The sequence below is a fragment of the Hyunsoonleella sp. 2307UL5-6 genome (genome assembly GCF_047345485.1).
GTDB lineage: Bacteria > Bacteroidota > Bacteroidia > Flavobacteriales > Flavobacteriaceae > Jejuia.
The window spans coordinates 241,945-299,615 of sequence record NZ_JBLFEN010000001.1; the positions used below are offsets into that span (position 1 = coordinate 241,945).

At 31.9% G+C, this 57,671-nt stretch carries 57 protein-coding genes and 1 tRNA gene (2 of these 58 only partly in view); 28 read left to right on the top strand and 30 right to left on the bottom strand.

Annotation, left to right across the window (positions count from 1 at the left end; translation table 11 throughout):
• From ACKGJY_RS01040 to ACKGJY_RS01055, 4 genes are all read right to left on the bottom strand, one after another.
• Positions 1–707 carry the start of a hypothetical protein gene (locus tag ACKGJY_RS01040; RefSeq protein WP_413971988.1) on the bottom strand. The gene continues 805 nt to the left of window position 1, outside the view, so 707 of the gene's 1,512 nt are visible here — the first part of the coding sequence; the start codon lies at positions 705–707; the stop codon falls past the left edge of the window.
• Complete coding sequence (locus ACKGJY_RS01045; protein WP_073087194.1) at positions 707–970, bottom strand: helix-turn-helix domain-containing protein; 264 nt, start codon at positions 968–970, stop codon at positions 707–709. The genes ACKGJY_RS01040 and ACKGJY_RS01045 overlap by 1 nt, the downstream gene beginning before the upstream one ends.
• A 183-nt stretch (positions 971–1,153) precedes the next feature.
• Positions 1,154–2,404, bottom strand: coding sequence for a site-specific integrase (locus tag ACKGJY_RS01050; protein ID WP_413971989.1), 1,251 nt, complete (start codon positions 2,402–2,404; stop codon positions 1,154–1,156).
• 398 nt (positions 2,405–2,802) lie between these two features.
• A tRNA-Ser gene (locus tag ACKGJY_RS01055) sits at positions 2,803–2,887 on the bottom strand.
• 184 nt (positions 2,888–3,071) lie between these two features.
• Between ACKGJY_RS01055 and ACKGJY_RS01060 the strand changes: the two genes are divergently transcribed.
• Both ACKGJY_RS01060 and ACKGJY_RS01065 read left to right on the top strand, forming a co-directional pair.
• On the top strand, positions 3,072–3,704 hold the full coding sequence (locus ACKGJY_RS01060) for an NAD(P)H-dependent oxidoreductase (protein WP_413971990.1): 633 nt from the start codon (positions 3,072–3,074) through the stop codon (positions 3,702–3,704).
• Between the two features lie 145 nt (positions 3,705–3,849).
• Positions 3,850–5,043, top strand: coding sequence for a DegT/DnrJ/EryC1/StrS family aminotransferase (locus ACKGJY_RS01065; RefSeq protein ID WP_413971991.1), 1,194 nt, complete (start codon positions 3,850–3,852; stop codon positions 5,041–5,043).
• Between the two features lie 214 nt (positions 5,044–5,257).
• On the opposite strand, the gene ACKGJY_RS01070 is transcribed toward ACKGJY_RS01065, so the two are convergent.
• Both ACKGJY_RS01070 and ACKGJY_RS01075 read right to left on the bottom strand, forming a co-directional pair.
• Positions 5,258–5,614 carry a helix-turn-helix domain-containing protein gene (locus ACKGJY_RS01070; RefSeq protein ID WP_413971992.1) on the bottom strand — a complete coding sequence of 119 codons (357 nt, stop codon included), beginning with the start codon at positions 5,612–5,614 and terminating at the stop codon, positions 5,258–5,260.
• 2 nt (positions 5,615–5,616) lie between these two features.
• Complete coding sequence (locus tag ACKGJY_RS01075) at positions 5,617–5,910, bottom strand: type II toxin-antitoxin system HigB family toxin (RefSeq protein WP_413971993.1); 294 nt, start codon at positions 5,908–5,910, stop codon at positions 5,617–5,619.
• 54 nt (positions 5,911–5,964) lie between these two features.
• Here ACKGJY_RS01075 and ACKGJY_RS01080 point away from each other — a divergent pair, with 54 nt between their 5' ends.
• On the top strand, positions 5,965–6,159 hold the full coding sequence (locus ACKGJY_RS01080) for a T9SS type A sorting domain-containing protein (protein ID WP_413972456.1): 195 nt from the start codon (positions 5,965–5,967) through the stop codon (positions 6,157–6,159).
• 143 nt (positions 6,160–6,302) lie between these two features.
• Here the strand turns inward: ACKGJY_RS01080 and ribB are convergent, their stop codons facing one another.
• From ribB to tpx, 6 genes are all read right to left on the bottom strand, one after another.
• Positions 6,303–7,466 carry a 3,4-dihydroxy-2-butanone-4-phosphate synthase gene (ribB, locus tag ACKGJY_RS01085; RefSeq protein WP_413971994.1) on the bottom strand — a complete coding sequence of 388 codons (1,164 nt, stop codon included), beginning with the start codon at positions 7,464–7,466 and terminating at the stop codon, positions 6,303–6,305.
• Positions 7,467–7,482: 16 nt separating this feature from the next.
• Entirely contained in the window at positions 7,483–9,531 is a 2,049-nt protein-coding gene (locus ACKGJY_RS01090) for an LptF/LptG family permease (protein WP_413971995.1), read from the bottom strand.
• Positions 9,532–9,544: 13 nt separating this feature from the next.
• The gene (locus ACKGJY_RS01095) at positions 9,545–10,180 is read right to left on the bottom strand and encodes a LolA family protein (RefSeq protein ID WP_413971996.1); all 636 of its coding nucleotides are present in this window, start codon (positions 10,178–10,180) and stop codon (positions 9,545–9,547) included.
• 21 nt (positions 10,181–10,201) lie between these two features.
• Entirely contained in the window at positions 10,202–12,583 is a 2,382-nt protein-coding gene (locus ACKGJY_RS01100; RefSeq protein ID WP_413971997.1) for a DNA translocase FtsK, read from the bottom strand.
• A 63-nt stretch (positions 12,584–12,646) separates the two neighbouring features.
• Positions 12,647–13,015 carry a diacylglycerol kinase family protein gene (locus ACKGJY_RS01105; RefSeq protein ID WP_413971998.1) on the bottom strand — a complete coding sequence of 123 codons (369 nt, stop codon included), beginning with the start codon at positions 13,013–13,015 and terminating at the stop codon, positions 12,647–12,649.
• Positions 13,008–13,514: a thiol peroxidase gene (tpx, locus tag ACKGJY_RS01110; RefSeq protein ID WP_413971999.1), complete on the bottom strand. Its 507-nt coding sequence runs from the start codon at positions 13,512–13,514 to the stop codon at positions 13,008–13,010. The genes ACKGJY_RS01105 and tpx overlap by 8 nt, the downstream gene beginning before the upstream one ends.
• A gap of 258 nt (positions 13,515–13,772) precedes the next feature.
• Between tpx and katG the strand changes: the two genes are divergently transcribed.
• Together katG and ACKGJY_RS01120 are read left to right on the top strand one after the other, a co-directional pair.
• Positions 13,773–15,992, top strand: a complete 2,220-nt coding sequence (katG, locus tag ACKGJY_RS01115; protein WP_413972000.1) for a catalase/peroxidase HPI — start codon at positions 13,773–13,775, stop codon at positions 15,990–15,992.
• Positions 15,993–16,057: 65 nt separating this feature from the next.
• On the top strand, positions 16,058–16,528 hold the full coding sequence (locus ACKGJY_RS01120) for an ankyrin repeat domain-containing protein (RefSeq protein WP_413972001.1): 471 nt from the start codon (positions 16,058–16,060) through the stop codon (positions 16,526–16,528).
• A gap of 109 nt (positions 16,529–16,637) precedes the next feature.
• On the opposite strand, the gene ACKGJY_RS01125 is transcribed toward ACKGJY_RS01120, so the two are convergent.
• The 4 genes from ACKGJY_RS01125 to nhaC form a co-directional block, all read right to left on the bottom strand.
• Positions 16,638–16,895: a DUF6952 family protein gene (locus tag ACKGJY_RS01125; protein ID WP_413972002.1), complete on the bottom strand. Its 258-nt coding sequence runs from the start codon at positions 16,893–16,895 to the stop codon at positions 16,638–16,640.
• A gap of 52 nt (positions 16,896–16,947) precedes the next feature.
• Positions 16,948–17,256 carry a thioredoxin family protein gene (locus tag ACKGJY_RS01130; RefSeq protein WP_413972003.1) on the bottom strand — a complete coding sequence of 103 codons (309 nt, stop codon included), beginning with the start codon at positions 17,254–17,256 and terminating at the stop codon, positions 16,948–16,950.
• A gap of 91 nt (positions 17,257–17,347) precedes the next feature.
• Positions 17,348–17,992 carry a peroxiredoxin gene (locus ACKGJY_RS01135; protein WP_413972004.1) on the bottom strand — a complete coding sequence of 215 codons (645 nt, stop codon included), beginning with the start codon at positions 17,990–17,992 and terminating at the stop codon, positions 17,348–17,350.
• 212 nt (positions 17,993–18,204) lie between these two features.
• On the bottom strand, positions 18,205–19,674 hold the full coding sequence (nhaC, locus tag ACKGJY_RS01140; RefSeq protein WP_413972005.1) for a Na+/H+ antiporter NhaC: 1,470 nt from the start codon (positions 19,672–19,674) through the stop codon (positions 18,205–18,207).
• A 191-nt stretch (positions 19,675–19,865) separates the two neighbouring features.
• Between nhaC and ACKGJY_RS01145 the strand changes: the two genes are divergently transcribed.
• The 5 genes from ACKGJY_RS01145 to ACKGJY_RS01165 all read left to right on the top strand — a co-directional run bounded on the left by ACKGJY_RS01145 (position 19,866) and on the right by ACKGJY_RS01165 (position 24,008).
• A complete protein-coding gene (locus tag ACKGJY_RS01145) occupies positions 19,866–20,888 on the top strand; it encodes a metal-dependent hydrolase (RefSeq protein ID WP_413972006.1) in 1,023 nt (340 codons plus the stop codon).
• A 375-nt stretch (positions 20,889–21,263) separates the two neighbouring features.
• Positions 21,264–21,890: a CPBP family intramembrane glutamic endopeptidase gene (locus ACKGJY_RS01150; RefSeq protein WP_413972007.1), complete on the top strand. Its 627-nt coding sequence runs from the start codon at positions 21,264–21,266 to the stop codon at positions 21,888–21,890.
• Positions 21,891–21,969: 79 nt separating this feature from the next.
• Positions 21,970–22,500, top strand: a complete 531-nt coding sequence (locus ACKGJY_RS01155) for a hypothetical protein (protein WP_413972008.1) — start codon at positions 21,970–21,972, stop codon at positions 22,498–22,500.
• Between the two features lie 9 nt (positions 22,501–22,509).
• Complete coding sequence (locus ACKGJY_RS01160) at positions 22,510–23,235, top strand: hypothetical protein (RefSeq protein ID WP_413972009.1); 726 nt, start codon at positions 22,510–22,512, stop codon at positions 23,233–23,235.
• Positions 23,208–24,008, top strand: a complete 801-nt coding sequence (locus ACKGJY_RS01165; RefSeq protein ID WP_413972010.1) for a sensor histidine kinase — start codon at positions 23,208–23,210, stop codon at positions 24,006–24,008. Before ACKGJY_RS01160 ends, ACKGJY_RS01165 begins: the two co-directional genes overlap by 28 nt.
• A gap of 311 nt (positions 24,009–24,319) precedes the next feature.
• On the opposite strand, the gene ACKGJY_RS01170 is transcribed toward ACKGJY_RS01165, so the two are convergent.
• The 3 genes from ACKGJY_RS01170 to panB all read right to left on the bottom strand — a co-directional run bounded on the left by ACKGJY_RS01170 (position 24,320) and on the right by panB (position 27,323).
• Entirely contained in the window at positions 24,320–25,699 is a 1,380-nt protein-coding gene (locus ACKGJY_RS01170; RefSeq protein ID WP_413972011.1) for an aldehyde dehydrogenase, read from the bottom strand.
• Between the two features lie 26 nt (positions 25,700–25,725).
• The gene (locus ACKGJY_RS01175; protein WP_413972012.1) at positions 25,726–26,424 is read right to left on the bottom strand and encodes an RluA family pseudouridine synthase; all 699 of its coding nucleotides are present in this window, start codon (positions 26,422–26,424) and stop codon (positions 25,726–25,728) included.
• Positions 26,425–26,504: 80 nt separating this feature from the next.
• Entirely contained in the window at positions 26,505–27,323 is an 819-nt protein-coding gene (panB, locus tag ACKGJY_RS01180) for a 3-methyl-2-oxobutanoate hydroxymethyltransferase (RefSeq protein ID WP_413972013.1), read from the bottom strand.
• Positions 27,324–27,865: 542 nt separating this feature from the next.
• On the opposite strand from panB, the gene ACKGJY_RS01185 reads away from it, so the two are divergent.
• Positions 27,866–29,182, top strand: coding sequence for a hypothetical protein (locus tag ACKGJY_RS01185; protein ID WP_413972014.1), 1,317 nt, complete (start codon positions 27,866–27,868; stop codon positions 29,180–29,182).
• A 137-nt stretch (positions 29,183–29,319) separates the two neighbouring features.
• On the opposite strand, the gene ACKGJY_RS01190 is transcribed toward ACKGJY_RS01185, so the two are convergent.
• From ACKGJY_RS01190 to ACKGJY_RS01205, 4 genes are all read right to left on the bottom strand, one after another.
• A complete protein-coding gene (locus tag ACKGJY_RS01190; protein WP_413972015.1) occupies positions 29,320–30,075 on the bottom strand; it encodes a discoidin domain-containing protein in 756 nt (251 codons plus the stop codon).
• Positions 30,072–31,487, bottom strand: a complete 1,416-nt coding sequence (locus ACKGJY_RS01195) for a DUF1501 domain-containing protein (RefSeq protein WP_413972016.1) — start codon at positions 31,485–31,487, stop codon at positions 30,072–30,074. Before ACKGJY_RS01195 ends, ACKGJY_RS01190 begins: the two co-directional genes overlap by 4 nt.
• 5 nt (positions 31,488–31,492) lie before the next feature.
• The gene (locus ACKGJY_RS01200) at positions 31,493–33,298 is read right to left on the bottom strand and encodes a DUF1800 domain-containing protein (RefSeq protein ID WP_413972017.1); all 1,806 of its coding nucleotides are present in this window, start codon (positions 33,296–33,298) and stop codon (positions 31,493–31,495) included.
• 410 nt (positions 33,299–33,708) lie between these two features.
• Positions 33,709–34,221 carry a hypothetical protein gene (locus tag ACKGJY_RS01205; RefSeq protein WP_413972018.1) on the bottom strand — a complete coding sequence of 171 codons (513 nt, stop codon included), beginning with the start codon at positions 34,219–34,221 and terminating at the stop codon, positions 33,709–33,711.
• Positions 34,222–34,414: 193 nt separating this feature from the next.
• On the opposite strand from ACKGJY_RS01205, the gene dnaK reads away from it, so the two are divergent.
• The 4 genes from dnaK to ACKGJY_RS01225 all read left to right on the top strand — a co-directional run bounded on the left by dnaK (position 34,415) and on the right by ACKGJY_RS01225 (position 40,492).
• A complete protein-coding gene (gene dnaK / locus ACKGJY_RS01210) occupies positions 34,415–36,322 on the top strand; it encodes a molecular chaperone DnaK (RefSeq protein WP_413972019.1) in 1,908 nt (635 codons plus the stop codon).
• A gap of 280 nt (positions 36,323–36,602) precedes the next feature.
• Positions 36,603–37,802, top strand: coding sequence for a T9SS type A sorting domain-containing protein (locus tag ACKGJY_RS01215; RefSeq protein WP_413972020.1), 1,200 nt, complete (start codon positions 36,603–36,605; stop codon positions 37,800–37,802).
• A 502-nt stretch (positions 37,803–38,304) separates the two neighbouring features.
• Entirely contained in the window at positions 38,305–39,120 is an 816-nt protein-coding gene (locus tag ACKGJY_RS01220) for a T9SS type A sorting domain-containing protein (RefSeq protein WP_413972021.1), read from the top strand.
• 142 nt (positions 39,121–39,262) lie between these two features.
• Positions 39,263–40,492, top strand: a complete 1,230-nt coding sequence (locus ACKGJY_RS01225) for a class I SAM-dependent rRNA methyltransferase (protein WP_413972022.1) — start codon at positions 39,263–39,265, stop codon at positions 40,490–40,492.
• A gap of 6 nt (positions 40,493–40,498) precedes the next feature.
• Here ACKGJY_RS01225 and ACKGJY_RS01230 read toward each other — a convergent pair whose 3' ends face one another.
• Entirely contained in the window at positions 40,499–40,837 is a 339-nt protein-coding gene (locus ACKGJY_RS01230) for a hypothetical protein (RefSeq protein WP_413972023.1), read from the bottom strand.
• A gap of 338 nt (positions 40,838–41,175) precedes the next feature.
• On the opposite strand from ACKGJY_RS01230, the gene ACKGJY_RS01235 reads away from it, so the two are divergent.
• Both ACKGJY_RS01235 and ACKGJY_RS01240 read left to right on the top strand, forming a co-directional pair.
• Complete coding sequence (locus ACKGJY_RS01235; RefSeq protein ID WP_413972024.1) at positions 41,176–42,123, top strand: NAD(P)H-dependent flavin oxidoreductase; 948 nt, start codon at positions 41,176–41,178, stop codon at positions 42,121–42,123.
• A 5-nt stretch (positions 42,124–42,128) separates the two neighbouring features.
• The gene (locus tag ACKGJY_RS01240; protein WP_413972025.1) at positions 42,129–42,593 is read left to right on the top strand and encodes a hypothetical protein; all 465 of its coding nucleotides are present in this window, start codon (positions 42,129–42,131) and stop codon (positions 42,591–42,593) included.
• Positions 42,594–42,640: 47 nt separating this feature from the next.
• On the opposite strand, the gene ACKGJY_RS01245 is transcribed toward ACKGJY_RS01240, so the two are convergent.
• The 4 genes from ACKGJY_RS01245 to ACKGJY_RS01260 all read right to left on the bottom strand — a co-directional run bounded on the left by ACKGJY_RS01245 (position 42,641) and on the right by ACKGJY_RS01260 (position 45,933).
• The gene (locus tag ACKGJY_RS01245) at positions 42,641–43,048 is read right to left on the bottom strand and encodes a hypothetical protein (RefSeq protein ID WP_413972026.1); all 408 of its coding nucleotides are present in this window, start codon (positions 43,046–43,048) and stop codon (positions 42,641–42,643) included.
• A 246-nt stretch (positions 43,049–43,294) separates the two neighbouring features.
• The gene (crcB, locus tag ACKGJY_RS01250; protein ID WP_413972027.1) at positions 43,295–43,666 is read right to left on the bottom strand and encodes a fluoride efflux transporter CrcB; all 372 of its coding nucleotides are present in this window, start codon (positions 43,664–43,666) and stop codon (positions 43,295–43,297) included.
• A 94-nt stretch (positions 43,667–43,760) separates the two neighbouring features.
• Positions 43,761–44,780 carry an SRPBCC family protein gene (locus ACKGJY_RS01255; RefSeq protein ID WP_413972028.1) on the bottom strand — a complete coding sequence of 340 codons (1,020 nt, stop codon included), beginning with the start codon at positions 44,778–44,780 and terminating at the stop codon, positions 43,761–43,763.
• Positions 44,781–45,750: 970 nt separating this feature from the next.
• Positions 45,751–45,933: a hypothetical protein gene (locus ACKGJY_RS01260; protein ID WP_413972029.1), complete on the bottom strand. Its 183-nt coding sequence runs from the start codon at positions 45,931–45,933 to the stop codon at positions 45,751–45,753.
• A 75-nt stretch (positions 45,934–46,008) separates the two neighbouring features.
• On the opposite strand from ACKGJY_RS01260, the gene ACKGJY_RS01265 reads away from it, so the two are divergent.
• A complete protein-coding gene (locus ACKGJY_RS01265) occupies positions 46,009–46,398 on the top strand; it encodes a hypothetical protein (RefSeq protein ID WP_413972030.1) in 390 nt (129 codons plus the stop codon).
• A gap of 184 nt (positions 46,399–46,582) precedes the next feature.
• Here the strand turns inward: ACKGJY_RS01265 and ACKGJY_RS01270 are convergent, their stop codons facing one another.
• The gene (locus tag ACKGJY_RS01270; RefSeq protein ID WP_413972031.1) at positions 46,583–47,647 is read right to left on the bottom strand and encodes a branched-chain amino acid aminotransferase; all 1,065 of its coding nucleotides are present in this window, start codon (positions 47,645–47,647) and stop codon (positions 46,583–46,585) included.
• Between the two features lie 91 nt (positions 47,648–47,738).
• Here ACKGJY_RS01270 and ACKGJY_RS01275 point away from each other — a divergent pair, with 91 nt between their 5' ends.
• From ACKGJY_RS01275 to ACKGJY_RS01285, 3 genes are all read left to right on the top strand, one after another.
• Entirely contained in the window at positions 47,739–48,197 is a 459-nt protein-coding gene (locus ACKGJY_RS01275) for a DUF4920 domain-containing protein (RefSeq protein WP_413972032.1), read from the top strand.
• A gap of 225 nt (positions 48,198–48,422) precedes the next feature.
• On the top strand, positions 48,423–49,106 hold the full coding sequence (mnmD, locus tag ACKGJY_RS01280; protein ID WP_413972033.1) for a tRNA (5-methylaminomethyl-2-thiouridine)(34)-methyltransferase MnmD: 684 nt from the start codon (positions 48,423–48,425) through the stop codon (positions 49,104–49,106).
• A 168-nt stretch (positions 49,107–49,274) separates the two neighbouring features.
• Positions 49,275–50,183: a TIGR01777 family oxidoreductase gene (locus ACKGJY_RS01285; protein ID WP_413972034.1), complete on the top strand. Its 909-nt coding sequence runs from the start codon at positions 49,275–49,277 to the stop codon at positions 50,181–50,183.
• A 142-nt stretch (positions 50,184–50,325) separates the two neighbouring features.
• Here ACKGJY_RS01285 and ACKGJY_RS01290 read toward each other — a convergent pair whose 3' ends face one another.
• Positions 50,326–50,985, bottom strand: coding sequence for a YceI family protein (locus ACKGJY_RS01290; RefSeq protein ID WP_413972035.1), 660 nt, complete (start codon positions 50,983–50,985; stop codon positions 50,326–50,328).
• A gap of 165 nt (positions 50,986–51,150) precedes the next feature.
• Here ACKGJY_RS01290 and ACKGJY_RS01295 point away from each other — a divergent pair, with 165 nt between their 5' ends.
• The 7 genes from ACKGJY_RS01295 to ACKGJY_RS01325 all read left to right on the top strand — a co-directional run.
• Positions 51,151–51,714: a nucleotide exchange factor GrpE gene (locus tag ACKGJY_RS01295; protein WP_413972036.1), complete on the top strand. Its 564-nt coding sequence runs from the start codon at positions 51,151–51,153 to the stop codon at positions 51,712–51,714.
• Positions 51,715–51,723: 9 nt separating this feature from the next.
• Positions 51,724–52,842 carry a molecular chaperone DnaJ gene (gene dnaJ, locus ACKGJY_RS01300; protein WP_413972037.1) on the top strand — a complete coding sequence of 373 codons (1,119 nt, stop codon included), beginning with the start codon at positions 51,724–51,726 and terminating at the stop codon, positions 52,840–52,842.
• 477 nt (positions 52,843–53,319) lie between these two features.
• Positions 53,320–54,252: an ABC transporter ATP-binding protein gene (locus tag ACKGJY_RS01305; protein WP_413972038.1), complete on the top strand. Its 933-nt coding sequence runs from the start codon at positions 53,320–53,322 to the stop codon at positions 54,250–54,252.
• A gap of 4 nt (positions 54,253–54,256) precedes the next feature.
• A complete protein-coding gene (locus ACKGJY_RS01310) occupies positions 54,257–55,570 on the top strand; it encodes an ABC transporter permease (RefSeq protein ID WP_413972039.1) in 1,314 nt (437 codons plus the stop codon).
• A gap of 3 nt (positions 55,571–55,573) precedes the next feature.
• Positions 55,574–56,512, top strand: coding sequence for a mechanosensitive ion channel family protein (locus ACKGJY_RS01315; protein ID WP_413972040.1), 939 nt, complete (start codon positions 55,574–55,576; stop codon positions 56,510–56,512).
• Between the two features lie 8 nt (positions 56,513–56,520).
• Positions 56,521–57,399, top strand: coding sequence for a DUF6268 family outer membrane beta-barrel protein (locus tag ACKGJY_RS01320; RefSeq protein WP_413972041.1), 879 nt, complete (start codon positions 56,521–56,523; stop codon positions 57,397–57,399).
• Positions 57,400–57,402: 3 nt separating this feature from the next.
• Positions 57,403–57,671, top strand: the 5' portion of a protein-coding gene (locus ACKGJY_RS01325) for a sigma-54-dependent transcriptional regulator (RefSeq protein WP_413972042.1). The gene runs 895 nt beyond the window's last position; 269 of the gene's 1,164 nt are visible here — the first part of the coding sequence; it begins with the start codon at positions 57,403–57,405; its stop codon lies beyond the right edge, outside the window.

Sequence of the window (57,671 nt, forward strand, 5' to 3'; positions counted from 1 at the left end):
AATTTTTGGCCATCATACGTTACTGCATTTCTGATAACGCTTCGCATATTGGTAAGGTTAGAATGAAAACGATATACATTATCATCGTGCAACAAATAGTATTCTTCACGACTAATTTTTTCTACGCTAATTTTTGCGTGGTTTAATTGTGATATAGGTTCTTTGAATTTTTTACGACTTCGGTCATAATCCTTTAACTGTTCGTTATTGTTTTTTAACTCAAATTCTTGTGCTAAAAATTCATTGACGTAATCAATATCAATTTCTAACTTGTCATTAAACCACTTTGTTAAATAGTCAAGATGCTTAACAGATGCTTCTCTATTGTTTCGTTCTACTTTTAGTTTTCTGTAAAACGTAAAATCTGTTACTGCTGTGGAAGTAATTGCTGTATTGTATTCATCTACTAATCGATACCCTTTGGATTTAAAACCTGGTATATATTGCCCATCAGTCTCAATTATTTTTAAGTCATACAATAGATAATCTATGTACTCCTTATAATTGGATATTTTATCTTGTAAGATTTTAGAGTTTAATGGAACAAAGCCATCAAACATTAAGTCTTTGTTATAAAGAGGTAGCGCATTTATTAAGTGAATAATATAAAGTAGCTTATCTCTTTTGCATCCGTATTTTTTAAAATTCGGTGGATTATCATACATCAATTGGTCGACATCCAAATTCTCTGGTATGTATAATCTCATTATGCACTTTTGTTTTGGATTAAAATTCCGATTACATCATCATACTCATAGTACATCGTTTTACCCATTTTGGTGTAAGGTAATGTTCCGTTGATTCGTAAGTTCTGCAACGTGCCTGCTGAAATATTTAATAGCTCACGTACGTCTGCTGATTTTAACCACTTTTTTTGCTCGTTTTGGCTTCCTAAAATTGTCTTTAGTTCTGTAATGATTTCTTGTTTTAGAGTCTTTAAATCATCCTTTGTAATTACTTCAAATGTCATTCTATATAAAAAATATTAATAGGTATTAACTACCTGATTTCTAACATACAATATACGCCAAAATCACCTTTTTTAAATGAAAAGTTATTGACAGTTATTAACGAAATAGGTGAACTTTTTAACAAGAAACTACCTGTATTACAGGTAGTTTCACGTATAAATCTCTATTTTTAGATTAAATTGTTATTGGGCTATCTTATTGGTGTTTGGTCGAGTATTTTTATCAGCAAACTTTTGTTTCAAAATTGCCATATCATCACTAACTTTTCTATCCAATATTTTGGCATAATGTTGTGTCGTTTTTAGTGATTTATGACCTAACATTTTGCTTACAGATTCCATTGGCACACCATTAGACAATGTTACAGTAGTTGCAAACGTATGACGAGCTAAATGGATGGTTAAGTTTTTATTGATACCACACAAGTCTACTATCTCTTTTAAATAGGCATTAGACTTTTGATTGCTTAATACAGGAAGCAAAACGCCCTTTGTTACTGCTTCTGGATGGTTCTCGTATTTTTTTATAATCTCTAATGCGGTTGGAAGTAGTGGAATGTTACTGCGTGTATCGGTTTTAGTACGCTTTGTCTTTATCCACTTATCGCCATCAATACCAAATACCAAATTGTCTTTTGAGAGCTTCTTAACGTCGCTATATGCTAAACCTGTAAAGCAACAGAATATAAAAATGTCTCTTACTTGCTCTAATCTATTGGTGTGTAATTCTTTTTCGAGCATTGTTTGTATTTCTTCTTCTGAAAGATATTGGCGTTCAACTTCTTTTAAACGCACTTTATAATTTAAAAATGGGTCTTTTTTAATCCAATCGTTTGCTATTGCAATACGTACTATCTTTTTAAAATTCTTGATATACTTAATTGTACTATTATGTCCGCAATTTCTAACGGTTTTTAAATAGAACTCAAAATCTGTAATATACTTGTGGTCTATTCTGTTTACAGGTATATCACTTACATTGTATTGATGTTGCATAAACTCTTGTAGATGTTTACATACGGTTTTATAACGCTCTAAAGTTCCTGCCGAAAACTCTCTACCAACTAATTTTTCAACTTGCTTGTTGTGATTTTTAAAGATGGTTATAAGTGTTCTTTGTTTTTCCTCAACGCCTAAAAACTTATTTTTAAGGGTTTCAGTTGTAACCTCTTTGTTATCTTGAATTAAGTCTCTTTGGCTTTGATATACTTTTGTAGTAAGTGAATCTAAATAGGCATTTAGTTCTCGTATATCTTCTGTTCTTCCAATAGCTTTATTGGCTTCAACGCTCCATTTCTCAATCTCAATGGTACGTTTTGTACTAATCTCTGTACGCTTACCATCAATGGTAATACGTAGGTAAATAGGGCATTTGCCCTGTGCATCTACTTTACTCTTTTTTAAGTAGAATAATAATCCAAATGTTTTGTTCATTCTGGTGACCTTTAATTATACATTAATTTACAAAATATCGAGGTCTTTTAATTGATTTATATTACTGATTTATAAACAGTTATAAACAATTAGGTGACCTAATTAAGGTTTAAAAAAGGTCACCTAATAGGTCACCAACAGAATGGTTTTTAATACATATTTTGATGTTTTGGGTAAAATAAAAAGTCCCATAAACATTGAGTTTACAGGACTTTCGTCGATTTTGAATAAATCTTGGCGGAGAAAGAGGGATTACATATCCCAATAAGGGAATCCTTGACAAGCATAGAAGCCAAATTTCTTTCAGAAATATTTAATTTTTATTTCCACAAACATGAAGTGAACTACAGTTTGTTCCAATAAAAAAACCAAGTGCTATTGCACTTGGCTTCTTTTTGCGGAGAAAGAGGGATTCGAACCCCCGGAGGTGTGACCCTCAACAGTTTTCAAGACTGCCGCATTCGACCACTCTGCCATTTCTCCTTGAGTGCCACATCAAGCTATTTGCTTGAATGCGGGTGCAAATATAGAACCCTTTTTTATTTCTTTCAAATAAAACGTCATTTTTTTCATTTAAATAATGTCTTGGTCTCCATCTCAGTATTTTATCTCTCATAATACCAAAAAAACCACTACAAACCGTATTTTTGCATAAAACAAATGGTAAATGTCAAATACAATTAAGCAGTTACAATGGCGGTATGCTACCAAAAAGTTTGATGGTAGTAAAACGCTTCCAGATCACAAACTTACTATACTTAAACACGCATTTAATTTAACAGCAACCTCTTATGGCCTGCAAACCATTAAGTTGCTCGTTATTAAAGATATAGCGTTAAGAACCAAGCTGGTAGACCATTCATACAAACAAAAACAAGTATTAGACGCCTCGCATTTACTGGTAATTTGCATACAAGATAATATACTAAATGCAGATGTAAACGAGTATTATGATTCTATTAAAACTATACGAGAAACCCCAGATACAGTATTAAAACCGTATCGTGATGGGTTGCTAAGTATGATGGCTAAAATGTCGGTTGCCGAACGTCAACAATGGTCTACAAACCAAGCATACATCGCATTAGGTAATTTAATGACGGTATGTGCCGTAGAAGGTATAGACGCCTGCCCTATGGAAGGTTTTGTCCCTTCAAAATACGACGAAGTATTAGAGCTAGCACCAAAAGGTTTAAAATCAGTACTTTTATTACCAGTAGGTTATAGAGCAGAAGACGATATGTTTTCAGAATTAAAAAAAGTGCGTCAACCTTTAGAAGAAATAGTAATAGAACTGTAAATCATTTGGGCGCCTGCCTACCTGTGGAATCGCAGGCAGGTTACCCACAAGGGGTCGCGCTTTCGGCAGTCGCTCTCTCCTGCGTCGAGGAGCTTCAACAAATGCCTCAATCCCTAACGCGGTTAGGATAAATTAAACTAAAGTTATGCCAGGATTTGAATTATTCGGAGATTTAGAAAGAGAAGAAGTAAATGACGTGTTAGACAATGGCGTGCTTATGCGCTACGGTTTTGATGGTATGCGCAAAGGCCATTGGAAAGCTAAAGCACTTGAAACTGAACTTAAAAACACCTTTCAATCTAAACATGTACAACTCGTATCAAGCGGTACTGCCGCAGTATCTGTAGCCTTAGCTGCAGCAGGCGTAGGAGCGGGAGACGAGGTTATTATGCCAACATTTACTTTTGTAGCCAGTTTTGAGGCTATTATGATGCTTGGTGCTATACCCGTTTTGGTAGATATAGATGATACATTATGTTTAGACCCGCAAGCTGTAGAAAAAGCTATTACACCAAAAACAAAAGCCATAATGGTAGTGCAAATGTGTGGCAGTATGGGCGATATGGATGCTTTACGTAAAGTAGCAAATGCACATAAGGTATTATTGGTAGAAGATGCATGTCAAGCTATTGGAGGCACCTACAAAGGAAAACCCTTAGGCAGTATTGGCGATTTAGGTTGTTTTTCTTTCGATTTTGTAAAAACGATAACTTGTGGAGAGGGTGGTGCTGTTGTTACAAACAACCACACTTATTATACAAACGCCGACCATTTCAGCGATCATGGTCACGATCATGTTGGTAATGATAGGGGTGCAGAAACACATCCGTTTTTAGGCTATAATTTTCGTATTTCAGAGTTGCATGCCGCAGTTGGTTTAGCACAAGTAAAGCGTTTACCTGAATTTTTACAAATTCAAAATAAAAATTTCAATATTATTAGAGATGCTTTATCTCAAATTCCAGAAGTCACCTTTAGAAGAGTTCCAAAGGGCGGTGAGGAAAGTTGTGCCTTTTTAAATTTCTCATTACCAAATTTAGAAATAGCCACTAGAGTATCAAAAGCATTTAAAGAAAACGGTGTAGATGTCTGTTGGAATTATTATAATAATAATTGGCATTATATTAGAAAATGGCATCATCTTAAAGATGTAAAATCCTTGTATCCTATTTCTGAAGAGGTTAAAAAAGAATTGTCTACACTTCATGAGAGAGACTTTTCAAAATCCGATTATCATATTGGTAGAAATATTTCCTGTTTAATAAAACTGTCTTGGACAGAAGATGATGTAAAGGAGCGAGCATTTAAAATGGTAAAAATTATTAAGGAAAATCTATAGTTTTATTACTTTGTCATTTTTGTACATAATGTTTAAAATTATGTAGCCTTTATTCAGGACGGGGTCACATTATTTATTAGCGGTTTTGTGTATCTTAAGTTAGTTTTAGCAACTAATTTAGAAAACAAAAGCGAACGCGATAAAATCCCAAGGAATTTTCCAAATAAGCAACGACCAAAGCAATTAATTATACACGTCTTAAGTTAGCATTTTATTAATAATCTTGAACTAAAACTTCAGTCGGAATATGAAGTGTTGAATTCAATTTCCTTATCATTCCTAAAGTTAGTTTACGTTTTTTGCTTAAGATTTCACTGACTCTACTTTTGAATCCGACGACTTCTGCCAAATCCTTTTGTTTCATTCCCATTTGTTCCATTCGGAATTTGATTGCCTCAATTGGGTCAGGCATTCCGATTGGGAATTTTTCGTTTTCATGTCTGTCAATCAAGATTGATAGGATTTCCAATTCATCTCCCTCGTCCGTTCCTTTTTTTGCATCAAAAATTTCCTCAAGTCTGTCGAGAGCTTTTTGATAGTCTTTTTCGTTTCTTATCGGTGATATTTTCATAATCAGATGTTATTTGCGTCTATTTTATCGTATTCTGCGTGAGTTCCAATGAATCTTATCCAGCATATTTGGTATTCAAAGTTGAATTTTACAATCAACCGATAATTGTTTCCCTTAATGTTATATACAATTCTATTATCATTTAAAATACTTGCGCTTGGATAATCATTTTTTAATTCATTGATATTGTTCCATTCGGATTTTTCTGTTTCTCTGTACCACGACTTTAATTGTTCCTCACAATCAGCGTGTTTTTGCCAAAAATCACGTAAAGTTCTTTTTGCTATTACTCGCACATTATACTTGTTTGTCGCAAATATAATAAAAAGTTACCAAAATGGTAATATTTTATTTTTTTTCAGCTTGTTGCTAACTATGATAAAAACATAACTAATGTTGAATTTTTTAATGGTTTAGGCAAACGTATTTTAAAAGTAGAATCGCCAAAAAAGAGTATAAACGTATCAAAATTAAATAGAGGTATATATTTTGTGAAATTCACTAATAACTTTGGCTATATCATTAAAAAAGTTGTTATTGAATAAATAAGTTGTATCTTAGATAGGATACTAATATATTAAAAAAGAATATCGTATTGGTGGCATTTAATTAGTTGTAACACTACGTTAAAGACAACTACTAATCAACCTAAAAAGGGAATTCTAAATTTATTTTTATGTTCCCTTTTTTAGTAACTTACATATTCCACAATCTCTAACCCATAACCAATCATCCCCACACGTTTTGTTTTTTCACTATTAGAAATTAATTTTAATTTGTGAATATCCAAATCATGAAGAATTTGTGCACCAATACCAAAATCTCTAGTGTCCATATTTATCCTTGGAGCTTTTAAAACTTTATCTTGTTTTTGATTATCCTTTAAAAATGATAATCGGTTTAAAATATTAGTAGCTTGTATCTCCTGGTTAATAAAAATAATAGCGCCTTTTCCATTATTATTTATGGTTTTAAACATGGCGTTTAGCTGTTCATCTATAGCATTTGTTAGTGTGCCAAGTATATCATTATTAATTAAAGTAGAATTAATACGTGTTAAAACAGGTTCATCATTTTTCCATTGCCCTTTAGTAAGTGCTATATGAATTTGATTATTGGTAGTTTGTTTGTATGCACGTAGCCTAAAATTACCAAAACGCGTATGAATTTCAAAGTCTTCCTTTTTCTCGATTAAGGAATCGTGTTGCATTCTATATGCTACTAAATCCTCAATAGATACAATCTTTAAATCAAACTTTTTAGCAACGTCAACTAGTTGCGGTATTCGCGCCATAGTACCATCTTCATTCATAATCTCAACAATAACTCCAGCAGGTTTTAAACCTGCTAGTCTTGCAAAGTCTATGGCAGCCTCAGTGTGTCCAGTACGTCGTAAAACACCACCTTCTTTAGCAACTAAAGGAAAAACATGCCCTGGTCTTGCCAGTTCAAATGGCTTGGTGTTGTTATCAATTAAAGCTTTAATAGTTTTAGATCTATCACCTGCGGAAATACCAGTAGTAACACCTTTACCACGTAAATCTACCGAAACTGTAAAAGCAGTTTCCATAGGGTCGGTATTGTTATTTACCATCATATGTAGTTCCAGATCTTTACACCTATTTTCAGTTAATGGCGCACAAATAAGACCTCTACCATGTGTCGCCATAAAGTTTATCATTTCTGGAGTTACTTTTTCAGCAGCAGCCAAAAAATCACCTTCATTCTCACGGTTTTGATCATCTACTACAATTATTATTTTTCCATTTCTGATGTCTTCTATAGCATCATGAATTGAATTTAATTGAAATTGTAATGTATTTTTACCTGTCATATAATCTTCTACTATCATGCTGCAAAGATATTGCTTATTTTAAATTATCTAAGCAATTTTGTTTCAAGTCTTCCTTAATCTTGAATTTCAAAAAGATAAATATTATAAAGTATAATGGTAATCCAATACTTAACAAAATAACATTTGGTTTACGTTTAGGCGCATTAATATGTTTGTAAAACGAATTGAGATTTAGTAGCGTTTTTATATAGTAGATAACAAATACTATTAACGCAATGATACTAAGCTGAATAGAAGCCAACTCTAACGATGGTAGTTTATTGTTTTTAAAAACGAAGTATAACACGAGTAATACAATACCAATTACATAAAGCGTTATTGCAAATATAGAATGATCTTTATAGTTTTTTGAGATATATTCAGATGTTTTATAGGTATCTGTTTTAAATATATCATTCTCAATTAGAGTATCAGTAGTAATACCTCTAGAGTTGAGTAATTTAACTGCCTCGAATCGTGAAGCTTCAGAGTATTCTAATGTGTCATAATTTTGTATGGCATTATAAAGCTCATCATTTGTAAATGAATGTAGAAATTTAAAACTTTCTTTATCATTTTGCTTAATTTTAAAGAACTTTTTTAAAGGTTCAGTAATACTATCAAAATCGAAAAGCCCTTTATCTGCCGTAGCGCGTCTAGTTAGAAAAATACTTAAAGGCAACATTATTAATGTAGAAAACCAACTTGCCAAAATAGGATTAAAACTCCCGTTTTTTGCACTGTTCATAGCAAAAATACCTATAAAGTGGTATGTTAAAAATAATAATATAGCAATAACCATAGGTAAACCTAAACCACCTTTTCTAATTAAAGCACCAAGTGGTGCACCAACAAAAAATAGTATGATGCACGCAAAGGGTAAAGCTAATTTTTCGTGAAAGGATATAATATGCCTATTAAACCACTTCAACTCTCTTTCTTGAGGTTGTTTCTTGTTTTTTACAAGTTGATCAATACTATTTATGGCGCTTATAGCACTATTTAAAAACTGCGAATTCTTAGTATTGTTGAATAATGCTGTTATTTCTCCTGTATAAACCGAGTCTATCGGTATCACTCTTTGTTTTTGTATAGGTTCTTTAAATTCTATCTCCTGATCATCAATATAGTCCAAATCAGTTTTAGAAATAATAGTTTTAACTGGAGTAATAACATTTGTAATTCCAGATCTTTGAAACATTGTTTCACTAAAATTACTAATATTATTATCATGTTTTACAGCTAATGAATCTATTGTGTAATCGAGCTCTGAAACATTAAGCATGCTGTATTTGTTAGAATAGGATTTATCATCAATATCAACTTTTTTTAAGTTTGATAAATCTATATTCATTGTATAGGTGTCAAAACTACTTTTGGCAAACGGATATTTTTTTCTTTCTTTAAATTTTTTTGGTGTTATGTCTTTATAATAAAAGCCATCATATAACACTAATTTTAAGGTGTTAGAATCTTCTCTACTTATTAATTCACCATTATTAGCAGTAATTATAGTAGCATTTTTTCTTCCGTTAGGCGATTTTTGATGAATTATTACTTTTTCTAAAAACTGTCCTCGGTCACCAGTTTTCTTATCAACCTTTATGTTATAAGGTGTAGATTCTATTTGGTTGAATTGCCCCTCGGCAATAGCCATTGATGGTTTTACTTTAGCCAAATTTTTTCGAAGATTAAAAAAATTATATTCTCCCCAAGGGATAACGCTGTTAGAAAACCAAAATGAAATAAACGCTAATACAACTATAAACACACTTAAACTAGCCATGGCACGTTGCAGGGAAATCCCAGTAGATTTCATAGCTGCAAACTCATAATTTTCAGCAAAATTACCAAAAACCATTATTGATGTAAGTAGAATAGTAAGCGGAAGTACAAGAGGCATTAATTTAGGAAGTCCATAAATGATAAACTTCATAATTGTACTTAAATCTAAATCTTTACCAGCTAATTCTTTAATGTATAGCCATATCATTTGCAAAACAAAAATCAATAACAAAATTGAGAATACGCTTAAAAAAGTTTTAAGGTATGTGGTTAATATGTAGCGGTCTAGTATTTTCACAGAAAGTTATTACCTAGTCAATTTTGTTGATGTAATACTCTTGATATTTATCCGCATCAAATGTAAATAAGGATTTTGATAAAGGTTCGTTAGTTTTGAAAGAATTAACTATTAATGTTGTTTTAGTGCCATTTTTCCCAATTTGAATAAGGTTGTAAATATGCTTTGTAGCAGCATCAACACCTAAAAGAATATAATTTATTTCAGAGTTAGAATCTATAGGTGTAAGTTTTACATACTGAATTTTTCTACCTTGTATATTTTGAACAATATCTAGGGCATAAGTATAGCCATCCTCATAAAACGATAACATTTTACTAGGTGTAATAGCGTCATCATCTTCGGTTTGGGTGGTAATTGTTACCTCTTCGTCTTCAGGACTTATACTGTAAAGTGTAGTACCATCATAAAGTCTCGTAATACCTAGTATATTAAGTTTGTATTTTTCGCCATCTAATACTACATCACCTCTGGTTTCTTGTTTAATATCTTCAACCGTATTTTCTAAAATGTATTTAAAATCTATAGAGATATTATCATAGTTTTTTACTTTTTCTGACACTTCATTTAGTAAGGTTTTCCCTTTGTTTTGTGCAAATGCAGTACTACTAATAAGTATTGCGAATAATAATATGCTTAACTTTTTCATTTTTAATAATTTAATACAAAATTAAATATTTTCATTTTCTAATAACTCATCAAGAGATGTTAAATCTGGAACTAAAACTTGGCGTGCTTTACTACCCTCAAAAGGGCCTACAATTCCAGCAGCTTCTAACTGATCAATTAAGCGTCCTGCTCTGTTATATCCTAATTTTAACTTTCGTTGTAGTAGAGATGCTGAGCCTTGTTGGGCAGTTACCAGCACAATTGCTGCATCTTTAAACAACTTATCCCTATCAGATATATCTATATCAAGACTTGTGCCACTTTCTTCACCTACATACTCAGGTAATAAGTAGGCATCAGGATATGCTTTTTGTGCCCCAATATAATCAGTAATTTTTTCAACTTCTGGGGTGTCTACAAACGCGCATTGTACTCTAATTAAATCGTTGCCTTGTGTATACAACATATCACCACGACCTATTAATTGGTCTGCACCAGAGCCGTCTAAAATGGTTCTTGAATCTATTTTAGAGGTTACTCTAAACGCTATACGTGCAGGAAAATTAGCTTTTATAATACCTGTAATTACGTTTACCGACGGCCGTTGCGTTGCAATAATTAAATGAATACCAATGGCACGTGCTAATTGAGCTAATCGTGCAATGGGAGTTTCTACTTCTTTACCGGCAGTCATAATTAAATCTGCAAACTCATCCACAACCAAAACTATGTATGGTAAAAATTGATGACCGTCGTTTGGATTTAATTTACGCGCTTTAAATTTTTTATTGTATTCTGCAATGTTTCTACAAAATGCATTTTTAAGAAGTTCGTAACGGTTATCCATTTCAATACATAATGAATTTAATGTATTGATAACCTTAGTATTATCTGTAATTATAGCTTCTTCACTATCGGGTAATTTAGCAAGATAGTGGCGTTCTATTTTATTAAAAAGTGTAAGTTCAACCTTTTTAGGATCAACTAATATAAACTTTACTTCAGCCGGGTGCTTTTTGTATAATAACGAGGTTAAAACTGCATTTAAACCAACCGATTTACCTTGACCTGTAGCACCAGCCATAAGTAGATGTGGCATTTTTGCTAAATCTACTACCAAGGTTTCATTACTAATAGTTTTACCAATAGCAATAGGTAATTGCATTTCTGAAGTTTGAAATTTCTTAGAAGCAATTACAGAACGCATAGAAACTATAGTAGAATTTTTATTTGGTACTTCAATACCTATAGTTCCTTTTCCTGGGATAGGTGCAATAATACGAATACCTAAAGCAGACAGTGATAAAGCAATATCATCTTCAAGGTTTTTTATTTTTGAAATACGTATACCTGCTTCAGGTACAATTTCATAAAGTGTTACTGTTGGCCCTATTGTTGCTTTAATGCTAGAAATACCAATTTTATAATTGCTTAAAGTTTCAACAATCCTATTTTTATTTTCTTCTAGTTCTTCTTGATTAATTTTTATGCCTTCAGTATCATATTTCTTTAACAAATCAAGATGCGGGAATTTGTAGTTACCCAATTCTAAGGTAGGATCAAATAGTCCAAAATCTTCAACCAATTTATTGGCTAGATTATCAGTTTCAGAAACTTCTTCTTTTACGGCTTCAACTTTTATTTCTAGCTCTTCTTCAGGTTCAGTTTCAGACACTTTTACCTCCATAGGAGCAACTTCTACAACAGGTGCAGTAGTTTTTATAGGCTTTGGTTTTACGGTTTCTTCAACAGGAATATCAAACGCAGCTTTTATAGCTTCGGCTTCATCCGATAGATTATTGTCAACTACAAAAGTGCCTTCTTTTAAATCAGAAAACTCATTTTTAATATCTTTTTTAGCCGAATAAAATAAGTTTTTGATGCTTTCAAACGTAATTTTAAAACGTAGTGCTAAATAAGTGATTAATCCAAATAACAACACTAAAATAGTTCCAATTTTACCAATATAGTCCTGTAAAAAGCTATTAACTTCAAAACCGATTGTACCGCCTAAAATATCATTTTTTGATGCAAAAAACCCGAGCAGTATTGATAACCAAATCATTATAATGACACCCCAAAACCAATGCTTTCGTAACTTAGATCTTTTAATATCCATTAATACATAAATACCAGATAAAAATACCAAACCAGAGATAATAAAAGCAGATATACCAAAACCGCGTTGTATAAAAAGATCGCTTAACCAAGCTCCAATTTTACTTAACCAATTTTGAGTTTCAACGTCTCTAGAAGCAAAATCGGCAAGTGTGCTTTGGTCTGCTTTACCCGTAAAGAAAAAGGAGATAAAGGAAACACATAGGATGATACCAAAAATTACCAAAAAGCTTCCAAATACAAGCTTTTGTTGACTACTCAACTTAAAGCTTGGTTTTTTCAATTTGGGTTTAGTAGGTTTTTTAGTTTTGGTTCGCTTCGCCATTGTGCGCGTTTAGTTTAAGCAAAAATACAAATTACTAACGTTTATTCTAGGTAGATTATTACTTTAAAATAGCTTGGGTAGATAAATAATAAATCCTATAACGGCAGCACAAATGGCAGCAATAAAAACGGCGCCAGCAGCAACATCTTTTATATAGCCTATTTTTTTATGATATTCTGGGTGAATAAAATTGGCTATTTCTTCAATAGCTGTGTTAGCACCTTCCAGTCCCATTACTAGTGCAATAGCAAGAATTTGGATAAGCCATTCGGTTTTAGATATTTCAAAATAAAATCCAGCTACAGTAACTAAAATAGCAATACATAGCTGGATTTTAATACTAGGTTCCTTAGTAATAAGTAGCATTGCGCCTTTAAAAGCATAACCTACACTTTTAATACGATTTACTAAGAAAGATTCTTTTTTAGGCATCTTGTAAAGCCTCTAGTGCTGCTTTATAATTTGGTTCTTCACCAGTTTCAGAAACTTGTTCTGTATGCAATACTTTTCCTGTAGCGTCAGTAACAACAACAGCACGAGATAATAAACCATCAAATCCGCCGGTTGTAAATGTTACCCCAAAATCTTTACCAAATTGCCCAGTTTTAAAGTCAGAAAGCATTACAACATTTTCTAACCCTTCGGCAGCACAAAATTGATCTTGAGCAAAAGGTAAATCTCTAGAAATACAAAGTACATTGGTATTATCAAGTTCGCTTGCTTCTGTATTAAATTGTCTTACTGATGTAGCGCATACACCAGTGTTAACACTTGGAAAAATATTAAATACTAACTTTTTTCCTTTAAAATCAGATAGTGTTTTAGTAGATAAATCTATTGCTACCAATTGAAAATCTGAAACTTGAGAACCAACTGAAGGTAGTTCTCCAGAAGTTTTTACAGGTGTTCCACCTAATGTGATATTAGCCATTTTATTATTTTTATAATTAGAGCATCTAAATTAAGCATATTTAGAATGTTAAAACACGATTATTAAAAATCTTTACAAAATATTTTTAGTGTAGTAGATTTAGTAATCATATTCAAAAACTATAGCTTTTATAAGTACAATAAGTTTTATCAATTTAAATATAATTTATAAAAATGCGTCAAATTATCGGCGCTATGTTTTAATGTGTAACTTTACTAGCGTTAAAAATAAATTCTAACATATTAAAGCTATAAATTTATGAGTAATAATGATCCACACGGCGAAGCATGGGATATCAATAATTCTGATGCAGGCCAGTGTCCCTTTTTAAGTGGCACACAAAAACAGACTGCTGGGGGCGGAACTAATAATCGCGACTGGTGGCCAAATGAAATTAAGTTAAATATTTTACGTCAACACGGTAAGGGATCAAATCCTTTTGATGCAGATTTTGATTATGCTGAGGCGTTTAAAAGTATAGACTACGCTACTTTAAAACAAGAGGTTATTGATTTAATGACAGATTCTCAAGATTGGTGGCCAGCAGACTATGGACATTACGGACCTTTTATGATACGTATGGCATGGCATAGTGCTGGAACGTACAGAGTTGGAGATGGTAGAGGAGGAGCGTCATCAGGATCACAGCGTTTTGCGCCTTTAAATAGTTGGCCAGATAATGGAAATTTAGATAAAGCACGCTTATTATTATGGCCTATAAAAAAGAAATATGGTAAGAAATTATCATGGTCAGACTTAATGATTTTAGCTGGTAACTGTGCTTTAGAGTCTATGGGTTTTAAAACTTTTGGATTTGCTGGTGGTCGTGAAGATATTTGGGAGCCAGAACAAGATGTGTATTGGGGAAGCGAAACTGGTTGGTTAGATAATGATGAGCGTTATGATACGAGTGATGGTGATTTAGAAGGGCATTTAGGCGCTGTACACATGGGATTAATCTATGTAAATCCTGAAGGTCCAAATGGAGACCCTAACCCTATGAAATCTGCTCATGACATTAGAATTACCTTTGGAAGAATGGCGATGAATGATGAGGAAACTGTAGCTTTAGTAGCCGGTGGTCATACATTTGGTAAAGCACATGGCGCAGCAAATCCTGATGATTATGTTGGTCCTGAACCTCACGGAGCTTCTATTGAAGAAATGAGTACTGGTTGGAAAAACAACTTTAAATCGGGTGTTTTAGATGATACTATTACTAGTGGACTAGAAGGTGCATGGACACCAAACCCAACCCGATGGGATGATGAATATTTTGATGTATTATTAAATTACGATTGGGAATTAACTAAAAGTCCAGCAGGTGCGCACCAATGGACACCAAAAAATGCTGATGCTAAACAAGCGCCAGCTGCTGGTGGAAATGGTACGCAGGCTATAATGATGTCTACTGCAGATATGGCTTTAAAAGTAGATCCTAAGTATTTAGAGATTTCTAAGCGTTTTCATAAAGACCATAAAGCTTTTGAAGATGCCTTTGCTCGTGCTTGGTATAAATTAACACACCGTGATATGGGACCTGTAGACCGTTACTTAGGTCCAGAAGTACCACAAGAGGAATTAATTTGGCAAGACCCAATTCCAAAAGTAAATTACACATTAAGTACTGATGATATTACGCTGTTGAAAAAAATGGTTTTAGCTTCTGGTTTAACCGTTTCTCAAATGGTAACTACAGCGTGGGCATCTGCATCAACATATAGAGATTCAGATAAACGTGGTGGTGCCAATGGTGCACGTATACGTTTAGAACCACAACGTAATTGGGAAGTAAATAACCCAAAAGAATTACAGAAGGTAATACAAGTTCTTGAAGGTATTCAAAAAGATTTTAAAGGTGAAGTGTCTTTGGCAGATGTAATTGTTTTAGCTGGAAACGCTGGAGTAGAAGAGGCTGCAAAAAATGCAGGACATACTGTTGAAGTCCCTTTTTCTCAAGGTAGAGGAGATGCGTCTCAAGAACAAACAGATTTAGAGTCTTTTGGGTATTTAGAGCCATTGGCTGACGGATTTAGAAATTATATTAACGATGATTTAAAAGTTGCTGCAGAAGATTTATTAGTAGATAAGGCTAATTTAATGTCTTTATCTATTCCTGAAACAACAGCTTTAGTTGGTGGATTGCGAGTATTAGGTGCTAATTATGACGGTTCAAACCATGGTGTGTTTACTGATAATGTAGGACACTTAACAAACGATTTCTTTACAAATCTTCTAGACTTTACGTTTACTTGGAGTGCTACATCATCTGATGATAGAATTTTTGAAGGTAAAGATAGAAGAACAGGTATTGTTAAATTTACAGGTACGCGTGCAGATTTAATTTTTGGTTCTAATACAGAACTAAGAGCTATAGCTGAAGTTTACGGCGCAAATGATGGCGAAGAAAAATTTGTTAATGATTTTGTTGCTGCTTGGGCTAAGGTAATGGATGCTGATAGATTTGATTTAAAATAAGTAACTCAATAATTTAATAGGGATAGGTATGTATTATATCTATCCCTTTTTATTACAGAAACATCATGAATGAAATTGATAATTTTTTTAGCATCATAAAAACTGGTTTTGTAGAAACCGTAGAAGCTAAGTTAAAACAACAACCAGAATTAGTTTCAATAAAAGATTCTAGAGGGTTTACGCCATTAATTTTTGCTGCTTATTTTGATAAAAAAGATATAGTTGATGTATTACTAAAGTATAATGCAGACGTTGATGCTACTGATGCCTCTGGAAATACTGCATTGTTAGGTGTTGCTTTTAAGGGTAATCTTGCCATAGCTAAAACATTGATTTCTAAACGTGCAGCTATTAATGCTCAAAATAATTTAGGCTATACGCCATTAATTTTTGCAAGTATGTACAATCAAACTAAGATGGTAGAATTACTTTTAAGCCACAAAGCAGATGCTTCTATTAAAGACAAGGAAGGAAATACTGCTTTACAGTATGCTGAAGAAAAAGCATTTCATGATATTATAAGCTTAATAAAATGATTTTTCTAGTTATGTTTTGTTAAATAATCTCTGTTCGAGATTTCTCATTAAATAGCTAAGTTTAAAATAAAAAAACCACCTCGATTGAGGTGGTTTTTTTATGTATTGTTTATGCATCAATAGCGCCCATAACGCGCCCCATAAAAGAATTTAGAGCTTCTTTTTTTGGTGTGCCATCCTTAGTCATTTTATTAACTTCAATAGCGCCATACATGTTGGATATTAACTCTCCAATAACATCTAATTCTTCATCTTTTAAGGAAGAAACTTCTGTTAAAGCTTCTAAAGTTTCTATAGTTTCAACAACAAAATCTTCGTCGTTTTCTTCAATAAAATTAGTTAAATGTTTAATTACGGGTAACTTCATAAATATCTATTATTATATCATTTTCAGCGATATTTCCGCGAAAGCGAAACTATTAAACTACTTCTGCAACAAGTTCTTTTAAAACATCAAACTTATTGGTCTGTACTTGGTTTACAAAAGCGCCATTTTTAAATGTAGCAAAGGTTGGTAAATTATCTACAGTTGCTAGTGTTCTAGATTCTGGAAATTTTTCAGCATCTGCAATAATAAATGTTACATCTTCTAACTCAGAAGCTAGCTTTTTTACTTTAGGTTTCATAATACGACAGTTACCACACCATGTTGCAGAATATTGTACTACTACAGTTGTATTTCCAGAAACGAGTTCTTGTAAATTATCTTGTTCTAATTCTTGTACCATATTACTTTAATTTTAAAGTTGTTACTAACAAAGTGAATCCATCTTTTTTACGAGGAGATTGCTTCGTTTCACTCGCAATAACTTAGTTTTATTAATTTACGTTTGCTGTTAAATACTCAGCTACTCCTGTTCTGTTGGCACTCATGGCATCTTTTCCATCTTCCCAGTTTGCAGGACAAACTTCTCCTTTTTCTTGCACATGGGTTAAGGCATCAATTAAGCGTAAATATTCATTTACATTTCTACCTAAAGGCATGTTATTAATACTTTCGTGTTGTACAATACCATCTTCGTCTAAAATATAAGTAGCTCTGTAAGTTACATTGTCACCTTCAACAGTTACAATACCAGTTTCTTCATTGAAGGTTTCATTAGTAATGTCTAAAATACCTAAAGTAGATGCTAGATTTCTGTTAGAATCTGCTAAAATTGGATAGGTTACACCTTCAATACCACCATTATCCTTATCTGTACTTAACCACGCAAAATGTACTTCGGGTGTATCACAAGACGCTCCAATAATTATAGTATTACGCTTTTCAAACTCTGCTATGGCAGCTTGAAACGCATGTAATTCTGTTGGACATACAAAGGTAAAATCCTTTGGATACCAAAATAACACGACTTTTTTCTTATTATTTACCGCCTCTTCTAAAACGTTTAATTTAAAAGTATCACCCATATCGTTCATTGCGTCTACGTTTAAATCTGGAAATTTTTTTCCTACAAATGCCATAATTTTTTATTTATTGTTTGATTATTATTTTTAATTTCAGTCAAAATTAATACTAATAAAAACCTGTAGAAATAGAATGTAATTATTAAAGTTTATTGATGAATAGCATTTAAATATCGGCACAAAAAGGAGTGCTAATTTTTGAGGATTATGCAAATAAACATACACAGAATTATAGAGTTGATAAATATCTACAAAACGCTTTAGATTTTTTATTTCGAATTAGAAAGTTGTCTAATTTTTATGTTCAGTGCAGCAAAAAGTAAGGTTGTAAAAGGGCTTAACCAATTAAATATGGCGTATAAAAAGTATTCGCCCACGCCAACTCCCAGAACCCCAGATTGGTATGCACCACAGGTATTCCAAGGGATAAGTACTGATGTAACAGTTCCTGAATCTTCAAGTGTTCTACTTAAATTTTCTAGAGCTAATTTTTTGTCTTCATAAGCTTTTTTAAACATTTTACCAGGGATAACGATAGCTAAATATTGATCGGAAGCTATAGCATTTAAGCCTAAACAACTAATAACCGTACTGGCAAATAAACCAAACACAGATGATGCTACTGAAAGTAATGCTGCTGTAATTTTAGATAGCGCACCAATGCCATCCATAATACCACCAAACACCATCGCACAAATAATAAGTAATATCGTCCAGAGCATACCTTTCATGCCTCCTGAAGAAAATAAATCATTAAGCTTTTCATTAGTAGTTGTAATTTGCGTATCAGTAAAAATTGAGGTTATTACGGCTGATAGTTTTGATGCTCCAAGTTGGTTTAAAACTTCTGCTTGAAATAGAAACGCAAATATGGCTGCAAGAATAACGCCTGTACCTAAAGCAACGAGAGGTTTAGTTTTTAATAAAATTAAGGCGACCACCGTTACAGGAACTAAAAACAACCAAGGTGTAATATTAAATTTGGCAGCAATAGTATTTAATAGGTTACTTACATCTGCACTACCAGAAGTATCTATATTAAAACTTATAATACCAAAAATGATTAGAGTTATTACAATTGTAGGAACGGTAGTAAAAGCCATATAGCTTATATGTGTAAATAAATTTGTACCTGCCATAGCTGGTGCAAGATTGGTAGTATCACTTAATGGCGACATTTTATCACCAAAATAAGCTCCAGAAATTACGGCGCCAGCAATCATACCTGGGTTAATTCCTAAAGCGGTACCTATGCCAACCAAAGCGATACCTACGGTGGCCGATGTTGTCCATGAACTTCCAGTAGCAATAGAAATTACAGCAGCAATAATAACCGAAGCTGGTAAAAATATTGAGGGGTTTAGTACTTGTAATCCATAATACACCATAGCTGGAATAACGCCACTAACTAACCAAGTGCCAGCAAGTGCGCCAACCAAAAAAAGTATCATAATTGGTACAAAAACACTTTTTAAGTTTTCCCAAATTTCTGATAACATTCTAGTAATTGAAACTTTGTTATAAACACCAACTACTGCTGCTATTAAGCCGCCAATTAATAAAATATATTGGTTTGAATATTCTCCCATCATTTCGCCTTCTGCATAAAAGATATTATACGCAAGTAATAACATCAGGATAATTACAGGGATAAGTGCTTCAAAAAAATTAAGTTTAGAGTTTTCAATAATATGCTGATCATTAGCTTTAAACTCAGAGATGTTTTTATCGTCTTTCATAGTCACTTTTTAGTCTCGTAATGTTACGATTTTATTAAAAGTTTTCAAAATGAGTCATGATATTTGATATATCAAGAATTATAATCGAATTTGAAGTAATGAAAGTTATAATTTATGGAAAAATTTATGAATAAGTTCATGTAATAAGTGCAACATGCCTATTTAAAAAGTTAGTAACTTTGCTCACTTAAATGGATTCACTTACTCAAATCGTATTAGGTGCTGCATGCGGAGAAGCTGTACTGGGAAAAAAAATAGGAAACAAAGCCTTACTATTTGGGGCTATTGGTGGTACTATTCCAGATTTAGATGTATTAGTTGGCGGGTGGCTTTATGGTAACGAAATAGATGCCATGTTGTTCCATCGTGGGTTTATGCACTCTATTCTATTTTCAGTTTTTGCTGCTTTTCTATTGGGTTGGCTAACACATAAGCTTTATAATACTGGAAAAAGAAAAGATACTACAACCCATAAAGAGTGGATTTTGCTATTTTTTTGGTCACTATTTACACATCCTATTTTAGACTGTTTTACACCCTATGGCACGCAGCTATTTGCACCTTTTAGTAATTATCGTGTAGCATTTAATAACATTGCCGTAGCAGATCCTGCGTATACCTTGCCGTTTTTAGTGTGTAGTATTGTTTTAATGTGTTTTAAAAGAACATCTCACAAACGTCGTTTATGGTTAAAATTAGGCATAGGGATAAGTTCTGTATACTTACTGTTTACATTAGGTAACAAATTATATGTAGATGCTATTTTTAGAACATCTCTTAAAGAAGCCAAAATTAATGCCCTTAGGTTTAGCACACAACCTGCTATATTAAATAACATATTGTGGTACGCTATTGCAGAAACAGAATCTGCTTATTACGTTACCGATTATTCTTTATTTGATACAAAAAACCGGTTTATAAATTTTAGAGAAATACCCAAACAACGGGATTTAAAACCTTCAGAATATAAAGATATTGAAGCCTTAGCATGGTTTAGTAACCAGTATTACAGTGTGTATAAAATAACTGCTAATGAATATCAATACAACGATTTGCGCTACCCGTTATTAGATTTAGATAACCCAAATACCTCTGTTTTTAGTCTTACTTTATACAAGGAAAACAAACGTTTAAACATGAAACCATTTCAACCTAAATTTGATAGTTTGGGGGAAGTTTTTACATCGCTTTGGCAGCGTATTAAAGGAATTTAATTTTTAATTATAATCTAAAAATGTCACTTCGAGTGATTTCGACTTTTTTTGTCGAAATTGTATCGATAAGCAATATTAGCTATACATAAACCAACAGAGTTATATTATTGAATATCAAACTTTAAACTAGTATTGATAGTTTTTGTCATTAAACTAATAATACACTTTTAAAAAACTAAGGTTCTCAATACAATTTTTCGTGACTCAAAATCACTCGAACAAGATATTGGCAACAAAACTAAACTATAAAACCTCACTTAAATTAAATTTACATTAAGTAATCTTATTAAAATGCATCAAATTTATTTATATTTAAAATTCATCCAGTATGTTTGATATCACCAAAGTTAAACACACCAATAGCATTCGTTTTTAATGACATCCGTAACCTATAAACTCTCAGAATTTTTTATCATTTTTATAGTAGTACCTGTAAGTTTCGCTTTAAACTACAATATATTTATAAAACTAGCCATTGGGTTAATAGGTTTTACCTACATTATTTATGTATTACTTAAAGTAGAACACTTAAAATTTAAGAGAAACAGCAACATACACTGGAAATCATTTTGGAAATCTACCATTATCAAGTTAATAATCATCGCTATTATCACAACGGTTTTTGTTTGGTACACAAATAAGGCAGCTTTATTTTCTGTACTAATTAATAAACCCTTACAATGGTTAGTTTTGTTGTTTATTTATAGCTTATTTTCAGTGTATCCGCAAGAACTTATATATCGTACATTTTTTTTCAAACGTTATTCTAAGTTATTCAATTCTAATGCTTTATTGTTGTTTGTTAATGCCATAGTATTTGCATTAGCACATATTTTTTTTAAAAACACCATAGTTTTAGTGTTAACAGGTTTAGGTGGTATTTTATTTGCGTTAACCTATAAAAACACTAAATCTACACTTTTAGTATCTGTAGAGCATGCGGTGTATGGCTGTTGGTTATTTACTGTTGGTATGGGAGAAATGCTTGGGTTCCCCAATTAAATATTTACATAAAAACTTAGATAATTAAAACTTTTTACTATTTTTAGGCAAGCTATTATTAACCAACACATTTTTAATCATGAAAAATTTAGGACCTATTATCATAGGCGTTATTATCGGTGCATTATTAACGTATTTCTTTTGCCCTAGAGCAGCAGATACAGACGGAATGCCAACAATTGTTGCAGAAGAAAAGCCAGAAGTAAAAGCACCCAAAGACACAATTTCTGTTAAAGAAGCCACACAACTATTTAAAAATTGGCAAAGAAATAATAAAACAGAGATAGACCCATCTGTAGAAGTGGAAGGCTCTAGAAAGAAAACCACCAACGTAGCTTGGTCTTTAAAAGATGTTAGAGCTTATTTAGACTTTGCAGAAGCAAGAGCAGACTCTTTAGGATTTACAATGACAGGTATTAGAGTGTATGAGGCTAACTATGGAAAAAACTCTAATCCAGCATTAAAGAATAGAAATACACTTTTTATTGTACCTACAGGCGGTAAAAAATTATCTAAAGCAAGTGTGGTGAATTTTTCAATTCAACTCGATGGAAATTTACCTATTTCTCCACTGAATAAAGGCGGACATGGAAATGGAGGATTTCCTTGATATTATTAAATGAGTAAATTTTTATTAGATAATTATTATCTGTTTACATATTCATTAGAATTTTTAGCAGCTGTAACCGGTATTTTACTGTATAGTAAATACAAAACTACAGCTGCTAAATATTTTGTTTGGTTTTTGTTTTTTATAGCAATTTCTGACTTACTTAGTTATTACGTTCGATATGTAAGACTAGATGAGTTTTTAGATTTTCTAATTGGTACTAAATTTGAAAGAAATCATTGGTGGGGTACGATATATTGGGCAATTGGTGCTATTATGTTTTTTTCTTTTTATTACAGACAAATATTTAAAACTGATATTTTTAGAAAAGTAATCAAAATTGCTAGTTATAGTTTTTTACTTTTTTCAATTTTACATATAATTAACAATTGGGATGCTTTCTTTAATCAGTTTTTTATTGTTATAGATATACTAGGTGCTCTAATCATATTTCTTTGTACAACCTTTTATTTTTATGAAATCTTGCAGAGTGAAAAAATTTTAGTGTTTTACAGGTCTCTAAGTTTTTATATAAGTGCTGTAATATTTATTTGGTGGCTTATAATTACGCCATTAACGTTTTATGATATTTATTATGAATATGAAATTGGTGTGGGTGTTTACGATAAGGCATTTGTAAATTTAAGACATCTAATTATCTTATTTGCTAATATGTTCATGTATTTAACCTATACTTTTGCTTTAATATGGTGCAAACCGGAGAACGAATTGTAAGCAGCGCTTCAGAGCGCTATATGTTAGTGTATATGATTGCCGTTTTGGTAATTATAACAGCGCTTGTTATTGTGTTTTTTGTGATGTTTCAAAAGCGAAAAAATAAATTGCTTTTAGATAAAATAGAACAACAGCGTGCTTTTGAAGAAGAAATAGTTAAAGCACAAACCGAAGCACAAGAACAAACGTTAAAAAATATTGGTTGGGAGTTGCATGATAATGTAGGGCAACTATTATCGTTTGCTAGCATGCAGTTAAGTATTTTAAAAATGCAAGTTTCTAGTGATGTAAAAGATAAGTTTAAGGATACTACAGAGGCGCTAAGTAATGGATTAAAAGAGGTGCGCGCGTTATCAAAAACACTTAATAATGATGTAATTTTAAATATTGGTTTTGAAAAATCTATTACTAATGAATTGGAACGCTTAAAGCGTATGAAATTCACATCTGCTGAACTTAAAATTACAGGTGATAAAGTAGACTTTAATGATAAAAACCATGAAATAATAGTATTTAGGATACTTCAAGAATTTTTGTCTAATTCTGTAAAATACTCAAAAGCTAAAAATTTAAATATTATTTTAGAATACACACCCAAAACCATTATTATTACTGCTAAAGATGATGGTAAAGGCTTTAATATGGACAAGGTAGTAAAAGGTTCTGGTTTAATTAATATGAAAAGTAGAGCAGAACTTATAGGTGCAAATTTAGAGCTTACATCTCAACCCAATAAAGGTGTTGTATTGGTTTTACAGTATCCTTTAAGTTAAAGTATTACGCTTTAGGTATTCTTATTTATGAAAAAATATACCTAAATGTCAATTCGAGTGATTTTTGAAGCACGAAAAATTGTATCGAGAACCCAATAAAATGCTTAAACTTTAATCGAAAAGAATTCCTCGACGCTCTGCGTCGGGGGTTTCCGTTGAAATTGTCATCCCGAACTTGTTTCGGGATCTAAATAACATAATTTCGGTTTTCTGACCAAAAAGTCAAAAATTAAACAAGCGAAATACCACTATGACTCTGCCTCGAGGATAGTTCGTTTCAAGAAATTATTTTATTTTTTCAGCTAAACTAATTATCCTAAGTATTTAAAAACGTTTCGTAACAGCGTCATTTTGCCCTTGTATGGCGCATATCTAAAGGAAGGGTCTAACCAAGTGCCACGTTTCATTATTGCTTTGTCGTGCGAAAAAGTATCAAATCCGTGTTTACCATGGTATTTACCCATACCACTAGCACCAACACCACCAAAGGGAAGTTTGGGGTTTCCAAAATGCACCAATGTATCATTAACAACACCGCCGCCAAAATTAAATTTAAGAATCAATGATTTAGTAAATGTTTTGTCTTTTGAAAATATGTAAAATGAAAGCGGTTTGTTTAAGCTGTAAATAATATCCTCAATATCTTTTTCAGAATCGTAAGTTAGAATAGGAAGTATGGGCCCAAAAATCTCTTCTGTCATAAGTGCACTATCTAATTTGGGATTATCTACTAGAGTAGGTGCCACATAATGTTCATTACTATCAACATTACCACCAAATAAAAGTGTTTCGTTAGCCAGTAAACGTTTTAGACGTTCAGTATTTTTTCTATTAACTATTCTAGGAAAATCTGCAGTGTTTTTTGGGGTATTTCCATATTGTTTCTCTATCTCTTTGATAAGGCATTGTATCAATTCATTTTTAATACCCGATGAAACAATAATATAATCAGGAGCAATACAAGTTTGCCCACCATTAAATAATTTCCCCCAAATTAATCGTCGGGCCACCAATTTTAAGTTATTGCTATCATCAATAATACATGGCGATTTTCCACCCAGTTCTAAAGTTACAGGCGTTAAGTGTTGTGCAGCAGCTTTAGCTACAATTTTACCAACGCGTGTACTGCCTGTAAAAAATATATAATCCCAATGTTGTGCTAGTAGTTTTGTAGAGGTTTCCACACCACCTTCAACAGAACAACATATATCATTTGTAAATACTTTTTGAATAATTTCAGTAATTATATTAGAGGTATTTTGAGTGAGTTCACTAGGTTTAAGTACAACTGTATTACCTGCTGCAATAGCCATAATTAGTGGTTCTAATGCTAAAAGAAACGGATAATTCCAAGGTGCAATAATTAAAACTGTACCATAGGGTGCTTTATAAATATAATCTTTAGACGGGAATGTTAATAGGGAAGCGGTAACACGTTTGGGCTTTGTCCACTTTCTAAGGTTTTTAATCGCTAAGTTCAGTTCTGAAATAACCAATGCAAATTCACTCATATACGCTTCAAACGCCGATTTTTTAAAATCACTATGTAAAGCCTCTAGAATAGCTGGTTCTTGGTTTATAATTTCGGCTTTTAACGCCTTTAATAACGATAATCTAAAGCTAATAGCTTTAGTTTTCTGACTTTTAAAGCAACTATTTTGAGCTTTTAGTATTTCTGGAATGGACTGCAAAGGGTTTTTCTGTTAAAGATACAGTATTATACACATGCATTCCAAATAGGATCATCTGGAGGAGGTGCAGTAACAGTAATTTCTTCTTTTTTAACCGGATGTATAAAAGCAATATGTCTTGCATGTAAATGTATGCTTGCGTCTTTATTACTTCTGCTAAAACCATACTTGAGATCGCCTTTAATTGGGCTTCCTACAGTAGCTAATTGTGTTCTAATTTGGTGATGCCTCCCAGTTTCTAAATTTACTTCTAATAGTAAATAATTATCTAATGTTTCAATGGTTTTATAATGTAAAATGGCTTGTTTACTTTCTTTAATTTCTTTAGAATGTGCGTAGGATTTATTGTTTTTAGGATTTTTTTTAAGCCAATGCACAAGCGTGTCTTGCGGTTTTGGTGGTGCTTGCTTTACAACTGCCCAATAGGTTTTTTTAATCGCTTTAGAAAGAAATAATTTATTAAGCCTGGGCAATGCTTTACTAGTTTTTGCAAACATAACAATGCCAGAAGTTGGTCTATCTAAACGATGCACAGTACCTAAATATACATTTCCAGGTTTATTGTATTTATGTTTAATATATTGCTTTACTACATCACTAAGCGGTGTATCACCCGTTTTATCACCTTGAACAATATCGCCTGCGCGTTTATTTATGATGATAATGTGATTGTCTTCATAAAGTACTTGAAGATTATCTTTATTTGAAAGGATTTTTGTTGACACAGATTTTTCTTTTTTTTTCGTTAAGACGCAAAGATTATCATGATTGAGTGGAACTGGATATTGCGACTGCGACTGAAAACTTAATAAGATTCACTCTCATTTGGGAAATCCTGAGTTTTCACATCATCTACATATTGAGATATGGCGTTAGACATGTCTTCGTATAAATTTAAATAACGTCTTAAAAATCTAGGATTAAATTCATGCGTCATACCAATCATGTCATGGAGTACCAAAACTTGTCCGTCTACACCAGGGCCAGCACCAATACCAATAATAGGAATGCTAACACTTTCGGCTACTTGTTGTGCTAATTTTGCAGGTATTTTTTCTAAAACAATAGCAAAACAGCCTACTTTTTCAAGCATTTTTGCATCTTCAATTAATCGATCTGCTTCTTGCTCTTCTTTTGCTCTAACTGTATATGTTCCGAATTTATAAATAGATTGCGGTGTTAAACCTAAATGCCCCATTACAGGAATTCCGGCATTTAAAATCCGTTTAATGGATTCTTTAATTTCTTTACCACCCTCTAATTTTACAGAATGTGCACCACTTTCCTTCATGATTCTAATAGCAGAACGTAAAGCTTCTTTAGGATCACTTTGGTAACTACCAAAGGGTAAATCTACCACTATAAGTGCACGATGAATGGCACGAACTACAGATGAGGCATGATAAATCATTTGATCTAAAGTAATAGGAAGTGTTGTTTCATGACCTGCCATAACATTACTAGCAGAGTCTCCAACAAGTATAACGTCTACTCCAGCGCTATCTACAATTTTTGCCATAGTATAATCGTAGGCTGTAAGCATAGAAATTTTTTCACCAGTAGATTTCATATCAACAAGTGATTTTACGGTAACGCGCTTATATTCTTTTTTCGCTGTAGACATAATATGATATTTTTTTTATTGCAGGTAAAAATACTAAATAATGCTATTGTACATCATTTAAATCTATTTACTTCTTTAGTCATTTATTTTTAAAAAAATTTAAATGCTAATGGAATTTACTATTTCATGCCAACATAAATAGATAGCAATTATGGATTAATAGAATTTTACGCTTTTTTAAATTGATGTGGTTTATGTTAGCTATCTAACATAAACCACTATTCATAAACTTTTGAGATATCAGCATGTTTCATAAAATTTTGTTAAAGTTATTTTTTCATAAAAACTTAAATTACTGATATGCAATGTCTTAATATTTAATTCCTTCTGATTTTTTATTTGCGCTCCATGTAATTTTGTAAGTAAACGGTTAGCTTTCTACTAACTCTGTGTTAAGAATTTGAAAAAAAATAAAATATACTTTTTAACATCTTATTACTCAGTTTTGGCCAAAACAAAGTGATTTTTTTAAAAGATAGAATTATATAAAAAACAAACCAAAAAATTATAATTCATCAAAATAATTTAAAACAAAAAATAAAATGAAAAATTTAAGAAACAGTACAATAGCCATTATGATGGCAGTTTTAGGCCTAACTTCGTGTGATATAAATGATGATGGTGATACAATAATAGTAGAAGAAACTCCAACGGCTGCAGCGCTTTTGTTAAGCAGTATTGAAAGAGATGGCGGCACACCATATGATGCTAGTAATCCTGCATTATCATTTACAAATGCTGAAAATGTATTTTTACCAAGTATATTAGGTATCGATTTTAGAATAGATAGAAGCGTGGTTCCTGCAGGACCTACAGCAAGATTCCCAATGTTTCAAGGGTGGGAAGTTACATCTAATGGACCTAGAGAAGCTTATTATGTAATTACAGAAGCATCTGATAGTGAATTAGCTAGAGAATTAGGGGTAATATTCGCTCCAAGAATGGCAAATGCAATAGGTAGTGGCGGTGAGCAAAACTCTCAATGGTCTGACGATGGTAGACTTGTATTTGAAGGTACTGTAGATTTTTCTCCAAAACGATCTTTAGTAGCAGGAGGCGCATCAGAAGATGGTTTATTAGTTGGATTTCCTCCAGCAGAAGTAAATCCTGGTGCTATTGCAGATGATAATTGGTCGTCTTATGTTGTACTACCAAATTCTAATATAGTGATTAATGCACAATTAGTAGCTAACAGTACAGGTATACACGATAGAATCCCTCATCCAGATGGTAATAGTCAAGCTCAAGAAGATGATCTTAATAATCCAAATTTTGCACCAGACCAAGCCTCTGTTGTAATGCAACTTTTAGACGGATGGCATGATGATAAACCGTATTACTTTCATATTGTAACAGATACATCTGATCCTGCACCAGCAGCAATTGAGTTAGGCGTTTTTGCACCAAAATTAGCTAATCTACCAACATTTGGAGTGTTTCCAGGAGGTTCTATGTTACCTTTTAGCCCAACAGCTAACGGACGAACGTTTGATAACGGTGATGGACTTGGAGTACAAGGTTTAAATACTGCTTCTTTAAGTGACCGTCAAGTACAAGATCCTACAAACACATTCCCAATAGACCCAAGTGATACAAGATATTCTCCAATGTGGGATGCACATATCACTGAGTTTACAGTACCAGAAGCTGAGCGTCCAATTTTAACAAGTTTCGATCAAATTAATGAGCTTTTAGAGCAAGGTATTTTAATTCCTTTTAGAGGTAATGCGAATCCTTCTCCTTTAGCAAACTCATTATCTGATATGTTAACTGCAACAGGAGCAATAATTAATTGTCCAGTTATTACACAACCAGAAGAAAGTGTTATTGGAACACAAATAGGTTCACCAAGAAACTAGTAGTATAGTATTATAACGCAAATAGCGTTTCATACCTATAAAAAAGTCGAGAACGATTAATTGTTCTTGACTTTTTTATTTTGAATAAAACTAAGTTTGTTTAGAATAGAACACAGGAATATATAAAGATATTTAGCCTATTTTCTTTTAATAATCTTAAATGATTTTTCACTACCGTTTTGATTTGTTTTTAAAATATAAATACCGATAGATAAATTGTATCCATTTATGGGTAATTTATAGTTTTGATTATCTTCTGAAATGGTAATGGTTCCAGAGGTAATAGCACGCCCCATAATATCGTATAGTTCATAAACAAAAGGCTCAGACTGAGAAAGACTTACTACTCGAAGATTAATTGTATCTACAAACGGGTTTGGATAAACAGATGCATTATAAATATCTTCTTCCTCTACTACAGTAAAAGGATCTGTAATTGAAATTTTTAGTTCACTTAAACCAAAACATGCACCACCAAAATTAGATGTAGGTGTTATCAATACATATCGTGCTTTGGTTGCATTAAAATCTGGACCTTCAACACCCTGATATGTTGATGAACCAGGAGCTTGTTCCATATTAAAAGCGCCTAAGTTTTTCCATGTAACACCATCTAAAGAATAATCTATATTAAATTCATTTATACCATAATCGAGATGTTTGGGTTCGTTGGTATTCCAAAATTGTGTCTTGTTAAGTACGTAATCATATCCTAAATCGTACATAATCCAATGTGTTTCTCCATAAGACGAAATTGGGTTTTGTGACGGCTCACAAGATACCCATCCGTCAAACCAACTGGTACTGTGCCTATCTGGAAAACATTGTGCTTCTGTGTTTTGCAACCCAGAAATAAAAAGTACTATTATGTATATATATAAATGTTTCATCATGTAATATTCATAAAGCCTAATGGTGCTGTACCACTATTTGTATCATAAAAGTTAGATAGATTTGGTAATACCATATTTAAGTCTGACCGTGATACACCAAACCATAAGGCTAATTCTGCCATATATAAATCTGCAGCAGTAGTAGGTACAAGTATACCATTTCGTAAATCTAAATCGCTATCTAGGGCAAGAGTAGGGTAGTCTCCATAAATTTCTTTACCGTTTACAGCGCCTCCCATCATAAAAGCGTTACCGCCCCAAGCGTGGTCGGTTCCATTACCATTAGATGTTAATGTTCTAGAAAAGTCTGAAACACTAAAAGTCGTTACACAATCATTTGTATTTAATTCAAACATTAAACTATTAAAATAACTTAAAGCGTCATTAACTTCTTTTAAATTGTCGCCATGACTAAGTAATAACTCGTCGTGATTATCAAACCCACCAATTTCAACAAAAAATATTTGCCTAGAAAAACCAAGCGTATCTCTAGCGCCAATAGTTTTAGCAACCATACGTAATTGTTCAGCTAAATTATTGTCTTCTGGTAGAGGCGTTATAAAATCTTGCACGCCATCTACAGCGCTTTGAAATGCTAAATTGGCATCGTTTGAAGCTTTAACTGTATTTTTATAGGTGTTTTTATAAATATCTTGATAGTCTTTTTCTAGCATAGAGTTTAGGGCATCAGTTTTTAATTCATTAAAAAAACCATTACCACCATATCCATTTATCCCTACGCTACCTGAGTTTTTAATAGTGTAAGGCGTTATTTGATCACCACGCTGAAATATATTAGTACCGCGTAGCGAAATATTCATGGATATATTTTCGCTAGAATTCATTGATTGCACTAAATCTGCAATTTTACCACCCCAACCAATATTTGAGCGTTCTCCAGGATTTCCTGTTTGCCATTGTTGAGATTGGTCTGAATGTGAAAACAACCCAAGTGGTGTTTTTACTAAATTATTTCTAATATCGCTTTTTGTTGACGGTTCAACCAATGTACCGACGTTTGAAAGAAAGGCTAAATTACCACCTTCAAATAGTTGTTGCATATCAGCAAGTTGCGGATGTAAACCAAAAACCCTACCATCACTAGTATTTGGGTTTATTTGTAATATATCGTTTTGCGGAATTGCTAAATTTGATCTGGTAGTTGCGTATTCGCTATACTCATTGTTTCCTTTTGGAATTAACATATTAAAGGAATCGTTTCCACCGCTAAGCATTAAGCAAACAAGCGCTTTATAATCACCACCATAGGGTATTATAGCCGAATTATCGGTAGCAGCTGCTGCCATTGCTTTCAAATTTATTAATGAAGAAAAAAGCGTAGTATAGCCCAATGCAGCGCATGAGTTTCCTATAAATTTTCTTCTAGACATTGTGTTTTTTTTCTTCGCCATAGGTGTTATTTAAGTATGACATAATCTGGACTAATCATTAAAAGATATAGTGCCATTTTTACTCTTAAGTCTGTTTGGGTAACGTCATCATTCCAACCTCTTGTTATGCCTTCAACGGCATCCACAATAATTTTTTTGGTAGCATCAGATAATTGACCACGTGTAAATAGTTTATCTAATTGATTTACTAAAACTTCACTATCTCTTGCATAATATTTTAGACCTTCAAAATCTAATGGTGTGCCATCAAGCTCAAGACCCCAAGTTCGCAATACGTCGTACCATCGTACATTTGTCCATGCATCAACTTGATTTAAATAATTGATACTTGTAGCTGAGTTATGAATTTGAAATTCTGGAGCTACTAGATTAGCATTTGCAAATTCACTATTAGGCACATATTCTGGTAGAAAAAAGTTAAATACACTAGGTGCAGATAGTGGTGCTTGTTCTGTACTTCTATAAAAATCGTAGCCGTTATTCCAAAAACGTCCGTCATTATTTTCTAAATCTATTTGGCGTACCACATTAAAATAACGCATCATTGGTTCAATCATCTTGCCACTCGTTGGGTTTTCTATCCAACTACAGCTTCTGGCTTCTTCATCTAAAAGTATGGCTTTTATAACTGCTTTCATATTACCTCTAACCCCTTTTGTATTATTAAAAGCGCTACTTACACGAGATACATATCCAGGTGAAGGATTTGATGTTATTAATTGTTGAATTAAGCGTTTTGCAATAAAAGGTGCTGTGTTATTATGATTAAATAAATGATTGATTGCTGCATCTATATCTTGCATTCCTGATTGTCCGCTTGGTATTGTGTAACCATTTAGTAATTGTTTAGCTCCAGGTTCGTGCCACTCATCATACATTATCATTGGTACATCTTTTCTAGCTTGGTAGTGGCCCAATCCAAATCTAGGTGTTCTATCTGAAAAGTCTTCTACCTCAGCAGGTCCTAATCCTGTAAATACTTTGGCAAATTCTTTTATATCATCATTATTATATGTTGGAATACGATTGCCTTGTCCGTCTAAAACATAAGTACCATTTTGATTTAGTTCGTAAAGCCCAATGGTAAATAACTGCATGATTTCTCTTGCGTAGTTTTCATCAGGATGAATATTTCTGTCTGGAATACTTTTTGGGTTGTTATAATGACTTAAGTAAATACCCATCATAGGATGTAGCGTGACCTCTTTTAATATATCTTTAAAATTCCCAAAGGCATTATCTTTTAATATGTCATAATAATCTGCTAGACCAATGCCATAACCAGATAGATTAGATTCTTTAGAAATAACCAGAATTTCGCTTAATGCTAAAGCAATTCGTTGGCGTAATAAATCTTCATTATTTATATTACTTTGCCACCAAGCGTACATAAAATAGAGCCAATTTGGTGTTTCAAAATCGCTAGCATTTCCACCGTTAGAGATATGTATTTGGCGCGCTTCTTCAAAAATGTCTTGAGATAGTTGTTGCAAGGGTTTTGATGTTATGGAAAACTGATTGTCTATCCAATCCTCAAAAGGTAATTCAGAAACCGTTTTTATATATTCTAAATCTGTACCAAACGTAGTTTGTGCTAAAAAACGAGACGTTTCTAATAATTTACTATCTAAACCTTTACCATTTATAGTATTTATAGCATCTGCTCGTTCTCTCCAATCGTCTTTAGTGTGTTGACTGCTAGAGGTTACCGTAATACCTTTACTATGGCCTGCACCTAAATAATCTCTATAATCTTGTGCATAAATATTAAAAATTAAACAAACTAGTGTGTAGCGTAAATATTTTTTCATGAGTTTTAGTTGAAGTAATCAAAAAATGTAGTCTTTTTACTTCTTAATACGTTCAAATATAGGTAATTATAGGGTTAATGAATTATTTTTTCGATGAATTACATTTTTTTAACACTTTAATTTAGAATATAGTAGGCTGAATGACAAGGTATTGCTTATTTATGACATTTAAAACGCTAAAATGTATAAGTTGTTGTAAATCAGTAATATTAGTTTTCTAAAGTAATACAAATAGGTAATACGCTTTTTGAGGCTTCTTTGTGTTTTTATTACCGTTTGTATGAATATAAAATTGTAAAATTTTCGGTATAATGTGATATTAGTTATAGTTTTATCAAAAAAAAAGCACTTTCAAATTAATGAAAGTGCTTTGATTATTTGTTTAGATATTTGATTTATATCACCTAGATTTATCTTATATCAAAGGATTTAACTGTACTAGCATCCATTACTACATCAAAATTTGAAGTATCAAGACCATCAACATCATCTGCAGGAATAACTACTACTCTAAATGCTTGATTTTGCGTCCAAACGTTATCTAAGGTATTAAAATCTACTGTACCATCTAAAAAGAACCTAACGTTCTGTTGGGTAAAATCGAAATTGTAAACTAAAACACCGTCGTTAAAATATTCAGTTTGTGTTAATAGTCTCCAAATAGGTTCGCCTTCATCGGTTTCCCATTCAATGTAAACTAAAGTTACATCAGAAGGAAAAACCTCAAATCCATAAGATTCTACAAACTCAAAATTGTTATCCGCATTAAAATTAACTTCAATTTCAAATGCAGAAGCTACAATAAGGCCGCCATCTTCACCATTAATTCCATCAAAACCATCAAAACCAGGAGGGCCTTGGGGTCCTGTACAAGATGTAAATAATAGGGCTAATACTGCAATACAAGATATAATATGTTTCATAATTATTGGGTTTTGTAGTCATAGTGCAAAGGGTATACCAAACTAGTTACTTTTTTAATAATGTTTAAAATTAAATTTATGACATCATGTCATATTTTTTGTCATGGCATAATCATTGACTTAAACTAATCGAATAAAAAAAAACACAACATTTCCGTTAAAACGGAATATATAACACAATAAAAAATATATTATGAGTAAAATTATTGGAATCGATTTAGGAACAACCAACTCTTGCGTTTCGGTAATGGAGGGTAACGATCCTGTTGTAATCCCAAATGCAGAGGGTAAGCGTACTACGCCATCAGTGATTGCATTTGTAGAAGGCGGCGAGATTAAAGTTGGAGATCCTGCAAAAAGACAAGCGGTAACAAACCCAACAAAAACGGTTTATTCTATTAAGCGTTTTATGGGTAATAAATATTCTGAATCTAAAAAAGAAGCAGAACGTGTACCATATAAAGTAGTAAAGGGTGATAATGATACACCTAGAGTTGATATTGATGGGCGTTTATACACACCACAAGAATTGTCAGCAATGATTCTTCAAAAAATGAAGAAAACCGCTGAAGATTATTTAGGAACTGATGTAAGTAGAGCTGTAATTACAGTACCTGCTTATTTTAATGACAGTCAGCGTCAAGCTACTAAAGAAGCCGGTGAAATTGCTGGTTTAAAGGTAGAGCGTATTATTAATGAGCCTACTGCTGCGGCATTGGCTTATGGTATGGATAAAAAAGGGACAGACCAGAAGATTGTAGTTTTTGACTTTGGTGGTGGTACGCATGATGTATCTATCCTTGAGTTAGGTGATGGTGTATTTGAAGTATTATCTACTGATGGTGATACGCATTTAGGAGGTGATGATGTTGATGAGAAAATTATCAACTGGTTAGCAGATGAGTTTAATGCTGAAGAGAATATGGATTTACGTAAAGATCCAATGTCTTTACAACGTTTAAAAGAAGCTGCTGAAAAAGCCAAAATAGAATTATCATCGTCTTCTCAAACCGAAATTAACTTACCTTATATTACAGCTACGGCTAGCGGACCAAAACACTTGGTGCGTACTTTAACACGTAGTAAATTTGAGCAATTAATTGATGATTTAGTAAAACGTACGATTGAGCCATGTGAATCAGCACTTAAAGCTGCTGGTTTAAGTAAAAGCGATATTGATGAAGTGATTTTAGTAGGTGGTTCTACACGTATTCCTGCGGTACAAGCAGCGGTTGAGAAATTCTTTGGAAAAGCACCAAGTAAAGGTGTAAATCCTGATGAAGTTGTATCTCTAGGAGCTGGTATACAAGGTGGTGTATTAACTGGTGATGTTAAAGATGTATTACTTTTAGATGTAACACCATTATCTCTTGGTATCGAAACTATGGGTAATGTATTTACAAAGCTTATTGAAGCGAATACTACCATTCCAACCAAGAAATCGCAAGTATTCTCAACAGCGGCTGATAACCAACCATCGGTAGAGATTCACGTATTACAAGGTGAACGTGCTATGGCAGCGGATAACAAAACTATCGGACGTTTTCATTTAAGTGATATTCCACCAGCAAGACGTGGTACACCGCAAATTGAAGTAACTTTTGATATTGATGCTAATGGTATTATTAAAGTATCTGCTGAAGATAAAGCTACTGGTAAGAAACAAGATATTAGAATTGAAGCATCTTCTGGATTAACTGAGGAAGAAATCGCGAAAATGAAAGCTGATGCTGAAGCAAATGCTGATGCAGATAAAGCTGCAGCTGAAAGTGCTCAGAAATTAAACGAAGCAGATTCTATGATTTTCCAAACGGAAAAACAACTAGAAGAGTTTGGGGATAAATTATCTGATGATAAAAAACAACCTATTGTTGACGCTTTAGAAGAGCTTAAGAAAGCTTATGAAACTAAAGATTTAGAGGTAATTACACCTGCTTTAGATAAAATAAACGAAGCTTGGAAAGTAGCTTCTGAAGAAATGTACAAAGCACAAGCCGAAGCACAAGGTGGCGCTCAACCAGGTCCAGATGCTGGAGCAGGTGAGCAAGCACAAAGCGAAGGTAATGATGTTGAAGATGTAGATTTTGAAGAGGTAAAGTAAATAAAATAGTATTTTGAATTAACAAAATACGTGATTGCATTTATCCCGTTGAAAAACGGGATTTTTTAAAGCAGAGAACCAATATTGAATTCAATCAAGATTATCTTTACAGCTTATTCCAAACAATATTGGAACCTATTACATAAGTATGAAGTCTGTAGACTGAAGCTAGAAGTAAAAAACGCAATCATTTATGGTTGCGTTTTTTAATAAATAAGATAAAGGGTAGGTATTTCAATTGTGAAGCTGTTATATAAGTAACACGCTTAAACCAAAAACGATGAACTTAAAACCTAGTATTATTTTTTATGCTTTTATATTTCTAGCAAGCTTTTGTATTTTAAATGCACAGGAAGACAAGACAATGTATGTTTTTGGGCATAGCCTAATTGTGCATGATCCTCCTGCAATAGCAACACCAAGCAATGAAACTACTGTTCCGCATTGGTTACATTTTTTAGCTCAAGAAGCAGGTAATTCTATAGCGGTAAGTGGGCAATATGGGTTTTTAAGACAGCATGATAATCTACCTCCGATTTCTCAATGGGGTTTTGATAGTGTGTTACCAGCATGGGATTCTGATGCAAACTCATTTTCCAGTGCAAATTTTGATACAATTTTACTAACAGCTGGAAACTTTATTCAAGATCAAAGCTCGAGTGCGCCATATTATGATGATCCAAACACTACGCCATTATCTGCAACTTTAACTATAATCGATTGGTTAGAAACTAATGAATCTACAGCAGTAACTTATATATATGAAAATTGGCCAGATATGGCAGGTTTTGTTGAAGGAGAACTTTTCCCAGCTTCTGAAAGCGAATTTCAAAATTATAACGATTATGTAATTGATGATTTTCATGATTGGTGGATAGAATATCATGATTTTATTCAGACAGCACGTCCTTCAGAAAAAGTGAGAATGATTCCTGTAGGACCAATAATTGCTAAACTATTAACACAAACACCCTTAAACACTATTCCCTTTTTAGAATTATACGAAGATAATGCTCCACATGGTAGGCCAACGTTATACTTTTTAGCTGGTTTAATAACATATATGGCCATATACGAACAAAAAGCACCCGTAAGTTTTATGATTCCAAATACGGTTAGTGTAGTAGTGCAGACTCATTTTCAAAGTACTATTGATTTTATTTGGGATGAATTAGTATTATTTAACAATTTTGATGGATCAAGTAGAGTGTTTACAAATGTTGTTTTAAGTTCTAATGTTGTTTTAGATCCAAATGAAGTTGAAGTTTATCCAAACCCAGCAAATACTATCCTTAATATTCAAAAGCATTCAGATTTAGAGCGTATAGAAATGTACGATACCAAAGGAAGGTTAGTTTTGATTAAAAATGGGAATATACCAAAGACATTAGATATATCTTTTCTATCAAAAGGGGTGTATGTTTTAAAGTTGAAACGTATTGATAAAGCTATTTTGACTAATAGATTTGTTAAAAACTAAATTAACCCGTTTTGCATTTTGAGTTGAAATAAACAATGTAATGTCAGTTCGAGTGATTTTTTTGATAAAAAAATCGTATCCAGAACCAATTCCTATTAAAATTCTTATTATCGATACAAATTTCACTCATCTCAATCGTGAAATTCATCCGAATTGATAGTATTTTTTCAAAATACACAACAGGTTAAATTAATAAAGTAGCGTCTTACATACAAGTGTGAAATAATTTAGGATTTATATTTCTAGGAAACAAAATGAAATTTTGTTTTTAAAATAAAGCCCTAAAGATTTTGTGATAACCCAGAATCTTAAATTACAAACAAAACATTATCTATTTACTTCAACACATGTTTAAAAGCTCCCAATTATTCTTTATTGCAACATATTCTATAAAGAATGCTTTATTTGTTATAAAGAATAATCAAATCTAATCCTATATTAGCATAAGCCAATCTTTACATTAAAATCAGATTGGAATTAATTCATTTAAAACTTAACTAGTATGAAAAAAATTACTTTTTTATTTTTATTTACCTTAATCAGTTGTTTTTCTTTTGGGCAAACACTGCTTATAGATTTTGAAAACCAATCTTTTGATCCAGATACTGGAGAAGTATCAAACGATTTTAGTTTTGGTAGAGTAACAACAGGAAACAATAGATTCAATAATCCTCCTTATGAAGCTAACCCATCTGTAGATGCTACAAATGGTTCAGCAAGAGTAAGGGAAGTGAATGTTGCGGTTACTAACGATGGATTTGGTTCTTATAGAATTATATTTAGAAATAATTTTGACCTCAATGCAGAATCGTTTTTCTCATTTCTTATGAGATCTGATCAAAATAATACTAATATAAATATTCAAGCTGCTAATAGCGATCCGAATGCTGAACCTTTCCATGGTGGAGATGTAACATACACTGGGAATGGTGACTGGCAGTTGGTTGAGACCACTTTAACAACATCTAACGGTGGAAGTGGTGTATACCCAACTTTACAATTTAATCCAGCTGAACCAACTAATGGTGCTTATTCATTTTTTATTGATGATTTAACTATAAGTTCTGTTACTACATTATCTAGTAATGAATTTAATAAAACCAATGCATCAATATACCCAAACCCAGCACGTTTAGCAGTTAACATTAGAGCAAATATAACTGATAAGAAAGCTCATATTTATAATGTAAGCGGTAAATTATTAGCAACAAAAAACATTACGGGGGATTTTAATTCTGTTGATGTATCTAGATTATCTCCAGGAATGTATTTTCTAGTATTAGACAGTGGTTCTTCATTTAAATTTATTAAGGAATAAATATTCTTAATAATTGTCTCTCACAAAAAGGTTAGTAATTTTACTAACCTTTTTTTTTTAAATACCCTTAATTAAAATTAATACATCTAAGTTTGTAAATTAAATAAAAATTAAGATAATTTTTATTAAAATCTTGATGGTATTGACTTCTTTAAAATCAACAAACACTTCCTACAAGCCAAAACGATTAGCTGTTAAACTAAACTCTAAAGGAGAAAAATTTGTTATAAATAAACATCCTTGGGTATTCTCTAATAATATCATAAAAATTAGTAATGATGCTAAAACAGGAGATTTAGCTGTTATTTTTAGTAAGAATAAAAATCGAGTTATTGGTTTGGGATTGTATGATGCTAATTCTCCAATCCGTATTAAAATGTTGCATTCGGGTTATGATAAGGTTGAAATTAATGCAGATTTTTTTAAAAATAAAATACAAAAAGCGTTTAAAATACGAAAACCTTTATTAAAGACCAACACAAATAGTTACCGCATATTATTTGGTGAGAATGATGGTTTTCCTGGATTAATCGCAGATGTTTATAATACCGTTTTGGTTGTTAAGCTTTATTCTGAAATATGGTTACCTTATTTAGAAACTATTATTACAAATTTACAACAAACTTCAAAAGCAGAAACTGTCGTTATTCGTTTAAGTAGAAGTTTAGAACATTCTAAAGCACATCAATTCAAAAATGGAGAAGTGGTATATGGTGTTTTAGAAAATGAAGTGGTTAGATTTGTCGAGCATGGTGTTAATTTTTCTGCAAATGTGGTTAAAGGACATAAAACAGGTTATTTTTTAGACCATCGAGCCAACAGAAAGCAAGTAGGCGAGTGGAGTAATGGAAAAACTGTGTTGGATGTGTTTTCATATGCTGGTGGATTTTCAGTTCATGCTTTGTCTAATGGCGCTAAAGAAGTAACAAGTTTAGATATTAGCAAACAAGCTTTAGAAATAGCAGTAGAAAATGGAAAATTAAACGCCTTTTCTGGAAGGCATACAACAATAGCTGGAGACGCATTTGTTGAATTGAAGCAACTTATTAAACAAAGAATTACTTTTGACGTAGTAGTAATAGACCCACCAAGTTTTGCAAAACAAGCTTCTGAAATAGAATTAGCTAAAAAGAAATATGCGCAATTAGCTGAACTTGGTGAGAAATTAACCGCTAAAAACGGATTATTGGTTTTGGCTTCCTGCTCCTCTAGAGTGTTGGCTCAAACTTTTTTTGATATCAATTCTCAAGTATTGTCGGCAACAGGTAGAGCTTATAGTATCAAACTAAAAACCCAACACGATATAGACCATCCTATTGGGTTTCCAGAAGGAGCTTATTTAAAAACGGGGTATTACTTTTTTAAAGTTTAGTAAATTCTAAATAAACGTACCCTTTGTGTCAGTATTTACCGTAATTACCGTATCCTTACTTTTAATTTTAACGCGGTATTCTTGGTTTAATAAGTCATCATCGCAATGATATTTAACAACATAAACATCTTCTAGAATACTACAGTTAGGATATTTCTTCGAGATAGCTTGCATTACAAGTTGAGGTAATTTAATATTATTATATTTTTCAAATGTCTTTACAATTTTTCCATCTTTATTGAAAGAAGCTATAATTGTACCTCCATTTATTTCAAAAGTTACTTTGTAGATGTCATCTTCAGAATCATATAAATCGGACAATTCAGAATGATCGTAGTTAAGCAAGGTTTTTTCTAATTTTTTAACGTAATTTCAAGTATTCTCAAAATCTATCATATTTAGATAGTTTGCGTTAATAGAAATTACTGTTACAGGAAGTTCTACATTTTGGGAATAACCAAATAAAGTAAAACTTAGGCCGAATAGAAAAAATAATAAAGCTCTCATGATTGTAGTTTTATAGATAACATTTTTCAAAATTAACTATGCATGCATAATAAAAAAATGATAAATATCATGTTATCAGTGAATTATATGATACTTTATTTTTAAAATCTATAACCTATTGATAGTCAGTTACTATGCGTGCATAATATTTTGTATATTTGAAAAAACTTTTTTTGATGGCTACAATATTGACAGATTTACTCAAAATTAAACACCCTATTATTCAAGCTCCTATGTTTTTAGTATCAAATGTAGCTATGGTTACTGAAGCGATGAAAGGAGGAATAGCTGGTTGTATTCCAGCTTTAAACTACCGAACACTAGATGAATTACGAGAAGCATTAAAAGAATTAAAGCGAAACAAAGTAGAAGGCGGTTCTTTTGGTTTTAATTTGATTGTAAATAAATCGAATGTGAAATACAAAGGACAACTGGCGGTGATTTGTGAAGAAGGATGTGATTTTATAATTACATCTCTAGGAAGTCCTGAAGAAACCATCAAAGAAGCGCATAAGGTTGGAATAAAAGTGATTTGTGACGTAACAGATTTAAAATTTGCAAAAAAAGTAGAAGGCTTAAATGCCGATGCAATTATAGCGGTAAATAATGAAGCCGGTGGACATCGTGGTAATATATCACCAAAGGCATTAATTGAACAGTTAAGCGCTAATTGTAATATTCCGATAATTTCTGCAGGAGGTGTTGGTACAAAAGCAGATATAGATAAAATGCTAAGTTACGGTGCTGCTGGTGTTTCTGTTGGTAGCCCTTTTATTGCCTCTACAGAAGCTAATGTTACCCAAGATTATAAACAAGCCTGTGTGGATTACGGAGCAAAAGATATTGTGATGACAGAGCGTATATCTGGAACACCGTGCACAGTAATAAATACACCTTATGTTCAAAAAATTGGAACAAAACAAACATGGTTAGAATCTATTTTAAATAAAAATCGAACGCTCAAAAAATGGGTAAAAATGATTCGCTTTTCTATTGGTATGAATGCTACAAAAAATGCAGCCACAAAGGCAACTTATAAAACGGTTTGGGTGGCAGGTCCAAGTATAGAACACACAAAAGCCATTTTACCTACCAAACATATTATTGATAATTTATTAAATTAGAGGCTGTGAGGTTAATTATAAAATTAGTAATAGTTTTAGTTATTGGCCTTATTTTGTTTTTAACTGGTGTCTTTTTTTATATTTTTTATGAATCTAAAACAGATGTTTCTGAAAATCCAAAATTTTCTAAATATCTAGAAAAACCAATTGAAATAAAATCTAAAAGCACACTACGATGGAATAAAAACAAGTTGAGATTTTGTAACTATTCGTTGCAAGCTAACGAAGATTCAAATTTTGAATTAGAAGACATAAAATCTGTAAAAAAATATAAAATAGGTGATTTTATAGTTTTTAATAAAGCACTTAAATTTAGTAATATGCATGTTGGAGACACATATTATTTAATTGGAAATGATACTTTACCAAGTGGAGTTATTATAGAATTTGAATATTATACTAATTCACAATATTCAAGTGAAATTTGGGAAACAGAAGCTCTTTTCTTGAAACGTATTAAAAATAATTAATAAGCTTCCTATATTTATATTATCTATTATCTAGATATTTTCATTTATTATAGCTTTTGGCTAAAAGTTTTAGTTGTTAAAGGTTTTATTTCAAAAACCATATCTTTTTTTTGAATTTCATTACGCATCATGATGCAAGTATAGCCAATATTTGACGTTTCTGTAATTCTAATTCTAAATATCTTACCAATAGCATATTCTAATGATGGCTTGGATACTTTTGTACATGTAAGTATAAATTCACAATCGGATAACCACGTTATTGAATTGTGTATTACAAGTCCAGTTTTTATGTTTTTTTCAATCTGTTCGTTATCAGTTCTTTTAATTTGCCAATCGGAATAGTTGCTATTAGTATATTCAAAAACTCCAACTTTATAATCAGAACATTTTTTTTCTTGACAATAACTAACATTACTTAGCAATGCAAATACAATTAAAATTAGAGATTTCATGATAATATTTATTTTGGTTGACAAAATAAATATACATAATTCTTACAATTAAAGAAAGATAATACTTAAAAAAATGAATTTAAACCAGAAAAAACTTCAAATTATCGATAAATTTTATGTTTCACAATCTTAATCGTATGTTGAATCTTATAATAATGGAGGTATTGTAAAAATCAGAAACAATAAAAATCCCTACAAGTTTATAACAATACTACTGTTAATTTTAACTATTTAAGTCATTCAAAATTAATACCATTTTACCAAATATAGTCCAGCAAAAACAGCAATAAAACCGATGGCAAAACTACCTACAGTATATAGTGCAAAACTTACAAAATCTCCGTTTTTTAAAAATATGTTGTTCTCATAAGCAAAAGTAGAGAAGGTTGTAAAACCACCACAAAATCCAGTAGCTAATAACAAGGTATGGTTTTGTGTAAGAGCATCGCTTTTAGCTGCTAATCCTAAAATAATACCAATTAACAAGCTACCTATTATGTTTACTACAAAAGTTCCATAAGGTATACCATTGCTAGCAGTATTTAAAAACTTGCCAATAATATAGCGTAGTACACTGCCTAAGCCGCCACCTAAAAAAACTAATAATGCTTGTTTCATTTATAATAATTACACTTATTAAAAAAATTTGATACGATTAGAGAATTATTGAATGTATAATAGCATAATTTAAAAATATAATTTATTTCGTGCATTATTTTATAGCTACATATATTTCGGTTAGCCAATTTGCAGGATTGGGCGTTTGCATCGGATCGTTAATATAAGATTCTAATGAAGGTCCATTTTCGTCAACAACTAATCCGTTTTTTTCTATATAGGTCATCGTAGTTTCCCAAGCTTCTCGTAAATTAACATAATTACCTTGCAATGTTGTTTTTATAGCTTTAAAAGGTTGTAACTGCCCAGTGAGTATATCTGCTTCATTAGAGATAATTTTTGAAGTTGTAGGAATGCAACAAGAAAACATTACTGTATTATTCGCTATGTCCCATTTGTGATAATAATTAAATGGTGCACCTGCCATTTGTATATTATTTTTCATGGCGTAATCCCCTAATTTAGGCATCATTTGTTGAATATGTTTTGGCATGTCTGGGATTTTACATGACACTGTATTGTAAATATAAAAACCACCACCATGCTCAGTTTCTCCATTAATAGTAATACTGTACTTTTTCATGCTTGCTACTAAAATACTATCTAACTTTTCTAAACTACGCTCGTAATGCGGACCAATTTGCTTTTCCATGCCACCCATTAAAACAGAAAAAAACTTGAAATCGAATGGTAAGTCCTTTCCAGAAATAGTCCACGATGTTTCCGTAGTACCATCTGTATTTGGAGTAAAAGTCCAAGTGACGTCAGAAGGAGGGAAATCAGCAAATTGCATTTGCTGTTTTATAGATGTATTTGGTGTAGCTCTGATAGTTTTTAATGTGCCAACACCATCTTTATCTTCCCATGAGTAAGAGCCTCCAACACCAGAGGTTTTTTCTGGTAATATCATTTTCATCTCAGGATCAGCTTCAGCCCAAGACGACCAAGATTCCCAGTTTTTATAATCAATTACATTATTATAAACTACAGAAGCTGGAGCATTAATAGTTTTAGTTCGAGTTACTTCAAAAGAGTTAGGTTGAACAGCAATGTAAATTGCTAAACCAATTATAGCAATTAGCAATAAAAAGAAAATATACTTTAAAGCTTTCATTTTTAATGGTTTGATTAGATACAAACAAATATAAGTATTTTAAAAATTTGAATTAATGAATTATTGTATATATCTATTACTAAAAAAATTAAATAACTAAATATTGAAATTTCTTTTGAAGTAGTATTAATTTCAAATTATTAGAGGTTTTAAATATTTTACAAATTAAAGTTTAATAAAGTTATAATAACTAAAAACATACTAGCATTATTTTACTTCAATTTATAAGTTAGATAATTTGATGTTTGTAAAAAATTAATGTTATTTTTTTTAAAATTTACTGTATGACTATAGATTAATCTACTGATTTAAAATAGATAGTTTACATATGTCCTGCTTGTAGTTTTGTAGGACCTGTTATAGTAATTGATGCAGATTGCGGACTTGTCATTACTTATAAAAACAAAAACAGAACCTTAGTTAAGGTTCTGTTTTATTATTAACACTAAAAACTAATAATATAATATTTACAATAATGAGCAAGCTAATTATTAGTAATATCTTCATATTGTTTGATATTGATACTAATAAATAGATGCAATACTTTATGAAAGGTTGCGTAAAAAACTTTTGTTTTTATAATAATTGACAATTTCTATGATTTATTCACAGACTTTTTTAGATCAAATAAATTAAAAACCACCCGTTGTGAATTTTGAAAAAATTCTGTCAATTCGAGTGAATTTAACGATTGAAATGAGTGAAATTTGTATCGAGAATAAGAATTTTTAATATGATTTATTTCTCGATACGATTTTTTTATCAAAAAAATCACTCGAATTGACATTACACTGTTTATTTCAACTCAAAATGCACAACGGATTAAAAACCTTATTATTAGATACTTGTAGTTAGTTACATGAATTTAGAATCTTATTCATCAAAGTATATTTGATTATTAAACAGGTGTTTAAGAATTTATTTTTAATGATAAAAAAGCTAGATAGATTCAAAACAAACATCCGTTTAATTACAATAAAAACTTAATAGCTGCAATAAACGCTATAAAACCAACAAAGGCAACGAGCATCCAAATACTACCCTTATAAAACTTTTGGTGTAGTTTTAAATCTCTTCGGTAAGTATATCCAATAATTATAGCAAAAACCACAAAAAATATAATTCCGAAAATCATTTGACCTTTACTGAACATAATTGTTATTTTTATGCAAATTTAATTAATAATGATGAGATTCTCACTTTATTGAGAACTACAAAATAACTATTTATGAAAGATAAAATTGAAGCCGTAAAACAATTTCACACAGCATTTAAAATAGGTCATAGAGAAACTCCTAAAGCAGATTTAGGAAACGATAAAAATACGTTGCGTTTTAATTTAATGAAAGAAGAAAACGAAGAGTATTTTGAAGCTGCAGCTAATAATGACCTAGTAGAAGTAGCCGATGCATTAGGCGATATGCTTTATATTTTATGCGGTACAATTATAGAGCACGGTATGCAACATAAAATAGAGGAGGTGTTTGAAGAAATACAACGTAGTAACATGAGTAAACTAGGAGAAGATGGACAACCCATTTACAGAGGAGATGGTAAGGTATTAAAAGGGCCAAACTACTTTAAGCCTAATATTAAAGCTATTTTAGATAAAAAGTAGATTAGATTTTATACTATTTTATGCGACTTCAAAAAATTTTAAAACCTATAATTTGTTAATATTATATATGATGTCTTAGTCAATTATTCTTAAAAAATCTAAAAACAAAAAGAGAAGCAATTTGCTTCTCTTTTTTAGTTATTTAAGTATCGCTTCCCATTTGTGAGCGAATAGGAGAGGTTTTTTAAACCTTATAACGCCATCCAAAAGGATCCTCACCTTTATTGGTTTGTATATCTGTAATACGTGTTTTTAAATAATCAGCATACGTACTTTCAAGTTTAGGTAACTCATAATCTTCACCTTTATAACCAAAACCAGAAATTGGTGAAATAACCGCCGCAGTTCCTGCACCAAACATTTCTTTTAAAGTACCATTTTTAGCAGCTTCAACTACCTCAGTAACCGTAAGTTTTCTAACTTCTACTTTAATGTTTTCACTTTCAGCTAATTGAATAATACTTTTACGTGTAATACCATCTAATATCCTATCACTAGTTGGTCCTGTAATTAAAGTGTCACCAATACGTACAAAAATATTCATGGCACCAGCTTCTTCAATATATTCGTGTTTATGATCGTCTGTCCAAATTACTTGCTGATACCCCTTAGCTTTAGCTAATTGCGTTGGGTAAAATTGTCCCGCATAGTTACCACCAGCTTTTGCAAAACCAACGCCACCATCAGCAGATCTAGAGTATTTTTCTTCAATTAACACTTTTACCTCTCCAGAAAAGTAAGAGCCAGAAGGTGCTGTGCAAATAATAAATTTGTACTCATCTGCAGGAGAAGCGTGAAACCCTTGTCCTGATGCAAATATAAATGGACGTATGTATAGCGAACTTCCTTTTGTGGTAGGAATCCAATTTTTATCTAATTTTAATAATGCAACCAAACCTTCCATAAAATAGGCTTCTGGTAATTCTGGAATTGCCATACGTTCTGCCGAAATATTTAAACGTTTACAGTTATCTTCAGGTCTAAATAACCAGACATTCTCATCAACATCTTTGTAGGCTTTCATACCTTCAAAAATAGATTGTCCGTAGTGGAAAATCTTAGCTGACGGATCTAAAGTAACTGGTGCGTAAGGCATAATTTTTGGCGTATGCCATTTACCATCCTTATAATCACAAACCAACATGTGGTCTGAAAATACGCTACCAAACTTCAGATCATCAAAATCCACCTCATTAATTTTGCTGGATGTTGTTTTTATAATCTCAATGTCGTTGATTATAGTACTCATATCATATTCATTTAGCTTACAAATTTATAAAATTCATTTTCAAAAAAGCGGTATATTTACATAAAAGCATTAAAATTAAAATTTTTAAATAATGAGATTCGTAATACTTATGTTACTCTGTAGTTTAGCCGTAATGTCATGCAAAGAAAAATACACAAATTTTGGTAAAGAAATAGTGCCAAATGATGCTATAAATGCAAAATCTATGGCAGCACATTATGAGACCATGCAACAAGGCGATAGTATTAACTCTAAAATAAGGGCAAAAGTTATTAATGTATGTCAAGCAAAAGGCTGTTGGATGACTCTAGATTTGGGTGATAAAAAAGAGGTTATGGTAAAATTTAAAGATTACGGTTTTTTTGTACCAAAAGATATTGCAGGTAAAGAAGTAGTTATAAATGGTAAAGCCTATGTTAATGAAATCTCTGTAGATGAGCAGCGCCATTATGCAGAAGATGCTGGAAAATCTAATAAAGACATTGCCGCAATTACAACACCAAAACGCACCTATTCTTTTGAGGCAGACGGTGTTTTAATCACAAAATAAATATTATTTCAATTTTGGGCGCCTACCTACCTGCAGTATTACAGTGAGGTTACCCACGCGGGGTTTGCTTTCCAATGTATTTTTGTTTTTTGATATTCCTGTGAAAGTAGAAATATATAATTTAACTATCTAAAACGTTAATGAGTAATTAACATCTATATAAAAAAAAGGATGCTGTTTCAATCCTTAATGCAAATCAACTTTTCAACTTTAAGTAACACATACATGAAACGTGAAATTATAATAACTGACGATGGGTCATCAACCATACACATTCCTGAGTGGAACGAACAATACCATTCCAAACATGGTGCCATACAAGAAGCCTATCACGTGTTTATAAAACACGGGTTACACCATCTTTCTCATTCTCAACTTAAATTAAAACATAACAATTCAATAGCTATACTGGAGATAGGTTTAGGTACAGGCTTAAATGCTTTTATAACTTGTTTAGAGGCCGAAAAACTTAAACTAAATATTAACTATGTAGGAGTAGAAGGTTACCCTGTTAAGTCAGAAGAAATCTCACATCTTAATTATGTAACCCAATTAAATGCGAAAAAAAAACAACAAATATTTGAAAAAATACATAATACAACTTGGGAAGAAAAACACCAATTAAATACAAACTTTGTACTAACTAAACAGCAAAAAATGTTTAAAGATATTAATGTCCAAAACGAATTCAACCTCATATATTTTGATGCATTTGGCGCTAGAGTACAACCAGAATTATGGACAGAACCTGTATTTAAAAATATGTATAATGCTTTAAAGGAAAATGGCGTACTGGTTACTTATGCAGCAAAAGGTAGCGTGCGTCGTGCAATGCAATCCGTCGGGTTTACTGTAGAAAGACTTCCTGGGCCACCAGGTAAAAGGGAAATGTTACGGGCTACTAAATAATTTTTTTGAATTATTGTGTACATAAAAACTTCTTTACGTTTATTGTAAATCATGATATTATAAATTAATTGTGTTTTATAATTTTTTTCTTTTAGCTTTTTCTGTTAAACCTAACTTAAACTTTAACGCTTAGGCTTATCCATTTCGTAAATTTATAAAAAAAATTAAATGCGCGTATTAATTACAGGAGCTACAGGATTGGTAGGGCAGGAAATTGTAAAATTGTGCCATTCAAAACAAATTAAAGTAAACTACCTTACTACTCGAAAATCTAAAATTTCTCAAGACGATAACTATAAGGGGTTCTTTTGGAATATTGATGACAACCAAATAGATGCAAAATGTTTTATAGGTGTAGATACTATTATACATTTAGCAGGTGCTTCTATATCAAACAGATGGACAGATAGCTATAAAAAAGAAATTATTAACAGTAGAGTAGAAAGTACCCAATTACTAATTAAAACATTGGAAAAAACCTCCCATACTATTAAACAAATTGTATCGGCAAGTGCTATCGGGATTTATCCAGACTCATTAACCAATTACTACGATCAAACTCATAAAGCGGTTAGTGATTCTTTTTTAGGTAAAGTAGTGGATGCATGGGAACTCGCTGTGGATGGTTTTTCAAAACTAAATATAAAAATTTCTAAGGTTAGAATAGGCTTGGTATTATCAAATAAAGGTGGCGCTCTTAAAGAAATAGTAAAGCCTATTAAATTTGGTGCTGGTGCAGCTTTTGGTAATGGTAAACAATGGCAGTCGTGGATTCATATAAACGATTTAGCCAGAGTATTTTTGTTTGTTTTAGAAAACGGATTTGAAGGCGTATACAATGGTGTTGCTCCAAACCCCGTTACTAATACAGAACTTACAAAATCTGCTGCAAAAGTGCTTCGTAAGCCTTTAATTTTACCTAATATCCCAAAATTTGCGATGAAATTAGCTTTAGGTGAGATGCATATTATTCTATTTGAAAGTCAACGTGTAAGTTCAAAATACATTACAGATAAAGGGTTTAATTTTGAGTATAATTATTTAGAGTCAGCTCTAACTAATTTACTAAACCCATAGATTTCAATTAGTTTTTAAAATTAAATTTAAAAACGATTAACTACAAGAGTTTACAAACTAAACCTTGAATAAAAATTACAAAAAAAACCATCTTATTTTATAAGATGGTTTTTAATTTTCAGGAGATTAAATGTAACTGCTATTAAGATTTTTTAGCGGTTAAATTAACCTTAAGTTCCATATCATCATTTATAAATTTATCACCTAAATTATCAAAAAATGACTTTGATCCGTATTTCACATTCCATTTAGAACGATCTATTGTAAAGGTTTCACTAATCAAGCTCATTACATCTCCGTTTTGAGAAACAGTAACAGGAAATGTAATATTATTTTTAACTTCTTTTAGTGTCAAATTTCCAGATAACATAGTTTTACCATCAACTTCAGTAATTCCTGTAATTTCAAATGCAGCACTAGGGTGATTTTCAACATCAAAAAAGTCAGGGCTTTTTAAATGCCCTAACAATTTACCATTGCCTTCATCTTCAGCTGGAATATCCAGAACGTTAATTGATGCCATATTAACTAAAAACGAACCGCTTTCAATTGATCCATTGTTAACTTTAACTACGCCAGATTCTAATTTTATAATACCATTGTGAGACCCAGTAGGTTTAAATCCTTTCCACTCAATTGTTGATGCATTAGTATCTGCAACATATTTTACCGCTGCAGCTTCTGCTTTTGCAGCTGCCTCGGCAGCAGATGTTTCAGCTTCTTTAGCTTTGTCTTTACACCCTACAAGTGCTACAGTAAACGCACATATAAATAATATAGCTTTAAATTTCATTGTCATCATTGTTTTGAATTTAATATTAAGTTCCAAAAGTAATAATTTGTTTCGCAAAACGAATTAATTGTTAAACAAAAGTTTTGTTAAAAATTTAAATGACAATATGGCATTTTAATAATAATGGCAGTACTTTTGCCAACCGAAATACAGTAGTATCAATTATATACAAAAATGAGCAAAAAAAGCAAAGTAAAAGATATAAAAGACACACAAGACAGTGGCGTAGAAAAAGAACCTGTAGCGGTTGAAGAACAGCAAGAGCAAGAGGTTGTTGAAGAATTATCTGTAGAAGATAAATTAAAAGAGGAGCTCCAGAACGAAAAGGATAAATTTTTACGTTTGTTTGCAGAGTTTGAAAATTATAAAAAACGTACATCTAGAGAACGTATAGAATTATTTAAAACCGCTGGAAAAGAGGTAATGGTAGAAATATTACCAGTTCTTGATGATTTTGAGCGTGCTTTAACACATATTGAAGACGATAAGGAAGCGGAAGAATTACGTAAAGGCGTATTACTAATTTATCAAAAATTATTATCTACGTTAGAGAAAAAAGGGCTTTCTGTAGCTGAAGTATCTCAAGGTGATACATTTGATGCTGAAATACATACAGCTATAACACAAATACCCGCACCCAACGATGATTTAAAAGGTAAAGTGGTTGATGTAGTAGAAAAGGGTTATAAATTGGGAGATACTATTATTCGTTTTCCAAAAGTAGTTGTAGGTCAATAAAATAAAATCATGGCAAAAAGAGATTATTACGAAATTTTAGGGATTAGCAAAGGAGCAAGTGCCAGTGAAATAAAAAAGGCTTACAGAAAAAAAGCTATTGAGTTTCATCCTGATAAAAACCCTGACAATAAAGAGGCAGAAGCTAATTTTAAAGAAGCAGCGGAAGCTTATGAGGTTTTAAGTGATGCTGATAAAAAAGCACGTTATGATCAGTTTGGACATCAAGCCTTTGATGGTGGCGGTGGCTTTGGCGGCGGCGGTATGAACATGGACGATATTTTCAGTCAGTTTGGAGATATTTTTGGTGGCGGCGGTTTCGGCGGTGGTTTCTCAGGTTTTGGTGGTGGCGGAGGCCAACGTCGTGTTAAAGGGAGCAACCTTCGTATTAGAGTAAAACTAACTTTAGAAGAAATAGCTAATGGCGTAGAAAAGAAAATTAAAGTAAAACGTAAAATTCAAGCACCAGGGACAACTTACAGAACGTGTGCAACTTGCCAAGGAACAGGACAAGTTCTCAGAATTACCAATACTATTTTAGGAAGAATGCAAACCTCTGCACCTTGTAATGTTTGTGGTGGTGCTGGACAAACTATCGATAAAAAGCCTGCTGACGCTGATGCACAAGGCTTAAAAATAGCAGAAGAAACAGTGTCCATCAAAATACCTGCAGGTGTAGTAGATGGTATGCAACTTAAAGTTTCAGGAAAAGGAAATGATGCTCCAGGAAATGGTATTTCAGGAGATTTATTAGTTGCTATAGAAGAAATAGACCATAATCATTTACAGCGTGAAGGTGATAATTTACACTACGATTTGTATGTAAGTTTTCCTGAGGCAGTATTAGGAACATCTAAGGAAATTGATACGGTAACAGGCAAAGTACGTATTAAAGTAGAAGCTGGTGTGCAATCTGGTAAAATTTTACGCTTACGCGGAAAAGGAATTCCAAGTATTAATGGCTATGGTAAAGGAGATTTACTAGTTCATGTTAATGTATGGACACCAAAGACGCTTAATAAACAGCAAAAACAATTTTTTGAAGACATGCTAGAAGATGACCATTTTTCCCCAAAACCAGAAAGTTCTGATAAATCGTTTTTTGAGAAAGTAAAGGATATGTTTTCATAGTAAATTCAAAATTCTTTATACACCCATGTTACTTGTAGTTTATAGGTTTTTTGAGTTTTAGTGGTTCTAATAATTTAATGTTTTAAGTTATATTTGAAGACAATTCAACAGTTAAAAAATTCCATTGTAAAATGGAATTTTTTAATTTAATACCTAACTTATCTTAATAGTTTTGCTATTAGTTAAGAAAAAAAAACTATATTTGATTATCGCTAGTTCTTACTAGTGATAATTTTTCTTTTTCATAGCAATTTTTTTCCCATCCTTAAGTTAAATTGAGGGTGGGTTTTGTTTTTATAAATTCTTGTTTTTTTTAGGCCTTTTAAAATAGGCTCTTATCTTTATAAGTTTAGAGTATACTCTTTATAAACCTGTAAATTAAGCATGTCAATTTTTCCCTAAATATTTAGGCTATTTGCAGTTAACGGACTCGTATACATTTAATATCTTTACACTTCTTATAATATAAAATGGTGAATGAATAACCTACTAGACGTAAAAGGAGTTAGCAAGAGTTTTGGAGATTTTACTGCGTTAAATAACGTTTCTATTTCGGTACCAAAAGGCAGTATTTATGGTCTTTTAGGTCCTAATGGTGCTGGTAAAACTACTTTAATTAGAATTATCAATCAAATTACGCTACCAGATTCTGGAACTGTAATTCTAGATGGTGAGACTCTTAAAGCATCTCATATAAAAGATATTGGGTATTTACCCGAAGAACGAGGTTTGTACAAATCTATGAAAGTAGGTGAACAAGCCATGTATTTAGCACAGTTAAAAGGCTTATCAAAATCAGTTGCTAAAGAACGTTTAAAATATTGGTTTGATCGTTTAGAAATTGGTGACTGGTGGCACAAAAAAATACAAGAACTCTCTAAGGGAATGGCACAAAAAATACAGTTTGTGGTAACTGTTTTGCACGAACCTAAATTATTGATTTTTGATGAACCATTTTCGGGATTCGACCCTATTAATGCGAATTTAATAAAAGATGAAATTTTAAAATTACGAGAAAATGGCGCTACAGTTATATTTTCAACCCACCGCATGGAGTCAGTTGAAGAGTTGTGCGATGACATAGCTCTTATAAATAAATCTAATAAAATTTTAGATGGTAAAATTTTAGATGTTAAGCGTGCATACAAATCTAATACGTTTGAGGTTGGTATCAACACATCAAATAATTTAGCACTACAACAAGAGCTTTCTAAATTATTTAAAATAACACCTGCTAATTTTAAAACATTAAATAATGAGTTGAAGTTAAGCGTTCAAATTAATGGAAATCAGTCTCCTAATCAATTATTGAGTTTTTTAACTTCAAAAGGAGAAGTGTCTCATTTTGTAGAATTAATACCAAGTGTAAACGATATTTTTATTCAAACAGTAACTAAAAACAGCCTATAATAATATGAATCATTTGCCTCTTATTATAAAGCGTGAATATTTATCAAAGGTTAAAAACAAGTCGTTTATTGTAATGACTATTTTAAGCCCTATTATCATGATAGCGCTTATAAGTGTTGTAGCCTATTTATCTCAATTAAATAATGATAAAGTACGAACAATTTTAATTTTAGATGAATCTGGAAAGGTAAAAGATATCTTTAAAAACACTGATAATACAACTTATAATATACTAGATGGCATGTTGCTGGCCGATGCTAAAGTATTAGTAACTGAAACTTCAGGATATGGGTTACTTCATATTAAAAATAACCATACTATAGCGCAACTTTCAAAAGGGATAAAATTTTATTCGGAAGAGTCACCCTCATTATCTACAATATCTAACTTAGAGAATAAAATAGAAAAGCACTTAACCTTAATGAATTATGAAGCTGTAGGTGTGGATATAGAAAAAATTAAAGCATCTAAAGTAAATGTAGATATTTTTCAAGAAAATTTTGCTGGCGAGACGTCTTCTAAAACAGATAGCGTTATTAAATTAATATTTGGTGGTGCTGCAGGATATTTACTATTTATGTTCATTATCATTTACGGTAATATGATTATGCGAAGTGTTATAGAAGAAAAAACCAGTAGAATTATTGAGGTTATAGTATCATCTGTAAAACCAATACAGCTTATGCTTGGTAAAATTATTGGCACCTCATTAGCAGGTCTTACGCAGTTTGCTATTTGGCTGTTGTTAGGTAGTGTATTACTATTTGTTGTTTCTGCAATATTTGGCATAGATATGGCACAGATGCAAACGCCACAACAGGCCGCAATAGAGCAAGCAATGGAAAACCCAGAAATAAATAATCAAATACAGAATGGAATTCAAGGTTTTTTTAACTTACCGCTAACTAACTTAATTGTTGCGTTTATATTCTTTTTTTTAAGCGGGTATTTATTATACAGTTCTCTTTACGCAGCCATTGGTGCTGCGGTTGATAATGAAACTGATACACAACAATTTATGTTGCCTATTATAATGCCATTAATACTTGCCGTTTATATTGGTATTTTTACAGTAATTGAAGATCCACATGGTACCGTATCTACCATATTTTCATTTATACCATTAACATCTCCAGTAGTAATGCTTATGCGAATACCTTTTGGTGTACCTATTTGGCAACAATTACTATCTTTAGCAATATTGATAGGCACGTTTATATTTACGGTTTGGATTGCTGCTAAAATATACAGAGTAGGTATCTTAATGTATGGAAAAAAACCTACCTATAAGGAATTGATAAAATGGATAAGATACTAGTATATGCAAGATAACCTAAAAGAAAATATTCAAGATGAAGTTGGTGCTTTTGAAGAAGTACTACAAGAAACTTCTGTAGGACAAGCTATCATTAATGTTCTTGAATTTAAAATTTTGGATTTTTCTTATGGTACAGGCGAAGATGCACACCAAATAGTATTAAAAACAAAATATTTAATACTAGTTGTTCTAGTAATGCTATTAACCACCATTGTACTAAGATGGGTAAAAAAACTTGTTACAAGGCGAATGCCGAAGGAAGATAAGGTAAAGTTTAACACTGTTTTTTCTTTTACAAGATGGGTTATTTATTTAATTGTAATTTTAGTAGTATTTGATGCTATAGGTTTTAATGTTACAGCAGTTTTTGCAGCATCAGCAGCCTTATTGATTGGTGTTGGTTTAGCATTACAAACTTTATTTCAAGATATTATATCTGGTATTTTTATTTTGATTGATAGATCTGTTCAAGTAGGTGATATTATCGAAATAGAAGGTAAAGTAGGGAAGGTTGAAGAAATTAAACTAAGAACTACAAGAGCTGTAACCATTGATAATAAAGTATTAATTATACCAAATCATCAATATCTTACTAATAGTTTATACAATTGGACGCAAAATGGTAAAGTAACTAGAGAGCACGTATTAGTTGGTGTTGCATACGGTAGTGATGTTAATTTAGTAAAAAAAATATTACTGCAGGCTGCCGATAGCCATGATATGGTTTTAAAACATCCTGCACCTTTAGTATTTTTTGAAAATTTTGGTGATAGTGCATTAGAGTTTAAACTTGTATTTACACTTAATGACAGTTTTATCGGTGCGATTCCTAAAAGTGATATACGTTTTGAAATTGATAAACTATTTAGAGAAAACAATATTTCCATTCCTTTTCCGCAACGCGATATTCATATTAAATCAAACGTTACAGAAGGTAAATAATAACACTTATGCAATATCGCTTTTTATGTTTACCCTTAATGTTTTTTGTGTTTACAACACAGGCATATGCTCAGTTAACCGATCTTGCACGTTTAGAATATTCATTTATACCGCAAAGTAATACAGATGATGACTATACCAGAATACGCGCATCATTAAATTTTCCCATAGAGACTAAAAAAGACTGTTACCTTATTTTAGGAGCAGAATACAATAGGATAATTCTTGATTTAGATGATAATTATCCTTTTAATACTCAGGGCTTAAAGCGAATTCATATTATAGATGTTAATTTGGGATATACCTTTAAATGGAATAAAGATTGGCGCATTGGTTTAAAAATTAATCCTAGAATAGCATCAACCTTATCCAGAAGTACAGATGCAGATGATATTTTTTTAAACGGAGGTGTATTTGCGATAAACGATAGAACTAAGGACGAATCGCTAAAAAAACCTTACAGATTAATATTAGGTTTAACATATAACGCTACAACAGGCCTACCTTTCCCTTTACCATTTATTAGTTATTATAGAGCAATAAATGAAAAATGGAGTTTTAGTGCTGGTATTCCAAAATCCAACTTAAAATACTTTTTAGACCAAAAAAATAATGTGCAAGCGTTTGTTGGTTTAGATGGGTATTTGGCTCATTTACAAGAACCTTCAGTTGTTAATGGACAAAGTGTTGATCATATTTCATTATCAGTTGCTGTTGGTGGATTGGGTTATGAGTATTTATTTTCAAAACATTTGGTAGGGTATTTGTACACAGGCTATACATTCAGATTAAATAATGTGTTACGTAATGAAAATAGAGAAGAAGTTTTTAAATTAGACGAAGTAAATGCCTTTTATTTAAGAACAGGAATAAAATTTAAAATTTAAAGTATGCCAAAAATATTAATTATTGAAGATGAAGCTGCCATAAGGCGAGTTTTGGTTAAAATTCTTTCAGAAGAAAATGATACGTATGAGGTTGAAGAAGCTGAGGATGGATTGTCTGGTATGGGAAAAATTAAAAAGACAGATTACGATTTAGTACTTTGTGATATTAAAATGCCAAAAATGGATGGTGTTGAAGTACTAGAAGCTACTAGAAAAATAAAACCCGAAATTCCTATTGTAATGATTTCTGGTCATGGCGATTTAGATACTGC

Bases quoted from the DNA above. Each gene is read 5' to 3' on its own strand.
- ACKGJY_RS01045 (WP_073087194.1), bottom strand. From the start codon at position 970: ATGACATTTGAAGTAATTACAAAGGATGATTTAAAGACTCTAAAACAA.
- ACKGJY_RS01050 (WP_413971989.1), bottom strand. From the start codon at position 2,404: ATGAACAAAACATTTGGATTATTATTCTACTTAAAAAAGAGTAAAGTA.
- ACKGJY_RS01060 (WP_413971990.1), top strand. From the start codon at position 3,072: ATGTCAAATACAATTAAGCAGTTACAATGGCGGTATGCTACCAAAAAG.
- ACKGJY_RS01065 (WP_413971991.1), top strand. From the start codon at position 3,850: ATGCCAGGATTTGAATTATTCGGAGATTTAGAAAGAGAAGAAGTAAAT.
- ACKGJY_RS01070 (WP_413971992.1), bottom strand. From the start codon at position 5,614: ATGAAAATATCACCGATAAGAAACGAAAAAGACTATCAAAAAGCTCTC.
- ribB (WP_413971994.1), bottom strand. From the start codon at position 7,466: ATGATAGTAGAAGATTATATGACAGGTAAAAATACATTACAATTTCAA.
- ACKGJY_RS01095 (WP_413971996.1), bottom strand. From the start codon at position 10,180: ATGAAAAAGTTAAGCATATTATTATTCGCAATACTTATTAGTAGTACT.
- ACKGJY_RS01100 (WP_413971997.1), bottom strand. From the start codon at position 12,583: ATGGCGAAGCGAACCAAAACTAAAAAACCTACTAAACCCAAATTGAAA.
- ACKGJY_RS01105 (WP_413971998.1), bottom strand. From the start codon at position 13,015: ATGCCTAAAAAAGAATCTTTCTTAGTAAATCGTATTAAAAGTGTAGGT.
- tpx (WP_413971999.1), bottom strand. From the start codon at position 13,514: ATGGCTAATATCACATTAGGTGGAACACCTGTAAAAACTTCTGGAGAA.
- katG (WP_413972000.1), top strand. From the start codon at position 13,773: ATGAGTAATAATGATCCACACGGCGAAGCATGGGATATCAATAATTCT.
- ACKGJY_RS01120 (WP_413972001.1), top strand. From the start codon at position 16,058: ATGAATGAAATTGATAATTTTTTTAGCATCATAAAAACTGGTTTTGTA.
- ACKGJY_RS01125 (WP_413972002.1), bottom strand. From the start codon at position 16,895: ATGAAGTTACCCGTAATTAAACATTTAACTAATTTTATTGAAGAAAAC.
- ACKGJY_RS01130 (WP_413972003.1), bottom strand. From the start codon at position 17,256: ATGGTACAAGAATTAGAACAAGATAATTTACAAGAACTCGTTTCTGGA.
- ACKGJY_RS01135 (WP_413972004.1), bottom strand. From the start codon at position 17,992: ATGGCATTTGTAGGAAAAAAATTTCCAGATTTAAACGTAGACGCAATG.
- nhaC (WP_413972005.1), bottom strand. From the start codon at position 19,674: ATGAAAGACGATAAAAACATCTCTGAGTTTAAAGCTAATGATCAGCAT.
- ACKGJY_RS01145 (WP_413972006.1), top strand. From the start codon at position 19,866: ATGGATTCACTTACTCAAATCGTATTAGGTGCTGCATGCGGAGAAGCT.
- ACKGJY_RS01150 (WP_413972007.1), top strand. From the start codon at position 21,264: ATGACATCCGTAACCTATAAACTCTCAGAATTTTTTATCATTTTTATA.
- ACKGJY_RS01155 (WP_413972008.1), top strand. From the start codon at position 21,970: ATGAAAAATTTAGGACCTATTATCATAGGCGTTATTATCGGTGCATTA.
- ACKGJY_RS01160 (WP_413972009.1), top strand. From the start codon at position 22,510: ATGAGTAAATTTTTATTAGATAATTATTATCTGTTTACATATTCATTA.
- ACKGJY_RS01165 (WP_413972010.1), top strand. From the start codon at position 23,208: ATGGTGCAAACCGGAGAACGAATTGTAAGCAGCGCTTCAGAGCGCTAT.
- panB (WP_413972013.1), bottom strand. From the start codon at position 27,323: ATGTCTACAGCGAAAAAAGAATATAAGCGCGTTACCGTAAAATCACTT.
- ACKGJY_RS01185 (WP_413972014.1), top strand. From the start codon at position 27,866: ATGAAAAATTTAAGAAACAGTACAATAGCCATTATGATGGCAGTTTTA.
- ACKGJY_RS01190 (WP_413972015.1), bottom strand. From the start codon at position 30,075: ATGATGAAACATTTATATATATACATAATAGTACTTTTTATTTCTGGG.
- ACKGJY_RS01195 (WP_413972016.1), bottom strand. From the start codon at position 31,487: ATGGCGAAGAAAAAAAACACAATGTCTAGAAGAAAATTTATAGGAAAC.
- ACKGJY_RS01200 (WP_413972017.1), bottom strand. From the start codon at position 33,298: ATGAAAAAATATTTACGCTACACACTAGTTTGTTTAATTTTTAATATT.
- ACKGJY_RS01205 (WP_413972018.1), bottom strand. From the start codon at position 34,221: ATGAAACATATTATATCTTGTATTGCAGTATTAGCCCTATTATTTACA.
- dnaK (WP_413972019.1), top strand. From the start codon at position 34,415: ATGAGTAAAATTATTGGAATCGATTTAGGAACAACCAACTCTTGCGTT.
- ACKGJY_RS01215 (WP_413972020.1), top strand. From the start codon at position 36,603: ATGAACTTAAAACCTAGTATTATTTTTTATGCTTTTATATTTCTAGCA.
- ACKGJY_RS01220 (WP_413972021.1), top strand. From the start codon at position 38,305: ATGAAAAAAATTACTTTTTTATTTTTATTTACCTTAATCAGTTGTTTT.
- ACKGJY_RS01235 (WP_413972024.1), top strand. From the start codon at position 41,176: ATGGCTACAATATTGACAGATTTACTCAAAATTAAACACCCTATTATT.
- ACKGJY_RS01245 (WP_413972026.1), bottom strand. From the start codon at position 43,048: ATGAAATCTCTAATTTTAATTGTATTTGCATTGCTAAGTAATGTTAGT.
- crcB (WP_413972027.1), bottom strand. From the start codon at position 43,666: ATGAAACAAGCATTATTAGTTTTTTTAGGTGGCGGCTTAGGCAGTGTA.
- ACKGJY_RS01255 (WP_413972028.1), bottom strand. From the start codon at position 44,780: ATGAAAGCTTTAAAGTATATTTTCTTTTTATTGCTAATTGCTATAATT.
- ACKGJY_RS01260 (WP_413972029.1), bottom strand. From the start codon at position 45,933: ATGTTCAGTAAAGGTCAAATGATTTTCGGAATTATATTTTTTGTGGTT.
- ACKGJY_RS01265 (WP_413972030.1), top strand. From the start codon at position 46,009: ATGAAAGATAAAATTGAAGCCGTAAAACAATTTCACACAGCATTTAAA.
- ACKGJY_RS01270 (WP_413972031.1), bottom strand. From the start codon at position 47,647: ATGAGTACTATAATCAACGACATTGAGATTATAAAAACAACATCCAGC.
- ACKGJY_RS01275 (WP_413972032.1), top strand. From the start codon at position 47,739: ATGAGATTCGTAATACTTATGTTACTCTGTAGTTTAGCCGTAATGTCA.
- mnmD (WP_413972033.1), top strand. From the start codon at position 48,423: ATGAAACGTGAAATTATAATAACTGACGATGGGTCATCAACCATACAC.
- ACKGJY_RS01285 (WP_413972034.1), top strand. From the start codon at position 49,275: ATGCGCGTATTAATTACAGGAGCTACAGGATTGGTAGGGCAGGAAATT.
- ACKGJY_RS01290 (WP_413972035.1), bottom strand. From the start codon at position 50,985: ATGATGACAATGAAATTTAAAGCTATATTATTTATATGTGCGTTTACT.
- ACKGJY_RS01295 (WP_413972036.1), top strand. From the start codon at position 51,151: ATGAGCAAAAAAAGCAAAGTAAAAGATATAAAAGACACACAAGACAGT.
- dnaJ (WP_413972037.1), top strand. From the start codon at position 51,724: ATGGCAAAAAGAGATTATTACGAAATTTTAGGGATTAGCAAAGGAGCA.
- ACKGJY_RS01305 (WP_413972038.1), top strand. From the start codon at position 53,320: ATGAATAACCTACTAGACGTAAAAGGAGTTAGCAAGAGTTTTGGAGAT.
- ACKGJY_RS01310 (WP_413972039.1), top strand. From the start codon at position 54,257: ATGAATCATTTGCCTCTTATTATAAAGCGTGAATATTTATCAAAGGTT.
- ACKGJY_RS01315 (WP_413972040.1), top strand. From the start codon at position 55,574: ATGCAAGATAACCTAAAAGAAAATATTCAAGATGAAGTTGGTGCTTTT.
- ACKGJY_RS01320 (WP_413972041.1), top strand. From the start codon at position 56,521: ATGCAATATCGCTTTTTATGTTTACCCTTAATGTTTTTTGTGTTTACA.